Origin of the sequence: Pleionea sp. CnH1-48, assembly GCF_024124665.1 — a bacterium.
GTDB lineage: Bacteria > Pseudomonadota > Gammaproteobacteria > Enterobacterales > Kangiellaceae > JAMXSB01.
This window is the reverse complement of sequence record NZ_JAMXSB010000005.1, coordinates 115344-173014: the sequence shown is the minus strand read 5'-3', so window position 1 is coordinate 173014 and position 57671 is coordinate 115344. Positions and strand designations below refer to the sequence as shown.

The window sequence follows — 57671 nt, the reverse complement described above, 5'->3', positions numbered from 1 at the left end:
AAATGATAATGATTTGCATTAAGATTCGCTCAAAATTTATTCCCGTGTGTCGAAAGGTTAAAAAGTTCAAAATGAAAACGTTTAAATGGTCTACGCTGGCGCTAGCGGTCAGTACACTTTTGAGTCACTCTGTTATTGCTGAGGAAGCTGATTCAGAAAAGGAAAATGAAGAGTATAACGATAACGTTGTTAAAGTGACTGGCTCAAAAAGTGGCCGTATTACTTATGTAAGTGCGTCGGGCACTAAGTCCAGTACTCCTATCATTGAAACGCCTCTGTCGGTATCTGTATTAACAGAAAAACGAATCATTGATTTGGGTTCGAATTCTGTTCAAGACGGATTGGGTTATGTCGCTGGTGTTTACAACGGACCTTTTGGTGTGGATGCTCGTGGTGACTGGTCGGCGATTCGTGGTGTGGCTCCGGTACAGTATCTTGATGGTCTGAAAATGACTTTCGGATTTTACAATAACACCCGCCCAAGCATTTTTAACTTAAGTCGAATCGAGGTTTTAAAAGGGCCATCATCTGTTCTTTATGGACAGGGTTCAACGGGCGGTATCGTTAACTTGGTGAGCAAGCGTCCCGAAGCTGAAACCAAGGGCGAAATCTGGGGACAGCTAGGCAGTTTTGACCGTGTTCAAGCCGGTGTTGATTTTACTGGTGCTGTTAATGATGATGCTTCTGTTCTTTATCGATTTAATGCATTGGTTCGTGAGAGTGAAACTCAAGTCGATTTTGTTGAAGATAACAGCATTGTTATTTCTCCTTCTTTAACCTGGTTCATGGGCGATGATACTGAGTTAACTTTGTTAGCCAACATTCAAGAAAACGAGTCAGGCTCGAGTGTTCAGTTCTTCCCTCATGTGGGGACGATTTTCCCTGCTCCTAATGGACAAATTCCACACAACCGTTTTGTGAGTGAGCCAGATTTTGATCGTTACGATACAGAGCAAAACGCGGTTACTGCTATTTTAAAGCATGACTTCTCTGAAGAGTGGAGCTTACAGGCTTCTGCACGCTATATGAGCAGCGAAGCAGACTATCGTACTATGTATGCCTTCCCATTTGCTTTGCAAGCTGACAATCGCTCTCTGTTGCGTTCTTTCTACGTAAGCGATGCATCGGCTGATGTATTAACTTCTGATATTCGTATGCATGGTAACTTCACGACGGGATCGGTGGAGCATAATTTTGTTGTCGGTTTGGATTACCAGGATGCAGAGACCGATAATAACTCTCTGTTTGCATTTAATATGGGTGGTTTGTTAGATGTTTATAATCCAACTTATGGCGCGGTTACGATCCCGCCGATAAGCCAACTGCCTATTCCTGATGCGCCAGCGACACTTGCAGAGCAAACGGGCTTGTATGTTCAGGACCAAATGAAGATTGATGGTCGTTGGATCGTCTCTGCTGCATTTCGTACGGATACTGCCGAAACAGGTGCAGAAGGTGGTGTTATGCGCGAGTTTGATGAAACAACGGGCCGATTGGGCTTTATGTACTTGTTCGACAATGGTTTGTCTCCGTACATCAACTACGCAGAGTCTTTTGAATTAGTCGATGCTATTGACGTTAATGGTAATCCTCTTGATCCAAAACGTGGTGAGCAGATAGAAGTGGGTATTAAATTCCAGCCACAAGGTACCGAGCATTTAATTACTGCTGCTTACTACGATATTTTAGAGAAAGATCGTCCAACACCTGTTAGCCCAACGGCATCTGCATCCATTGGTGAAGTTGAGGTTTCTGGTTTTGAAATCGAAGCACAGTTAGAATGGGACGAAGTTGATGTTTATGCGAGCTATACAAAAACGGATACAGAAATCACTCGTTCTAATGATCCTGCGTTACCTCAAGGCTCAGAGCTAGAGTCGGTTCCTGATCAAATGTTATCTGTATGGGCAACTTATCGTCCTGAAGAGTTCTGGCATGGCTTTAAAGTAGGTGGGGGTGCTCGTCATGTAGGAGAGTCTTTCTTCTTTGCGTTAAACAATAATGTTCCTACACCAACGACCACTGATAGTTATACTTTGGTCGACTTAATGGTGGGTTATGAATTTGATAATGTAGACTTGAGTTTAAACATTGCAAATGTAACCGATAAAATGGTCGTGACTACTTGTTTGAGTCGAGGCGATTGTTTCTATGGACAAGAAAGAACGGTAACAGCAAATCTTCGCTACCGCTTTTAAACTATATCTACCCAAAGTATTTCAAAATGTAGGTAGGCGGCAAGCAAGCGAATCCCCTGAGCTTAGATCGACTAAGTGATTGGGGGGAGTGCGCGCGGCCAACACCGCTACAGTTTGAAAGACGACGGGTATAGAACTAAAAAAGGCGCAATCATTTGATTGCGCCTTTTTTGTAATCACTACTTTTAAAGAATAAAAATTCTTAACTTTTGAGATTAATTATTTAAGTTAAGAAAAAAGCTTAACCGCAAAAAAGTATTATTGCGTTAGTGACGTTTTCCAATTTTTTAATTCTTGCCACAACAAAATATCAAGTTGCTCAGAAGTTAGAGTTTTAACCTCTTGTTCACTCATATCCAGCTTACGCATTAAGAACTCGTACACGGCTTGTTCACCGTTCGCTTTACATTGTTCGCTTGTTTCCGCTAGATAGTTACCAAAAGCTTCAAATGTATTTTTTACATCATGAGAAGACTGAGTATTCATTGAAATATCCTCAAGAGGAATTGGATCGCGGCATCAATGTATCAGCGGTTTTTGTTCGAATCAACCGTGACATATAATTGTCATAAAAGTGACATGCTAAATTCTAAAAAGTAATCTATTAAGTCTTTGATTTATAGCGCGATCGAGATTTTTAGCGCTAATTTATTGAGCTTTCATATTAAGTTTTTGTTGCATAACGAGATGGAGCCCGAGAGAACTATCGAGCACCACCTATATTGAAGTGATTAAGAAGTCGCTGAAACAGGTTCTTGAATGATAGAGACTTTTGCTTTCGATTTATGTTCACTTTCTGGACGACTATGAGGCAATCTTTTAGCCACAAGCCAACAAGTAATTGCAAAAGTTATCAACAAGATATCTGTGCCAGCGACTGTGTAATATCCTTTTTGCAAGCTCGCTAAAATATGATCCCCTGTATTTATTGCATTCAGGATTGGAGCTGCCAATAGAAGTGCTCCTGATACAAGCAGTAACTCTTTGGTTGCCTGGTAATTATTACCACGATAAAAGGCCCAAAAAATGCAGAGCAGCCAACTTATAAAATAAATAAGCTCTTCATAAAAAGGTTTGTCAGCAATAGAACGGCTGATCAGTTGGTTCGAAACAAATAACGTTGCCGTTGCAACAACAAGACCCATACAAATACCGCAAGTGGCGCTGGATAGTTTTCGGTAACGTTTATCTTCACTATGGCGTTTCTCAAGCCAGATCATCATACCTGTCACTGTCATCAGCGCAACGGATGCACCTAGCACCATATAGAGTAGTTTCAACATAAAGCCACCATAGAGTGCATAGTGAAGTGCAAAAGATGCGCCATAGATTCGAGCGCCTGCGCCCATGTCCATAAAGTCCGATTCAAACGTCATGGCACCTGACACACCATCAAACGTAAGTTGCTGAACCGACGCTAGCTGTTCTTCCATACTGCCACCTAAAGTTACGCGAGCATTCTCATCACCAAAGCCATGGTAAGAGACAAACTCCACGCGAAAACCTTGCCAATGTTGTTCAGCTTTTGTTACCAGTTGATCAACATTATACATAGGTGCAGCAACGCCTGACTCTTCGATATGAGGGCCAACAAAACCTTCAATGGCAGCTTCTCTATCACCGCCATAAGCAGCATACGCCATAACTAATAAGAAAAGGCCAACTAATCCTATGACTGCACCCGTAAAAGCAATCATGGTATGAAATAAGATTCCCCATGCGCCCATCACTTTGTGGGTATCTGTTAGTAGTAAACGCCAGCTACGGTTAGGGCGAAATTTAAAAAACTCTTTAAAATATTTTCGATGGCTGAGTACACCTGTCACAATCGAAAACAACAAAATAATACCGAATAGACCAACTAAATAACGTCCCCAGGGCTCTGGTAAATTTAAGTCGGTATGCATGTGTGTTTGAAACTCAACAATGTTCGAGTTTGCAGATTGCAGTTTTTCTCCTGTGGTTGGATCAACTGCCATCTTAGTTAATTCGTGAGTCTCTTCATTAAAGTGATAGAAGGTAACTGGGACACCAAAACGACCAGGTAAAGTGATAAAAAACTCGTCATAAACAAACCCATGTTCCTGAGTTGCACGATCAATGATCTGTTGCACTGGTAATGCTTTTTCTTTGGCTTCGGTTTCGTTGATTCGGTAACCCGGATTTTCCCAGGTAGCGAGTTCATAATGAAACAGAGCAACGGTTCCTGTAAAGCAGACGACAAATAAAATCAAGCCAGTGACGACACCCATCCAGGAGTGTGCGTTGTAGAGAATTTTTAAGGTTCTTTGTTGCATGTGAATACCTACTGAGCTTGGCCAGATAAGTTAATAAGGATTGGAATAAATAACAGAACAGTGAGTGCTAAATTAATGCCCCAGGCTCTTAAGCCATTGCGTGCCATTAAAGTGTAAATGGCAGCAACTACCCAAATGGGGGCAACCGCAATGCCGCCGATTGCCAAACGATTGTTAACAGGCATGGGCAAAAAAATAGAAAGTAATAATCCGCAAGCAATGGAGAAAAGTAGCGCACCGAAAATGGCTGCTGTTATTTTGCCCCAGCCTCCTAATGGTTGTTGTTTTTGAGTTTTAGAAGACAAGACTGATTCCTCCCAGAAGTACAAAGGGGAGCGATACCAGTTTGACGAAAGTCGGAAATTTGGTAATGCAAAAAATAATAAGAATCCCAAACAGCGTGAGGCTAACTAACCACATTGCGATGCCAATTTCCCAGCTATTGGCTACTTGGGCCCAAGGCCAGCTAGATAGGATTACCAGTATCCAGGCTGCTGCCGAGATTGGCTTTTGTAAGTGAGTTGGGTAGTGGGCTTTGGCGAAAAGCGACGAAAATCGAATGGGAGACGCTAAATAAACACTCAAAACCGCTAAATAGGACATTAGCAGAGCAAAGGTCACTGGAAGATCCTTAGGGTATTGGTTGGCAGATTAATTATTGGGAATTCTATAGCGAAGTCAGATATAAGTAAATGATAATGGTATTGATTCTTGTTTGTGTTTCGTTCTGTGGAAAGCCAATATCATTAACTCTGTTTCCGTCAAGTTTGAGTGCTGACACAATCTATGCATCGATGGTAGGTAAATTCATGCCCAAAATGCTCCATTAACAAGCATTATGCAGTCAGTATAATACGCCGCTTCGCTTATCTCTTTGTGAGAGATACCAAGGGATTTAGCACAGGTTGTGAAAAACGGTATATAATGGCGGGGTTCAAGGAAAGAGCACTGAGATAGAAGGAATTTATCTTGTCGATACTTCGCACGAAATAGTTATTGGTAAATAACCACTCTATTTATCCTGTGGTCATTTTGAGAGGTTAGACATCGTTATTACTAAATCCATTTTATATTGAAAATAAATACATCAAGGAGATGTACATGAAATTTTTAGCTGGAGTTTTATTGCTGGTTGGATCTTTATCGAGTTCTGCTGCTGTTATTAATCAAATGTCGACGGGAAGTTTTGGCGGTTATAGTCAAACCTATGGACAACATAATCGTACTCTAATGGTATTGGGGCAAGCTGATGATTATATGTTGGACGATGGCAGTTCATGGTCATCTGGCGCTGGTTGGCATCCTACTCAATATGCAGATGTTGAGAGTATTTTTATTGAAGACAACATTATTAACTACGTACTGGATATGAATGTCGGTAGTGTTCTATTTCAAAATACCGATTACGACAGCGGACAACATTCTGCACAAGGTGTCTTAACGACGGTGGATCAATTAATCCTTCAAGCTGAGTTGGGATCAACAACAGCAACTATTAGTGGCTATGCTCAAATCGATTCTAATGACGCTACCTGGTATGGTGAGCCTCGATTTAATTATTATGCGGCTGACGTGGGTGAGTTGGTTGCATTCTCGGTGACTTATAACTTGCTAAACGGTTTCACCTGGAATGAAAGTATTTTTAACGATCAGTTTAGATATAACATTAACGGTATGGTTGATTTTACTGATACGTTATCGGTTTCTGAGCCAGCTGGTTTATTGCTGTTTCTCTCTGCTGCAGTTGGATGGTTATATCGTCGCAGAGTCACTATGGCTTAAGTTATTTGAGCGCATTGCCTTTGGGTAATGCGCTCATCAACAATTAATTTCTTCCTGCCATTACACCACCATCCACATCCAGAATAGTTCCCGTTATCCAGCTGGCTTTATCAGACAATAAAAACTCAATTGAGTTGGCAATATCTTCGGTGGTACCGATACGGCCAATCGGATGAAAATCATTAAACCCTTGCAGTGAAGATTCGATGTCTTGTTGTGGAATAAACGATTTATAAATCGTTGAAAGCACGACTGCCGGGGCGACAGCATTGACGCGAATATTATAGTCCGCAAGTTCCATAGCCAGATGTTGAGTGAGAGAGTGCAGACCTGCTTTTTGCATTGAATAAGCAGAAGAGGGAGTGGCTTTTACCGCTTGGTGTGCCCACATGGAACCGATATTGACGATGGAACCTCCTTGATGACGTTTCATGTTTTTGGCAACGGCCTGAGTGATGAAGAAAAAGGCTTTGTTGATATCCATTTGTTGATCATAATCAGAGTGACTGTGTTCCAAAAAGCTTACTGGCTTAAAGAAACCTGCGGCATTGACCAGATAGTTGATATGACGTTTTTCGTTTTCTATTTGATCGACAAAACTGGCCACCTGATCAGCATCGTATAAATCCACGTTAACGGTTTCTACTTCTTTTCCTGTTTTGTCGAGTAAGTCAGCTTTTGCTGCAGCCAGACTCTCTGAATTGTGAGCTAGGATAAGCACCTGGCTTCCTTGCTTTAGCAGTCGTTCTGCTGTTTCTTTTCCCATACCTGATGAGCCGCCAATGATAAGAGCGAGTGATGATTGAGACATAGTAAGTCCTCCTGGTGTAATTGAATTTGTTTGTCTATCAGTAGATAGGTGTTTTTTAAATTAACCTTGAGAGTTGGTTATGTCAACACCTATCTTCTGATAGGTAAGGGTGCTGTGTTCTTCATTCTTGTATCCATTTCGCAGTGTTTAGAACTGGTACCTAGAAAATTAATGCGCTATATTGGTTGTGAATGCTTACTTATTTTGATTCAAAAATACAACAATATCTTAGGGATAAAATTTAAGCTATCTATCGATAGGTTTGATTTTTGTCAATTCTAGAGGTAATCTCTCTTCATTATTGCCTTAAATGGCCTCGATTTTATTCAGGTGGGAGTTGGCGTTCGTGTCAAAAAAACAAGAGATTCTTAAGGTCGCTGAAGCACGTGTTCGCTCTGGTGGGTATAACAACTTCAGCTTTAGAGACATAGCTGATGAAGTGGGAATCAAAAGTGCTAGCGTTCATTATCACTTTCCAACCAAAGAGAATTTGGCAGCAGAATTAGCGCGTCAGTATACGGACCGATTTTTGTTGGCCTTAGGCAAACCTCATGAACTGGCGAATGTGGGTAAAGATCCCATCGCTGTATATGGCGCTCATTTTCGTTCGGCTTTAGTTAACGATAAAAAGATGTGTCTGTGTGGCATGCTGGGGGCTGAGTCAGATTGTTTGCCCGATGATGTTCGTTATGAAATAAAACGCTTTTTTGAACGCAATATCAGTTGGCTGGAACAAGCACACAGTGTGGTCAATGTGGATGATAAAGCCAATGCTCGCGCAAAAGCGATCGCAACGGTTTCGCTACTGGAAGGTGCGATGATGGTGAGCAAGTCGCTAGAGGATAATGGTATTTTTGATTTGGCCGTTGATGCCAGTCTGGTTTAAAGCTGCCTCTCGGCAGCTTTAAATCGACTGTCAATTGTAAGAGTGTTGGAGATAGTTCTGCAACACTCTTAAAACGAGCGATTAAACGGCTTGTCGTTTTCTATTAAGCAACAATAGTGCGGCTAAAGGTAACCAGAATAGAGCGCCGCCTCCGCCTCCACCACCAGAATTGGTAGGAGTAGACTCTTTGGCTTTTGTTGTTACGATCATTTCTGATTGGTTCTTGTAACCTAGATCATCAGTTACTATCAACTGAATTGGGATGCGCGTATTTGCAGCCATGCTTTCGGGTACTACGAAGGATGCGGTTGACTGGTCGGCATTGGTAATCTGAATAGCAGATAAAGATGAGGTCCACTGATAAGCGACGATAGAGCCATCTGAGTCTGTTGAAGCGCTTCCATTGAGTGTAACAGTATCACCTACCGTCGCATTCATATTATTGCCAGGTTTTGCTTCTGGGACACTTGGATGTTCACTGTTAATGGATATGTCTGCTTTTAAAATAAAGTCATCAGAACCGCATTTATGCTCAACGCTTGCAAATAATTTATCAGTTTGCTCCAGACGGTGAATGGTAAAACGACCTTCAACATTTCGACAAAACTCACTTAACGCGCCCAAATTGATGATGGGATCACTGTCAGTTCCGTTATCTACGCCTTTGGCATTGTCGTAAGTGCCAACCGCGATGGGTTGCCCCTTTGGTGCTCGAAGTTCAATGGCAAATCCGCCACCGCCAAAATTATAGTTTGTTGTCAGTAACAGAGCGTCTGTTTCTAATTGATCGAGTTGGAAAGAATATTCGCGTTCGGTTAGTCGTATGTTTTGCTCGAGGTTAATCGGCGTATAGTCAATATAAGTTGCTGGTGCGCTTTTGCTGGTGACCAAAACATCCAGCGTTTTCTTATCGATATCGCCTGAGTCAGATGTGACTTCGAGTGCAAACGTTAAGGTTTCACCGTTGAGAGCGACATCGGTGGGTAGCGTGACTTCTGTGTTGGTCAGAGTTGGCGAAGCTATTTGAGCTGTCTTGCCGCTTTCTTGAGTCCATAAGAAGTTTGCGATAGCGCCTGTATTTGAGTGTGAGTCTTCGCCGTATAACGTGACGGTGTGCCCTTCGATGGTGTCGGTACGAACCGATGGAACTGCTTGCGTAATAGGGTAAGGGAAAGCACTGTCAGAGTTAATTCTAATTCCGCCGCTTCTTCTGTAGCCACCACAATAGAAATCAAAATCAATCGCCGCTATTCGTTGGCTTTCGTCAAACTCATAAATATGGAAATTATGTCCTGACATTGGGCAGGCGCTGGAATTAATACTGATCTCTAAAGTCGGCCATGTTCGTCCCGCGTTAAGCGGTCCTGTGTTCAGGAAGCTACCGACAGAAAAAGACTGATTGGAGGCTGGTGCGAATAAAAGCGAGTTGCGTCCATCTGAAGAGTTTTGCTCGATATATATTTGAGTGGATGAAAAAGACGTGGAAGGTGGACTTGGCTTGTCATGATAAGTCTCAATGACACCTGGATACACTTCCAGCCACATTTTTGTTTCTGCAATCGCTTGATTTGAAAATAAAAATAGTAAAATCAGCAAGCTTTTTACCATCAAAAGCTTGGTTTGTTTAAATAACTCCACTGAATAAGCTCCATATAAATCAAATAAAAATCGCATGCAATTATATTTTTATTCGGTCAAATTACAATCGAAAAATTTACAGCAAAGGAGTGGCGTCTTATTGCTTTGTATGAAAAGTGTTCAGAGTTTATATGGCTTGAATTTATTTAAATAAAAATGTCATTGCTACCCGTAAGGTAGCAATGAATGCAGAATGTCTTAGAGCGCCGGAGCCAGCTCGCCTGTTGGTGGGTTTTGTCGAGCGCGGCGTTTTTCTTTGGCAATGGCTTTTTGTTTGCGACGTTTAAACCAGAGATAGACACCCGTAAAGCTTAAAATAAGAGGCGTTAAGCCGCCCATGCACCAGATGATTCGTGACGTTAAACCGCCAAAAGTACCAAAGTGCAGACGGCGAAAACTATCGAGGGTTTTAGCTCCTACACCTTGGTTTCGAATGTCCCAGGTACTAACCAGCTTACCTGTTTTTTTGTCGTAGGCAGCGCCGCTGGTGTAATCACTTAACAAAGGATTGCCTGTTGGAACCCTTCCATAAATTGAAATAGGAAGGTCGGGCTCATAGGGCAGAGCAATATAAGTTGGCTCTAAACCTTCCACTTGCTTTACGGAATCTTCGAGTAGGGCTTGCAGCGAAATATCTTTGTGATTGTACAAGCGAACTTCTGTGACTACAGGATGCTCGCCTTCGGCATGTTCTTCCATTTCATGTAACCAGACAGAGACATTCCAGTAGGTTCCGGTGAAGCCAAGGATTAATAAAACCGGTGAGGCGAAGATGCCGACCATTTTGTGTAGGTCACTGTAATACACCATGCGTTTGCTGTTCCAGCGCAGGGTAAATAAACGCTTCCAGAATTTTCGATAGATGATAACGCCGCTTACACCGAGAAAGAAAAGAATGGTCGAGATGATCGCTGCGAAGAAAATACCCGTGTTTTGCAGCAGTAAGGTGTAGTGCAGGTTTAATAAAAAGTCGGTGAGGTAATGGTGCAATGGCACCGGTTGGGCGATGACTTCTCCTGTGTATTGGTTAAGTTGGGCTCGGTAAAAATCGCTGGTGCCTAGTTTTTTAAGATAAATAATATCGGAGCGATGTTTATCATCAAAGATTTCCCAGGTGCTTAAGGCGTAGCCCGGAATTTGTTGCTCGATCTTGTCTGTCAATAAATCCAATGAGGCTCGCTGTGGAGCGGACTCGGTCAGCACGGTTTTTTCTGGCATGAGCCATTCATCAATCTCGACTTTAAAAACCAGGATGCTGCCTGTTACCGAGATAATGAGCAGTGGAATAAAGGCAAAGAGCGCCAGCCACGAGTGCCATTTGAAAAGTGTTTTGTTCATTGGATTGCGAGATGCACAGATTATCATCAAGTTGTTGATATGATAATCTAAATGAGATGTATTATCAATTGCATCTTGGGTTAGGCGTTACTGCCCATATTCATCTTTCTAAAAGTTTAGATGAGTACGCACCTGATTAAATTCGTCATCCAGTTCAGCTTCAAAGATCATCAAATCTTCAGTTACCGGATGTTGAATGGTCAACTGCTCCGCATGTAATAACAGCCGATGGCAATCAAACTGGTCACGGAAGAACTGGTTGTGCGTGGTTTTGCCATAAGAAGTATCACCGATGATCGGATGGGCAATATGCTTAAGATGGCGACGCAGTTGGTGTCGACGTCCCGTTTTGGGCTTTAATCGAAGTAACGAATAACGGCTTTGTGGATAACGATCAACGGCAAAAGGAATTTCGGTCTGTGCCAGAGTTTCGTATTCGGTGATGGCTTCTCGAGTGGGCAAAGTACTGTCGTCTTGAGAACGAAATACGGCTTTGTCTTTGAGTGGATAATCAATAAGCCCTTTGGGCTGAGTGAAGCCTCGAACGATAGCGAGATAGTATTTTTGCGGCAGGTGCTCATCGAATTGTTTGCCCAGGTGTTGAGCCGATGTTTCATCCAGCCCAAACACCATAGCACCCGAGGTCGGTTTATCCAGTCGGTGCACCGTATATACCTTCTGGCCAATTTGCTCGCGCAGTTCCTGTATCAAAAAGCGCGTTTCACGTTTATCGATTTCGCTGCGATGAACCAGCAGGCCACTGGGTTTGTTGACCACAATGATGTGCTCATCTTGGTAAATGACTTCGATAGCAGGGGTCATAAGGCTGTCTATTTAATCAAAGCCACTTCAGCATCAGTCAGCGGTCGATATTCCCCAGGCTGCAAGTCGGGATCGAGAATAATGCCGCCAATGCTTTCTCGGTGCAGTTTTTCTACATGATTCTCCAAGGCAGCAAACATGCGTTTTACCTGATGGTAACGGCCTTCGGTAATGGTCACGCGATAGACACAATCTTCGATGACCTCAACTTTCGCAGGAGCGGTTCGCGTCTTTTCGTTTTTTAAGAAAATGCCTTGCTCCAATTTTTGGCGCTGCTTGTCGGTAACCACACAATCGGTTTCGACCACATAGACTTTTTCGCATAGATGCTTGGGCGAGATAACCTGATGCAACCATTGGCCATCGTCAGTGAGTAGCACTAATCCGGTGGTATCAATATCAAGACGACCCGCCACACTCAGATTATCTTTACGAGGCTCATCCAGTAGATCCATTACCGTCATGTGGTCGCGATCTCGATTGGCTGAGACATAACCTTCTGGTTTATGCAGCATAAAGTAGCGTTCGTGGAGCCCTTCAAACTGCTCTTCGCCAAAACAAACATCGTCTCCCTCGTTCACTTTGATATCTGCTTTTAGGGCCACTTCGCCGTTCACGGTGACTTCTCCTGACTTCAGTAGACGCTTAACGTCTTTACGAGAGTAGTCGGTGGATTGGCTGATATAGCGATCTAAGCGCACGGGAAATTTCATAACTGGCTACGGCTCCTGATATAATGTGCAGCTATTTTAGCGAAAATAATGTCTGCTTGTTAGTGATGAGTGATTTAGCGTTACGCTTTGGCGGTATTCAGCGCCTATATGGTGTTGAAGCGGTTAATGTTTTTCAAAAATCCCATGTGTGTGTGGTGGGGATCGGTGGTGTGGGGAGCTGGGTTGCTGAGGCCTTGGCTCGTAGCGCTATCGGTGAAATTACCCTTATTGATTTAGATGATGTGTGTGTCTCTAATATCAATCGTCAGATCCATGCGCTGGATTCAACGGTAGGAAAAATGAAAGTCTCAGTGATGGCTGAGCGTATCTTGCAGATTAATCCAGAGTGTAAAGTCCACGTTGTCGAAGACTTTATTACCCGAGACAACCTCTTTGAATATCTTTCTACCGATATGAACTGCGTGGTGGATGCCATTGACAGCATCAAGCCTAAAGCGGCACTCATCGCGCATTGCAAACGACAGAAAATTCCGGTGATTACCATTGGTGGCGCAGGGGGGCAAAAAGATCCGACACAAATAAAAGTAGCTGATCTCAATCGCACCTCTCAAGATCCTCTGGCTGCAAAAGTTCGCAGCGAATTACGTCGGTTTTATAATTTTTCTCGCAATCCTAAGCGTCGTTATAGCGTTGAATGTGTTCATTCAAGTGAGCAGCAAGTATATCCAAAACCCGACGGCTCTGTGTGCCAGCAAAAATCCTTCGAAGATGGTACGACACGTCTGGATTGCGCCAGCGGCTTTGGAGCCGCAACGGTAGTTACCGCAACCTTTGGTTTTGTTGCGGTATCGAGAGTGCTGGAGAAGCTGATTAAGAAAGCCGCTAGTGATTAGAAGGCATTCTGGCGGGCAGTGGTGCCGTCAGAGCGTCTTCTGTCATGTGACGAATATATAGAGTGAGTTCGTTTTCAGCTTCCTTCTGAGTATTGAATGGGCCTTTCTGACTGGCCTCTCGAGTAATAAAAAACCACCCGTCTGCGGTATGGAAAAAACGGTCAGAGCGAAACCAGGTTTTTTTATCTTCACCTGAACGTACTTGCATAAGCCTCCTCCTTGGGTGTTATGGTATATCCGCCGTCTTTCGAAATACTTTGGATATATCGCGTATTTGTCTTTGCGATTGTGAGTCGAAACCAGCATCGTATTCATTGACGCCTAAAGTTAATTGTAGTGAACTATCTCCAATTGCTTTAGAGTATTTTGTTGTAATGAGATATCGCTCATAGAGCTTTTTAAACTAATAAAAATAGGCATGCATTGAATGGATATTAGCCAGATAAAAGTCAGTCGGCTAAAGGGAGTGGGACCCGCCATCGAGGCCAAGCTCGAAAAGTTGGGCATATATTCTGTGCAAGATCTGCTGTTCCATTTGCCCCATCGCTACGAAGACCGCACTCGTATTGCCAAGATTGGAAGTTTGCTGCCAGGCCAGGGGGCTCAAGTTCTGGTGACCGTAGAGAAGTGTGATATTACCTTTGGTAAGCGTCGCAGTTTGGTATGCCGGGTAAGTGATGGCAGTGGCAAAATGGATCTGCGTTTTTTCTATTTTACTGGCGCTCAAAAATCTCGTTACCAGCCTGGAGTCCAGTTACTGTGCTTTGGGGATGTCAGTCCGGGTCGCGGGGCTTTATCGATGATTCACCCCGAAGTGAAAATCCTGAAATCTGAAGCCGATGCCAAGATGGGAGACAGACTCACGCCCATTTATCCGGTGACAGAAGGTGTTAAACAGCCCACGTTAAGACAACTGACAGACAGAGCGCTGTCAATGCTTGAGCAGTCTAAGCTTACCGACTATTTGCCAGTTGCTCTGCGTGAAGAGTATCAGTTGGGAAGCCTCATTGATGCGTTAAAGTTTGTGCATCGCCCACCGGTGGGTGTCGATCTGGAGACGATTCAAGCGGGCTCACATCCGGCCAAACAACGCCTGGCAATAGAAGAGCTACTCGCCCACCATTTAAGTTTACTGCGCGTACGTCAAAAGCTTATTCGTGAGCCTGCGCAGGCCTTGCCTGATCCTCAATCTTTAAATCAACAGTTATCCGCCTCTTTGCCATTTTCGCTGACGGGCGCGCAACAGCGAGTAATTAAAGAAATTGGCCAGGATTTGAATAATCCGTTTCCGATGTTGCGTCTGGTTCAAGGAGATGTGGGGTCGGGTAAAACGCTGGTGGCAGCCTTTGCCGCGCTTCAGGCGATTGAAGCAGGGTTTCAGGTGGCTTTGATGGCCCCCACCGAAATACTGGCCGAACAACATTGGAATAACTTTTCTGAATGGTTTGCCCCCTTGGGCATCTCTTGCGCATTTCTGGTGAGCAAGCTCAAGGTCGCCGAAAAACGTCAGATGCTTGCTGACATAGCATCCGGTGACGCAGCCATGGTGATTGGAACCCACGCGTTATTTCAGAATGATGTCGAGTTCAACCGACTGGCATTAATTATTATTGATGAGCAACACCGCTTTGGTGTTGATCAGCGCATGGCCTTAAAAGACAAAGGCAACATAGAAGGCAAAGTGCCTCATCAGTTAATCATGACAGCGACACCCATACCCAGAACACTCGCTATGACCGCTTACGCTGATTTGGAGTCTTCGATTATTGATGAGTTGCCTCCGGGTCGTAAGCCTGTGTCGACGGTTGTGTTGCCGGATGATCGACGCGATCAGGTGGTGCAACGAGTTGCTAATGTTTGTCGTGAACAAAAACGTCAGGCTTACTGGGTGTGTACCTTGATCGAAGAGTCCGAAGAAGTGCAATGTCAGGCTGCCGAAGACACAGCACAACAATTAGCGTTGGCACTATCGGATATGCGAGTGGGCCTGGTTCATGGACGCATGAAGCCGTTTGATAAGCAAATGATCATGGAGCAGTTCAAAGCCGGAGAGATAGATCTATTGGTGGCGACCACGGTTATTGAAGTGGGGGTCGATGTGCCTAATGCCAGTTTGATGGTGATTGAAAACCCAGAGCGATTGGGGTTGGCGCAACTGCACCAGTTACGTGGACGAGTGGGTCGTGGCAGCGCCGAAAGTCATTGTGTGCTGATGTATCATGCGCCTTTATCCAAGCAGGGACGAGCACGTATGGAAGTGATGCGCGAGACTAATGATGGCTTCTTAATTGCCGAAAAAGACCTGGAACTTCGTGGACCAGGCGAAGTATTAGGGACTCGCCAAACAGGATTGGTACAGTTTAAGGTGGCGGACATTTTACGAGATCGCCCACTGTTGCCAAAAGTGAATGAGATGGCGCGGCAGGTGATTCAACAACAGCCCCAACTGGCCGATGCTATTATTTTACGCTGGCTTGGCAAGCGCGAAGACTACGCTCAAGTTTGAGATTTTTAGTGCACAAGAAACCAACAAAATCAGTTCAAATCGCGGATAATTTCAACAACTTTGAGGCAGCTTCTATAATTGTGCTAAAATCCGCGCCCACAGAGGGTCAAGAGTCACTCTTAAAGCTCGGCTTTCAGAGTTACTTTATATGATTAGTTATCTTATGAGGATATCAGGATGAAACAACCTGTTCGTGTTGCTGTGACCGGTGCTGCTGGTCAAATTGGTTATTCTTTACTTTTCCGCATCGCTTCTGGTGCAATGTTGGGCGACGATCAGCCCGTTATCTTACAACTGTTAGACATCACTCCAGCCATGGACGCGTTACAAGGCGTTAAAATGGAGCTGGACGACTGTGCATTCCCTCTATTGCAAGACGTGACGTGTTCTGACGATCCTAACGTTGCATTTAAAGATGCAGACTACGCATTGTTGGTTGGTGCTCGTCCTCGTGGACCAGGCATGGAGCGTAAAGATTTATTAGAAGCCAATGCGGCTATCTTCTCTGTTCAGGGTAAAGCCTTGAACGATAACGCAAGCAAAGACGTTAAAGTATTGGTTGTAGGTAACCCTGCTAACACCAATGCGTTAATTGCTCAGCGTAATGCGCCTGATTTAGACCCGCGTAACTTCACTGCTATGACACGTCTTGATCACAACCGAGCAATGACTCAGTTGGCTCAAAAAACCGGTAAAGCGATCACTGAAGTAACTAACATGACTATCTGGGGCAACCACTCGTCAACTCAGTATCCTGATTTATTCCACACTAAAGTGTCTGGTCAGGTTGCTATCGAGCTGGTTGAACAAGACTGGTACGAGAACGACTTTATCCCAACGGTTCAGCAACGTGGTGCTGCTATCATTAAAGCGCGTGGTGCTTCTTCTGCTGCTTCTGCGGCGAATGCAGCTATCGAACACATGCGTAGCTGGGCATTAGGTACAGAAGGTGATGACTGGGTGAGCATGGCTGTTTATGCTGATGGCAGTTACGGCATCGACAAAGGTCTTATCTACTCTTTCCCATGTGTTTGCAAAAACGGTGATTGGGAAATCGTACAAGGTCTGGAAATTGATGCATTCAGCCAGGCTCGAATGGAAGCGACTCAAACTGAGTTGGCTGAAGAGCGTGATGCAGTAGCGCACTTGCTTCCTTAATCGATTTTTCGATTTTCAAAAAGGGTGCTTCGGCACCCTTTTTACATTTCATCGTCAGTTAACACTTCATCAAGTATATGATTGGTGACATCAGAGACGCACAGCCATTTAAATAGAGTCGTAAACAACAGACCTTGTTGGATTGGCTTGGTAATATGATCATTTAGCCCTGCGGCATAACACTTTTCTTTCTCCCAACCTAACACGTTAGCTGTCAGTGCAATAACGGGTAATTCGTTGAGTTTGAGTTCATTTCGGATACGCTTGGTTGCTTCCAGTCCATCCATTACGGGCATTTGAATGTCCATCAATACGGCATCAAACTGCTGACGTTTTAAGGACTTGATGGCTTCTGCACCGTTGGGTGCTGTGACTGCAACAATTTTGTATTTTGTCAGTATTTCCAAAATAATACTCGAGTTGACAGGATTGTCTTCGGCTATTAATACTCTTTTTCCCGAGAGTTGATTGGCGAGGACTTCCCAGTCTATGTGTTTTTCTTCTTCATGTTGTAGGAATTTGTCTTTCTCTAGAATTTGAATGAGACAGTCAAATAGCGGTGATGGTGTGACAGGTTTATCCAAGAAGTGGCGAACTCCCAACTTTTCACTGTTTTGTCGTATTTGTTTGTCTAGAGAAGTAGAGGTTAATACTAAAGGAGGGATCTCTTCATTCTTAAAGCTGGATTGTAAGAGGCCAATAAAGTCAAGCACCGAAAGCTCGTTAAATTTACATTCCGATATAATGAGATCAAAAGGTGCTTTTTCCAAGTGTTTGGAAAAAGTCTTAACCGCTGACTTGATAGAGTCACAGGCAACCACGCTAAGGCCAAAAGATTCTAATAGATCATGCAAAGTGTTTCTGGCCATTTCATTGGGATCAAGAACCAGTACTTTTCCGTGCACTTCCGAATCATCATTCAGTATTTTTTGAGGAAGAAGACTCAGCCGCGAAGTTATGGAAAAAGTAATCGAGCTTTTATCGCTATCTACAGAAATGCCACCCTTCATCATCAAGCTAAGCTTGCTTGCTACCCATAGTCCAAGATCGGCATCATCCATGTTCTGCATGTTGTTATCTTGGGGTTTTTGTAAGCTATTTATGATGGTTTGTTGATGTTCTTCAGAAACTTGTGTGCCTGAAATTTTTATCGTGAACTCAAGAGCAACACTGCTGCCTTGCTCCTCCAGTTTAGCGACTTGCAATGACATTTTTTCTGGTTGCAGGCAACTAGAGGCTCGAGAAAAAACAATCATGACAATTTGCCCTAATCGTTTTACATCGCCATGGGCATAATCAGGAACATCCTGCCAGACGTGGCTCATGTAATCGATTGAGTTTTGGGTGCAATCTTCTAGTAGTTGTTCGTCAATCTCTTTAATAAAGTCATGAATAGAGAATCGCTTATATTTTAGGCGCAGTTGTTTCGTCTCTATACGGTAGAGGTCCATGATGTATTCAGCTGTTTGCAGTAGTTGCTGACTGGCGCCCGATATATTGAGCATAAAGCGTTTCTGTTTTTCTCCGAGTTGGGTGTTTAAAAGCAGCTCTGAAAGGCTGGTTATTGACATTAGAGGAACGCGTATTTCATGGCTGATATTAGCCATGAACAGTGTTTTGAACTTATCAGCTTGCTCCGCCTTCTTCTTGGCATCGTTCAGGCGTTGGCTGATGTTATAAATTTCTTCCGTTCGCTGGGCAACTCTATCTTCCAGTTCTTCTTTTGCTTTCAATAAACGAATTTTGCTAGCGATAAAAATGATTGAACACACCGCAAATGAGATTATTCCTATGGTCAGTAAAGTATTTATCAAGATGATAATACGGTTTAATGAGCGAAAGGCTTCATCTGAGTCAATTTCGGTTGTGATGCCAAAGTTCAGTTCTTTATCCCAAAGCCAGGCACCTATGACAGATACACCTCGATAATCTGAGTAACCCTCAAGATTATGTCCGCTTACTCCGTTAATTGCTGATTGAGCCATTAGTGTTAAAGGTAAAGTTCTGGTGTTATCGGGAGGCTGTTTTTTAAGTGTTGTTAGGTTGACTCCTGGTGAGCGAACTTGAATATTTAGCATACTGGCTTGATGAGGCTCGATCAGACCGGTTTGACTGAGTTGAGTATCAAATCGGCTGACACTAATGAGTAGTCCTTCTTTGTTAAAGGCATAAGTCTCGCCACTGTTACCTAAGCGACCTCGCTGTAGGATCTCTGTAAAGTGATGGTAAGGGCTAAGACGAAAAGCGAACAGTGCGACAATTTCTTTTTTGTCATTAAAAATTGGGGATACCGTAAAAAAAGTGGCATTGTTTTTTGACGATAATTCCAAGTCACTTTTTTGTGGAAGTGATAGTACAGTACTGCCTTTCCAAACCGAGTCCAGTAACTCCTTCTGGTTAACTAATAAATTGATGGAGCCAACATTTGTATTCTTAGGGGAGGATAGAGAAATAAAGTTCTTATTAATAATAAAGTAACCTGTGTAACCCTTGCTTTCAATAATGGGGGTTAACAGTTGTCTTATTTTTGTCTGAGCAGGGTGGGAGACAAGTTTATCAGGCGATTGTCCCTGTGCTAACAAAAGTTGACTCTGCTTTTGAATAACAGGATGATTGGCCCATATACGATTAAATTTTTTTTCTTCTTCTGACCAGCTGCGAATAGCTTGGTGACTTGTCGCCAAAACGGTCGTCAATGTTGTTTTATAATCATCATGAACCAGCTCAATAATGACTTTTTTGGCCAGGCTTGCCGAAATAAAAAGAATAAGCGAAGCCACAATAGCTACCGAAGAAATCCAGTAAAGCTTCTGAGCGAGTTTTTTATTCTTGAGCATCGTTTATATTGTTTAGAAATATCTCATATCATAAAGCATAGGCTATGAATACTCACAAAATGGTATTTATACGGGATTTTATTGAGAGAAAGATAAGTTTTTGTGTGATGTGTCTAAAAAATGTATTTTTAATAAGAAATTGCTATCAAAAAGTAGCGTTATTAACTGAATAAACGAGCGGGTTTATGAATATGGAAGCCTTGAGAATAGTCAATGCCTATCTCCTTCAACTCTTGTTGGATTTCTTCTGACTCGACAAATTCTGCAATGGTTGATATGCCCATTGTTTTTGCTATTTCATGAACGGACTGAACCAAGGCTCGATTAAGCTTGTCAGTTGTAATATTTCGAACAAAAATACCGTCAATCTTTATGTAGTCGATGGCGAAGTCTTTAATATAAGCATAAGAAGAAAAGCCTGTTCCAAAATCATCGAGGGCGAAAGAACATCCCATGGCTTTGAACTGGTCAATAAACTCCAAGGTATTCTCCATGTTGGTGATCGCCATGCTTTCAGTGATTTCAAAGCAGATTTTACTCGGTGGTATTTCATACTTATTAAATGCTTGAAGGAGATATTGAGCGAAGCTTTTTTGGCTTACTGACTTAGCACTTAGATTTATGCTTGCTAAACTTAAATCGCGTTGATGCTCGTGGTTTTTAGATAACCAGCTAAAGTAGTTATTAATTACCCACTGATCCAGATTGGTAGAAAGGTTATAACGTTCTGTCGCGGGTAAAAAACTGGCTGGGCCAAAAATTTCACCAGAGAGTGTTTTCATTCGAACTAATATTTCGTAGTGTTCTTTTTCGCTCTTCATTTTGTTTGAAGCTATCTTTTGATAGGCCAAGAAAAAGTGCTGATTTTCAAAAGCATCATTAATACGTGTAACCCATTGAGCTTCTATTTGGCGCGATTGAATATCCGTGTCATTTTCTGTGAATACTCTAATGCGGTTCCTGCCTTCATCTTTTGCCATCAAACAAGCAGTATCAGCAATAGCCATGACTTGTTCTACCGTTCCGTACTGACATCTTATTTCTAAAAGTCCAATACTTATCCCCAATGTGAACTTTTTTTGTTGCCAAAAGAAACTGTAATCTCTAACGGCAGCGCGTAAGGTTTCGGCAATTTGTAAGGCATATTCTTCTGGTCCATTCACTAGAACACCAAATTCATCGCCACCTAAGCGAGCGATAAGATCATCTGGGTTTAGCTTGGTTAAAAGGTATTTTGTCAGATTCTTAAGAAGTTTGTCGCCTGCGTTGTGTCCACAAGTGTCATTAATCAACTTGAACTGGTCGAGATCAATATAGAGAACAGAATAGGTTTCATCATTTTGCCTTGCGCTCTTTATGGCAGAAAGGAGTTCTTTTTCAAACTTTCTACGATTGTAGAGCTCTGTCAAAGGGTCATGCTCGGCAAGAAACTCAAGTCGTTTTTCTGTCGCTTTACGAGCACTGATATCAATCAGCGAAGCTTCTATATAAGGTTCTTCTTTCTGTGTATTTAATTTGGCATTAATAGAAACCCAGTGTTCTTCATTTTTTCTATTAACGAGTATGGTTTCATGGTTGATCAGTGCAGAACTGTTATTCAGTGCTTCTGTAATCAGTGAAAAGTCGTTATCAAGCTTTGTAACCTGAGAGAAGTGCCTGATATTTTCTTTCATTTCCTGAAAGCTATCGAAGCCCAAAAGTTTCAGCATGGTAGGATTTGCTCTAATAATTTTGCCCTGTAAGGTAAGAACAAAAATACCTTCTATCGCATTCTCATAAAGTTGATAATATTTTTCGAGATTATTAATAGCCAGATTCTGCGCTTTCTCTTTTTCTCTACGTTCTTCGTTAATTCTATCGGCAAGAGCAAGAGATAGCAGCAACACTCCTGCCGAGGCGCCTGCAAGCCCTGAGTGGCTTGATATGGTATTGGCTGTGATAATGCCTAATAAACTTAATGAGTTGACGGTAACGCCGAGCAGAAAGGCGGTCCAGGCCATCACAAAAAAACGAGCGACTTTGATTTGATACTTAATCAGGGTTAATCCGATACCTAATACTGCTAAGGCGATAATGATGATGCTGATACCATGGAGTTTGGCCGCAAGCAGGTAGGGCAATACAAAGATAGCGGCAATAATGAGCATTGAGAGAATGATTAATAGTTCTGTAAGTCTGCGTAAAACTGGGTATTGTTTAAGAGAGAAAAAGTTGTAGGTGAATACGCAAAGTGAAGCGGTACCAAGGCCATTAAAGAAAAGGCCGGAAATATTGTTCCATCCGACACTATTTGGCCATAACCATTGGTAGGAAAGTCCATACATACTTAAGAAGAATCCAGCAATGGACAAGGTGAAAGAGAAATAAAAGAGATAACTAGGCTCTCTAACCGAAAAAAACAAAAACAAATTATAGAAGCTCATAATGATCAGCGCGCCAATAAATGCGCTAGATAAAATTAATTCTTCTTGTTGCTTGAGGTGAAATGTTTCTGTTTCCCACAGTGACAGGGGAAGTTTGACCGAGCTTTGTGTGTCTACTTTTATGTAAACGGTTTGTTGCGCTCCAGCCTGAAGAGTCAATGGAAATAAAAAGGTAGCAACTTCTACAGGGCGTTGTTCAAATGGATATTGGTCGCCCGTTTCATAGTGTTGAATAAGCTGAGCATCTTCTTCGACATAGACATCAAGATGATCAAGTAGCGGATAGTTGATATGTAAGTAAGTGTTCTTGAGAGTCGTAGTGCTATTTTTAAGGGTTACTTTAAACCAGTAGTTGCTGCTGCTAAAGCCAAAACTGGCGGTTTCTTTATTGAGAGGTTGCCATTGAGCAGAGTCGAGTTGATTGAGTTTGGTATAGCTAAGCTGTTTATCAGAATCTTCAAGATAGGTAACATGGGAACTCAGTTTCCAATGGCTTTGGTGGTCGAGCATGACTGGCAAGTCTGTATTTGCAGATAGTCCCTGATTTGGAAGGAATAGTAGCCAGAGTAATAGGCCAAACCACGTTATTATTTTCTGCATTGAATATTCTCAGGAACCTTTTATTCGCTTGGAGCTGCTCTCATTAGTATAGCGAAGCTATAAGTCAGACGTGCCTCGATTTGCAAGTTCTGAGCAAGAGCTCGATTCAATCGATTGAAGTTATATTGGTTGAATTCAACGAATTTTAGTAAAATTTTAGCTAATTGCTTCAGATGCATGATAACTAAAGATTAAAAGTCATTATAAAACAATAGGTTGTATGTTGGCACGTAATTTGTTTGTTTTTATAGGGACTGTGATATAACGTGAGGATCTCAATGAGTCTTTTGATGAATATTTTATGGATTATCCTGGGTGGCTTTTTTGTATTTTTGGGTTACCTGACCGGTGGAATCGTATTTTGTTTGAGTATTATCGGTATTCCGTTAGGGTTTCAGTGCTTTAAGCTGGCAATTTTTTCGTTATTTCCTTTTGGCAGCGATACTCGGCCCAAGCCTCATTATGAAGTCAACGAAACCCTCAACCTTTTGGCTAACATCATTTGGCTAATCTTTGGTGGTATTTGGATTATGCTCAATCATTTGGTGTGGGGGATTGTATTATGCATTTCGATTATCGGGATTCCATTTGGGCTTCAGCACTTCAAGATGATGAAATTGGCGTTTACCCCTTTTGGCCGCGAGATTTATGATATTAACTAAGGCCCGAAAGACGAGTTAATTACGATTCAATGGAGAGGCCAGCTAGCTCTGCTAGTTGCCCCTCTAAATTTATTTGTTCCTGTTTTAATTCTTCTAATCTTTCTTTCTCTGAACTGTCACTTGCTAGCTCTGTTATTTCTGTTTTTATGTCGTAGATCTGTTGGCTGAGTTCTGCTTTGGATTGTGTGGTATCGTTATCATCGCCATCGATAAATCGTTGCTTAAAGGACTCTACGAGCAGCCATTGGATTTGGTTCATCTTGAGCTGTTCTGCTAGCTGTTGTTGAGCTTGCTGGCTTTCTAATTGAATTTGCTTTTCTCGTTCATCCAGAATAGATAGCCGGGTTGCTTGATCCTGATATTTTTTGGTTCTAACAATAAAGTCGTTTAACAGCTGTTTGGCCTGGTTGAGTGCTTGAGCAAGTTGTTCACTGTGCTGATTTGAGTCGGTCAGTTTTTCCTTGTACCCCTGATTGTGAGATAAAGCATCTTCTCGCGACAGTGTTTCGCCGTCTTCAATGTTTAGTGAGTTTTTATCAAGTAGTTCCAGATGCTGCTGAAGGATATCAAGCAAGCTTTGAGTGTTGTTTTGGCTGTTTTCTAATTTATCGATAAGCTCCATTCCCTGTTGATAAGTGGTGTTTATTTCTTTTACTTCGCTGTTGAGTTGTTGCTCTGCAGCTTCATCTTCTAGTTGGCATAGATTAAGCAGGCTGTTCAGGCTTTCATTCACATCTCTCAGATGAGTGTGCATCACATCATTAGCTTCGAGCTTTTCTGTTAAAGCATTGGATAAATCTGAAAATAATGAACGAGATTTATCGAGTGTTTTGGTCAGATCTTTATACAGTCTTTCATAGTGTCGCGTCGTTGTTTCTGTGGCCGATTGACTGCTTTCGTCAAGCAGATCCGTTAGCTTTTCGCCAATATTGCGTGTTGTCTGTGACCAGGAGTGAGTGTTCTTAAGTTGGTCATGGTGAGCATTGAGCACTATGTATTGCAATATGATCAGGTTTTGTGTGAGTTCCTGATCCTTGTCCAGAATTTTGATGTTTGCCTCTGGATATTCTTTTGATAAGTAGTCTTCTGCGTTTTGAGCCTGTTTGTGTAACCAGCGGGTGAGCACTTTTTTCTCGTCGACTTTGGCGGGTTTAACCGTTGCTGATTTGGGCTGCTGTTGCTGTAGTTTTTTAATTTGGCGTCTTAGTGAGGTGTTTTTCTTGCGATAGCTCTTGAGTTTTTTGGCATAGAGCACCAAGCCGACAATCATAGCGATAAAAGCCAGTATGAATAGCTCTATAATAATTAAGTAGTAGGGGGCGACAGCGTCCATAGGCACAGCATTTGTTTTCTAGTTGCTAAATTATAGCCAAGCCTGTTCAATCCGCTAAAGTGGTGTCGCTCTTTGTTGCTCGTGATTGATTTTGAGTCATCAAACGACGGTGTTTTTGTCTCAATTGATGCCATTTTGTCCACTACTGAGACACCCTGCCAAAGCGCAATAGACCTTATCATGACCTGTGAGTGGTCTGAGAGGAAACTCAAAAGGAATATGGTACAATCGCCGCAACTTGATATAGAGGCAATCAGCTATGACCAAAGCATTCTTACAACATCTATCTCAACAGATTAATGAATTACATGACACTGGACTATACAAAGACGAACGCATCATTGACTCTCAGCAGCAAGCGGACATTCATGTAACAACTGGTGAAAATGTACTCAATTTTTGTGCAAACAACTATTTAGGATTAGCCAATCACCCCGACCTTATCGAAGCTGGCCGCGTAGGGCTGGAGAAGTGGGGCTATGGTATGGCGTCGGTGCGTTTTATCTGTGGTACTCAAGCCGTTCATAAAACCCTCGAGCAGCGCATTAGCAAATTTTTGGGTATGGAAGATACTATTTTGTATTCTTCTTGCTTTGATGCCAACGGCGGCTTGTTTGAAACCCTGCTAACAGCAGAGGATGCGGTGATTTCTGACGAGTTAAACCATGCCTCAATTATTGATGGTGTGCGTTTGTGTAAGGCTAAACGTTATCGATATCGCAACAATGATATGTCTGATCTGGAAGCGCAACTTAAGCAAGCTGATGCAGATGGCGCTCGCTACAAACTGATTGCGACCGACGGCGTATTTTCGATGGATGGCTATATCGCTGATCTAAAACGAGTATGTGATCTGGCTGACCAATATGGCGCCATGGTGATGGTCGATGACTCTCATGCGGTTGGGTTTATCGGCGAAAATGGCCGCGGTACTCACGAGTACTGTGAAGTCATGGGGCGCGTAGATATCATCACAGGTACTCTGGGCAAGGCCTTAGGCGGCGCTTCTGGTGGTTATACTTCTGCACGCAAAGAAATCGTTGAGTGGTTGCGTCAGCGTTCTCGCCCTTACTTGTTTTCAAATACTTTGGCACCAGTGATTGCTGAGGCGTCTATTAAAGTGCTGGATATGCTGGAAAGTGGCAATGAGTTGCGCGATAAGTTGCGTCAAAATGCTCTGTATTTCCGCGAAAAAATGAGCGCACTCGGGTTTGAATTGTTACCGGGTGAGCATCCTATTATTCCTGTGATGATTGGCGATGCGGCACTGGCCAAGTCCTTTGCTGATAAAATGTTAGAGCAAGGCATTTATGTGGTCGGTTTCTCTTTTCCTGTGGTGCCACGAGGTAAGGCGCGTATTCGAACTCAAATGTCAGCGGCTCATGACATCGAGCATATTGATAGAGCGGTTGCGGCTTTCGAAAAAGTGGGCAAAGAGTTAGGCATTATCGACTAATCGTTAGATTGCTGAGGCGACCAATCGCAAGCCTCAGCTCTGGCCATTGATATTTTCAGGTAGATGTAAATCATGAAAACACTGTCAAAAGCAAAAGCAGAACCCGGTATCTGGATGGTTGATCAACCCAAGCCTGAGCTTGGGCACAATGATGTGATGATCAAAATAAAGAAAACCGCTATCTGCGGCACCGACATGCATATTTTTAATTGGGATGAGTGGTCACAAAATACTATCCCAGTGCCCATGACCGTTGGTCATGAGTTTGTCGGCGAAGTGGTTGAGATCGGACAGGAAGTGAAAGGCTTCACTCTAGGGGATAGAGTGTCTGGTGAAGGGCATATTACGTGTGGCCATTGCCGAAATTGTCGTGCTGGACGACGTCACCTGTGCCGCAACACCTACGGGGTTGGGGTAAACCGTGCTGGCGCTTTTGCGGAGTATCTGGTGATTCCGGCTTCTAATGCCTTTAGAATCCCGGATGACATCAGTGATGAGCTGGCTTCTATTTTCGACCCTTTTGGTAATGCGGTTCATACGGCACTCTCTTTTGACCTCGTTGGCGAAGATGTGCTGATCACTGGCGCGGGCCCTATTGGTATTATGGCGGTTGCTATCTGCCGTCATGTGGGCGCTCGTCATGTGGTGATTACTGATGTGAATGAATATCGACTGGAGCTGGCCCGCAAGATGGGCGCGACTCGAGCGGTTAATGTGGCTAACGAAAAGCTCGATGATGTGATGCAGGATCTGGGGATGACCGAAGGCTTTGATGTAGGCCTGGAAATGTCCGGTGTTCCCTCTGCTTTTCGCGATATGTTGGAGTCCATGAACCACGGCGGCAAGATTGCTATGTTAGGTATTCCACCCAGTGAAACAGGCATCGACTGGAATCAGGTGATTTTTAAAGGGTTGGTTATTAAGGGGATCTACGGGCGCGAAATGTATGAGACCTGGTACAAGATGGTCAGTATGTTGCAGTCAGGCCTGGATATATCACCGATTATTACCCACCAATATGCTATTGATGATTTCCAGAAAGGGTTTGACATCATGGGCTCGGGACAATCAGGCAAAGTGATTCTGAATTGGGAGTCGTAACTTTGAGTGAACTTAAGATTGATTGGCAATGGAAGTCTTTTGAGCAGTTGAGTGGCCTTGAGGTCGCCCAGATCATGCAGTTACGTCAGGATGTGTTTATTCTTGAGCAAAAGTGTTTTTACCCTGATATTGATGGCCACGATCAGGAGGCTTTGCATCTGATGGGGTGGGTCGATCAAACATTAGTGGCGACTCTGAGACTTTTTCCTAGTTATGAAGCTTACGAAGGGCGCTGTTCGGTTGGTCGGGTTTGTACTCACGCTGAATATCGTCGCTTTGGATTGGGCAGGCAGTTAATGTCCGAGGCGATGAATTATCTGGATGAGCATTATCCTGAGCAGCAGACGCAAATAGGTGCTCAGACTTATCTTGAGCGTTTTTACGAAAGTTTTGGGTTCACTCAGTGCTCTGAGCCTTACGACGATGAAGGCATTGAGCATATTCTCATGTTACGGGATGCTCGTTCGAGCCAATAGAGAGGTGTGAGTTTGTTTAAGCGTATTTCGATTAGTGAAGTGCATCAGATGATGGAGCAGGGAGCGATTAATATTGCGGATATTCGTGATGTTAACTCGTTTCAAATGGGGCACATTGAAGGTGCTCAACATGTGACTAACGATAACCTAGGAAACTATATTGAGCAAAGTGATAAATCCCTGCCTCTGGTGGTGGTTTGCTATCATGGCAATTCCAGCCAGCCCGCTGCTCAGTTTTTAGCGGGTCAGGGATTTGATGAAGTTTATAGTATGGATGGTGGCTTTGAAGCCTGGAAGTTGCAGTACCCCAGCGTGTCCTAGGCCCCGTTTATCAATAATGGTTGCCTGTTAAGGCAGCCATTATTGATAAATAAACTTTGTGAATAAAACATCGTCGATAACAGTTTTTCCTGTTTCTTCCTTAAGCAAAGCGGATAACTGCTCTTTAATCTGTTCTCGAATGGCGTCGCGTTTATCGATGCTTTTGATGGTTTCTTCGTCCTGCCGATTCATCACATCAATCAAAGTGTCTTCTATCAGGGGTTTGTGATAATCCAGCAAATCGAGATTATCGACCCCAGTCACCTGAAACTGTACATCGATAGTGATAAAGCCAAGTCGTCTGGCTGGGGGCTTTTGATAGTTGGTGATGACATTCGGGTCCAGATCATAATACATAACCTCAGCTACGGCTTCCTCTGCATAAGTGAAAGACGAGCAGGCCAGTAATAAGGCGGCCATTAATCCGCGAAAAATTGTCTTAATTGAGGTTTTCATCTCTTTTCCCATCTCGATAGTCATACCCTATTTAATAAGTATAGACCTTGGCTGGATTTAAGAGAGATGTGAGAAAGTTTGTTAGAAAATAGGAGTTGCCCATCGACAGAGCAATAGGGATTATTGCTTGTGCATACTGGTTCAATGGGCTCTGGCTACTCGATTACTCATCCAGTAGCTCGAAGTCTTCTTTACCTACACCGCAATCTGGGCAGATCCAGTCATCTGGAACATCGGCCCAACGGGTTCCCGCGGGTATATTGTCTTCTGGCCAGCCTTCAGCTTCGTCATAAATCAGGCCGCAGACAAGGCATTGCCATTTTTGATAAGGTACATCACTCATGAAATCATTCTCTTAATTACAATCGAGTGCGAACCTTAACATGACGTTGGTAGTTATTTCGAGATACAATCGCAGTAATTTTTGGGAGTTTGAACTCAATTGAATAGTTGTAAAAGATTTTATGTCACGTCATGATTGGCTTACTGAGCCTGGCTCACTTACTGCTTTGATGGAGCATGAATGTGGAGCTCCAATTCAGGTGAAATTGTGCCGCCAGAGAATGGCCTCAGTACAAAGACGCGAGCGCGAATGGTTAGACTTACCTGCGCGCGAATGGGCGTTGATTAGAGAGGTCGAATTGATGAATCCCGCGGGCCACAGATGGGTCTGGGCCAGAACGGTTGTTCCACTTTCAACCTTAAAAGGAGCCGCTGGACGATTGCGTTTATTAAAAGAGCAACCGCTAGGACCTACTCTATTTAATCGACTGAACGCTGTTCGGGTAGCTATGAATCTTGAGGTGACTCAATACAACCCTGTAAAACAAGAAGAGGCTAACCAGCGGTTATGGCAACGGCGGTCACTGTTCAATATGCCATCAGGTCAGCTTCTCGTATCTGAAATCTTCTTGCCGGATAATCCTGTGTATGAATAAAGCGCTAGCAAGTCTGGAAAAAGTTTCGCAACAAATGGCATTAATATGGAACCGCTTCTGGAGTTTGTTGTGGTTACCTTTTGAGCGTATTTATAAGCGTAGTCTGCCAAAAAAGACGCGCCATAAGTTAGCGCTGTATGCGCAACTTATGCGTATGGATAGACCCATTGGCACTTATTTATTGTTGTGGCCAACCTTATGGGCTCTGTGGCTGGCGTCAGCGGGTTTTCCGGAGGCAAAGCTGCTGATTATTTTTGCTTGTGGCGTGTTTTTAATGCGTTCAGCAGGATGCGTGATTAATGATTATGCCGATAGAAATATCGATGCTCATGTTAAGCGTACTGAAAACAGACCATTGGCAAGGCGAGACATATCAGAAAAAGAAGCCCTTATATTATTTGTGGTATTGGTATCTATCGCTTTTGTTCTGGTACTGTTTCTTAATCCGTTTACTATCTATTTGTCTTTTGCCGCCGTAGCTCTGGCGGCCACTTACCCTTTTATGAAGCGCTACACCTATTTCCCTCAGGTTGTACTTGGTGCGGCTTTCGCGTGGTCTATTCCCATGGCATTTGCTGCCGTTAATCAGGAGATTGCAGCAGAAGCCTGGCTTTTATACATTGCGACCTTGCTGTGGGTGCTGGCTTACGATACTTTATATGGGATGGTGGATCGTAAATATGACCTGAAGATTGGCGTCAAATCCACCGCTATATTATTTGGTGACGCCGATTTGGCCATCACAGCTATTATTCAGGCTTTTTTCCTGTTTGGTATGTTGCTGATTGGTCATCGCTTTGAAATGGGGTGGCCTTATTATCTCGGTTGGGGGGTAGCCACCGGGTTGATCGCCTATCAGTTCTGGATTGCACGTAAGCGTAAACCAGAGCAGTGTTTTAAAGCGTTTTTAAACAATAACTACGTGGGAATGGCTTTATTTATTGGCATTGCTTTTAGTTTATAGCCGTTTCCACTCACCGTTGTGGAGATAGAATGAAACGAGTAGCCATATCCTTGATATGTCTGATGAGCTCATCCCTTGTATTGGCTGATTTTTCATCGGCGATCAAAGCATATTCAAAAGAACAATATAAAGATGCTTTTGGGGAGTTTTCTCAGTTAGCTGAGCTAGGGGAAAGACGTTCTCAGCTGAATGTTGGAATTATGTACTTTCACGGTGAAGGAACGACGAAAGACTTACTGAAATCTTATGCTTGGGCGCGATTAGCGGTTGAGCAAAAAGGTTCCAAAGAACAAGATAAGCACATGCTAAATGCTATTGAGGCAGAGCTTGGTAACAAAAGAAAGGCAGCCATCGCTTATTACAAAGAGTTGGCTAAGTCTTATTCGCAAAAAGCGTTAAAGAGCCAACTCTATCCTGATATTGATAACAATAGTTATTTATTGCAGGTCGCTCACATGATTGAGCCTGAATATCCTTCTCGAGCAAAAGAGTCGAATATCTCTGGCAAGGTCAAAGTGCGTTTTGATTTGGATCGTAAGGGTAATGTACGTAACTTTAGGTTATTGGAATCAGCACCCAGAAAAACTTTTGACGAATCGGTCATTGAGTCTTTTCCAAAGTGGCGTTTCAAGCCTTATAAGAATGCAAACGGCGAACCTGTTTATAGCTACGACCATGAGTTTACGGTCCACTTTGGCAATGGCTCACAACCATCGTCAGGTAACTTAAGTTATGGTCGCATTGAAAAACGTGCAAAAAAGGGTGATGCCAAGTCTCAGTTAAAATATGGCCGCTATCATAAAGCGAATACGTATCCCGATGTAAAAGTTAATCCGACTGAGTGGTTCTTTAAGGCTGCAGTATTAGGCAATGCTGATGCGCAGTATGAATTAGGTCGTAGTTTATTGTGGGGTGTTGGTTGTAAAGTTGATGTGGCAAAAGGCATGCGTTGGTTAGAGCTTGCAGCTCAACAGCAAGTACCAGAGGCCCATGAGTTATTAGCTGCTTTATGGACCAACGAAGAAACTCGTCAGATGCACCTACAAGCTTATTCAAGTTTGAGTAGCGTGGGCAAGCTTTCGCTGCATGGTCAACTACGTATGGCTCGTCTGTTGGCAATTTCGCCTTATGAAGGTGTGTCTAATCCTTCACAAGCCATCGATATGTTAGAAGACATCAGTGATGATAACTTTCTTGGCAATGTCACTATCAATGAGTTGATTGCATTGGCCTGGGCGCGACAAAATGATTTTTCTGAAGCGGTAGACTTTCAGGAAGATGCATTAGAAGCTGCTATTGAGATGGGAATGAATACTCAGGATATTCAGTTACTGCTCGAACGATATCGTCAGGTAGCTGAGTAAGCATCAAACAAGTTACAGAGTAAGTATAAAAAAGGATGGCTTAGCCATCCTTTTTTTTGCTCCGACTTTTTATTCTTTGTCGGTTTGCCATCGTTCTAATGACCAACGAGCAGCTTTCGATAAGCTTTCTTGTGACGCTATGGTCAGCAAGCTCATAATCAGCTGAGTGAGATTCGTAAGTTGATCATTAATAACCAGTTCGTTCTGCTCATTATTCTCTATTAATTCACCCTGCTTTAATTCAGATACAATCTGTTGGAAAATCTTTTTGTCAAAAGACTCCGGTGAATAAATATTGTAAAGAGCCGCTAGACGTTGAGTCAGTTTTTGACTTTGTGTTTCTAGCTGTGCTCGACTGATAGGAGCGCGACCTGCATGAACTGATAGCAAGGTTAAGGTCACACCATAGCGTTCTAAAGTTCCATTGAGTGTAGAAGCCAATAGCATGAGCTGTGAGTAGGATTCGCTATGAAAGTCTGGTCGTTGAACTGTGTCGCCATCAATAGACAGAAGAGAGAGCTCTGCCATTGCCGACAGATGAGAATCAATGACAGCATCCAGCTCATCAATAGAATGCTTAATGGTGAGTTCGCGCTTTAGAAGCGGATAAATCATTTTGCAGGCATTGACCAGCTCTGTTCGACTTAAGCTTTCATTGTTGCGGAAGTTGATAGCAATCAAGGATGAGATAGCAAACAGATGCAGTATGTTATTTCTATAGTAAGTGAGCAGTACTGCGTTTTTCTCATCGAGTTGGCACAGATTACCCAAAGGATTATCAAACTCATAGAGCGTTTCTAGAGAGGCTGCCTGTTTGAATAAGGTTTCTGCTGAATCTTCTGGAATGTAAGTATCAGCATCATAGGGGCTTTTGCGTAGTAAGGATAAGTACAGTTCGACCTGACTTAACAGTTCTTGCTTGCCCATGGTATGACGTTGTGTCGACAGCAAGATCAAACTGATGATATTGACAGGATTTACAACGGCACAATTGTTGATGCGGTTCATCACCATATCACTAAGTTGTGTGACATGCTGGTTAAGCCAGGAGGGTTTATCATCACCGATATCACGCCAATCGGGTTGGTGTTGATCAAGATAACCTTCTAATGAGACAGGCTCTCCAAAACTGACATAAACCTGTCCGAAGCGTTGCTTAAGTTGTTTTCTAACTTTCAACAACTGCCCCATGGATTCTTTTTTCTTTTGCTTACCGCGCATTTCGCTGATATAGCTTTTGCCTTCCATCATGCGTTCATAACCTACATAGGTAGGGATAAGCATAATGGGTTTTTTACATCCACGTAACGCACTTTGCACAGTCATAGACAGCATGCCTGTTTTGGGCTGTAGTAATCGACCTGTGCGACTGCGTCCACCTTCAGGGTAAAACTCTACGGGATAACCGCGATCAAATAACAAACGAAGGTATTCATTAAATACGGTGGTGTAGAGTTTGTTGCCGCGAAAACTACGACGAATGTAAAAAGCGCCTGCACGTCGTAAAACTCCACCAACTGGCCAAAAGTTCAAATTAATGCCAGCTGCAATATGTGGTGGTACTAAACCTTGATGGTAAAGAGTATAGGATATCAGCAAGTAATCTATATGACTGCGGTGGCAAGGCATGTAAACCAGTTCGTATTCGCTGGCCAGATCACGCACGCGGGATGCGTTTTGAACTTTGATACCGTTATAAAGCTTGTTCCAGATCCCACCGAGCAAAGTGCTTAAAAATAAGATCATTCGATAAGAATAACTGGCAGCTATTTCGTCGGCATATTTATAAGCGGTTTTTTGTGCTTTGGCATAACTGATATTGCGCGACTTCTGTTCTTTCTTAATGGCTTCGATCACTTGATCATTGGCCATCAAACTGGTGAGCATCTGCTTGCGATTGGCAACCAGTGGACCCATGGCAGCGGTCCATTGTCGATGAAAGTAAACGCGTAATACACGGCTGACTTTTCTTGCCAGGGCTTCATAGTTCGATTGCTGTTTAATCAGATTCAATTGCAGTGGACGGCCAAATCGAATAAAGCTGTTTCTGCCCTGAAATAATAGGATAAAAAACTTTCGAATCGGTGTGGCACTCTCGGTATCGGTAAAAAACAGACGGAACCAGGATTTTTCTTTGCCTGGATTTCTGCCCCAATAAATGGAGACTGGCACCAGTTGTGTATCGGTATCGTTTTCGAAATGTTGTTCTAAAATGGACTCTAATTTCTTACGATATTTTTTTATGGTGGTAGGGCGGCGACCAAAAATTTGTTTGTGTTCAATAAAAAACACACCGCCGTTAGGGATCTTGTCTGCTTTAGAAGAAAGGTATTGGGGCTCTGGTAGCCCAAGACGTTTACACTCTTGAGCCAGCATGGCAAAGCTGCTGCTGGAGCGAGTACGTAACACGTAATAAATGGGTTTGCTGAGATCGATTTCTAGCTCCTTTACTGGCGCTTCGGGAATCGATTTAATTCTAACTAAAGCTCTTAAGGGAACTTTAACCAGATTATGATAGAGCTTACTCAGTCCTAACATAGAGATATTCCTTAGTATTACACAAGAACTTCTAATGGGTAGCCATGACTCAAAAAGTCTTTTGGGCTGGCAGTATAGCCGTAGGCCCCAGATTGATAAATAACGACCAGATCGCCTATCTCGGCAACCGGTAGTGACATCTTGTTGGCTAATAAATCTAATGGTGTGCAAAGTGGACCAACAACGTTGACTACTTCGTGATCCGTGGCATTCATTTTATTGCCAATGGCCGTAGGGTAATTTTTGCGAATAACCTGACCAAAATTACCGGAGGCAGAAAGGTGATGATTGAGTCCACCATTGACGATTAAAAACTTTTCTCCACGGGATTCTTTGATATCGGTGACTTCACAAACATAAATGCCTGCTTCTCCAACCAGATAGCGTCCTAACTCTAATACAATTTCGGTGTTAGCAAAGTCTGCCTGGTATTGAGCTAATAACTGCTTTAAGTTGTCGATAACCGGTGCCAGATCGAGTGGCGATTCTCCGGGAAAATAAGGAATGCCAAATCCACCACCGATGTTGAGGCGGGTAAATTCTATCTGACTTTTTTCTTTTAATGATTGGGCCAAACGGAAGATATTGTCGTGGGCATTAATCAGCGCTTCGGCTTTTAAATTTTGTGAGCCAGTAAAAATATGCAAACCCATAAAATTAAGTTGAGCTGTTTTGATGCGCGCTATCACATCCGGGACTCGCTCAGCATCGATACCAAACTGCTGAGCTCCACCACCCATTTTCATGCCTGACGCTTTGAGTTCAAAGTCGGGGTTAACACGAACGGCGACATTGGCGGGTAGCTGGTGTTGCTTGCTCAATTCAATAACACGTTCTAACTCTGTTTCTGATTCCAGGTTAATGGTGCAGCCAGAGGCCAAAGCCATTTGCAGTTCTTTGTGACTTTTAGCTGGGCCGGCAAAACTAATATGATTGGCAGGAATGCTGGAATCTAATGCTGTGATTAGCTCTTTGCCAGAAGCGACATCTAAGCCATCCACATGATGGCTGATAAAATCGACCAGTGCGGGCATGGGATTGGATTTGATCGCGTAGTGAATGTGAACCTGTTGCGGTAATTGTGAACGTAAAGAGGTTACTCGCTCAGCAATCAGGTTTCTGTCATAAGCATAGAATGGTGTTTGCCCGACGCGCAGTGCAAGTTGTCGAATCGGTTGCTGGTTAATAAGCAGCTGACCGTCTCGAGTGGCAAACTGGTCCATAGGAGCGTGTTTAGGCGCTGGCTTCATGCGTCGCTATCCTGAAAAAATGTCAAATACTGTTGTTTAAGTTGCTTACGGTCGATTTTTCCATTGGGATTTTTGGGCAACTCGGGCAATTCGATGACTGCCTTGGGATGCATAAAGTTAGGCAGTTGTTTTGCGCAATGTCGAAGCAATGCTTGTTGTTCCCATGCTTCTGCTGCTTTGGGTTTCACTATCAGTGTGACCGCTTCTCCCCATTGCTGATGGGGGATTCCGATGGCGGCTACTTCTGCTACCTCTGGGTGCTGGTAAGCAATTTCTTCTACCTCTGTTGGACTGATGCGATAACCAGACGATTTGATCATGTCGTCTTTGCGGCCCACAAAGTATAGATAGCCTTCGGTGTCTTTCACAACGGTGTCGCCCGACCATACCACGTACTCGGGAATTTGTATCTCGCCAGACGCAGTATAAGGGCGAAAGCGCTCAGCGGTTTTTTCGGCGGCATTCCAATACCCAAGGCTTACATGAGGGCCACGATGAACGAGTTCGCCTGGCTCATCCACCGCACAGGGGGTTCCATCTTCTCTTAACACCATAATTTCTGCGTTCGGTATGGCTTTTCCAATAGACGTTGGACGCTGTTCAAGCTGTTTGGGTTCCAAATAAGTGCTACGAAATGCTTCTGTCAGCCCGTACATCAGGTAGGGCGTTGTGGTTGGTAACTGGGTTTGTAGCTTTTTCAGCACGGCTTCGGGCATCGCACCACCACTGTTGGTCCAGTAGCGGAGGTGATGTTTGGCTTCTTCTGGCCATTCTAATTCTGCCAGTAGTACCCAAAGAGGAGGCACTGCCGCAAGTGCGGTTGCTTGATAGGTCGCCACGGCTTTGACGACATCTCTGGGGAGCAGGTAGTCTAATAAAATAACGCTGGCACCGACAAAAAAAGCGGTCGTTATCTGGCTTAAACCATAGTCGAAGCTCAGAGGCAAAACGGCCAGTAGCCGATCATTTTTATCATTGCACAGATACTGCGACACACTGTCGGCACCGGCTAATAAATTACGGTGGGATAAAACAACTCCTTTGGGAGAGCCAGTGCTACCGGATGTATAGAGTATGGCCGCCATGTCGTTTGGCGTTAACGTTGAGGGGCTGGTCGATGTCTTTTGAAGAAATTGTGACCAGCCAAGGCTCAGGGCATCGTCTAGATCGTCATCACCGTCAACAAGTATCACTTTTTCTAACGTAGTGGGTGCTTGTATCTGCGAGCTCATCTGTTGCCAACGTTGGCGAGAGGTCACCAGAAACTGCGCTCCAGAGTCACTTAAAATGTGTTCCACCTGTGCGGCTTTAAGCTGAGGGTTTACCGGAATAAACACGCCACCCGCTTTGCTGCAACCGAACATTGCACTCACGGTTTCTGGCTGCTTGGGGAGGTAAATGGCCACTCGGCCTGCCCGTTGCAAATTCAGCTGCGAAAACCCGCTGGCAACTGCGTCCACCTCTTGTGCTAACTCACCGTAAGTGATTTCGCGTTGTTTAAAATACAGGGCTGGCCGTGATAATTGGCTGGCTTCAACGCAAAGTAATTGATGTAACAATTCGCTCATGGTTGGGATAGGTCATGTGTAAAGTGAAAGAGGATAAATGGACTCGATGGTAACTTGTTGAAAAAACGATTGTTTAAATAAGTCATGCTGGCTTATTCTAGCACGACTCATGGCTGGCGTCAGCCGCAAACTTATTGGCCCAAAGAACCACTGTTTATGCGTTTTGTGTTTTTTATCATCATTGTCTTGATCTCTTACGGCTCGTTATTCCCGTTTGAGTTTACTGGACGTGATTTATCTCAGTTTGATTGGGCTACGTGGCTGGCTACCTGGGATCACCACACGACTCGAGGGGATATTTTGGGCAATATCCTGTTATTTATTCCTTTTGGTTTGTTTGGCACTTTGTCTTATCACTCTGAGTACAAAAGGTATCGCTGGGCCTGGAGTGCGGCACTGTTGTTATTTGGTTTTGCCTTTGCTTTAACCTTGCAAATGATTCAAGTGTATTTGCCAAGTCGAGTGGCTGCGGTTGGCGATGTTTGGTTTAACATGGCCGGGTTGTTATTGGGCATGTTGGTGGCGCGTTTGATTTTGAGTAGCACACTGGCACGTTGGTTTGAGCATGATCAGTTGTTAGTCCATGTCTCTGTTCCTCTAATGATCTGCTTTTGCTGGTTAGGATACCTGCTGTTTCCCTTTATACCTTCGTTTGATTGGGGGCAGATGAAAGACAGTGTGAAGCCTTTGTTTATGTGGCAGCGATTGAGTTGGTTTGCTGTGTTGGATGGATTGGTTGCCTGGTGTATTTTTTGGTTGTTATTAAAACAAGTGTTGCCCGGCTTTAGCCGTTTTTATCATCGCTGGCTGATTTTCTTTGTTATTTCTCTGCTTGAAGTAGCGATCGTACGTAATGTTATGTCACTGTCTAGCATCATTGCCGCCGGGGTTTCGATATCACTGATGATGTGGGTTGAGCGGTTATCATGGCGTTCTTTGACAGTGGTTGTATTTGGCTGGCTATTTGTACGTGGGTTGCATCCTTTCACGCTCAATCACAGTCGTTATAGTTTTTCATGGGTTCCTTTTTCTGGCTTTTTACGTGGCTCTATGTGGTACAACAGCTATGTACTATTTGAGAAGTTGTTCTTCTTTGGCGCGGCTTATTACTTTTTAAACCAATGGCTTAGCCATAAAGTAAAAACAATCCTCTGTCTGGGTGGCTGCCTGTTACTGGTTGAAGTCATGCAAATGTGGGTGGGGAATCACTACCCAGAAATTACCGATCCTTTGCTTGCCTTATTATTTGCTGTTGGCTTGGCGCATCTTGAGTTTAATAGCCAACATCTTGCCCGTTATTCAAACAATGTCACATCGGTGTAAAATTTAACCACTATTCTGACTAAGAGCTTTTTGGGTTGGAGAAGGTGTTATGGTTGTAGCATTTGAAGATATCGATGGGGATGCGTCGAGACTTTCTGAAAACCGTCGGGATACCGGTCATCATCAGGTGGCATACAAAGCCTTATTAAAAAATCTTAACGGACAAGAAGACCCTTTTAAACGTCGTCAGACTCTGGATCTATGGCTGCGTAATCATCATTATTCTTTATGGCAGGGAGAGCAGTGGGAACAGGCTGTGTCTTGTGAGTCACATCTGGATACTCTGGATTGGCGGCAAGAATATATGAGCGTGGTGCGTCAGGCTCTAATTAATGGATTCTTCTATTCGGATGCTTTCCAGCAGCGGCTTTATAATACTTATGTCGAGCCGGGACGCATTGGTGCTGACGAAATCGAGTGGTTGAATTTGCATGCCCGTGAGCATTTGGCCAAGCCACAGAGTGGCTATAAAGCTTTGTGGGTTTGTCTGATTACTCTGTTGTCGTTAACGCCCGCTGCTGCGGCAATGATATGGATCTAACGTTGCTTGATATACAGAGTCAGTTGGTTGGCTTGAGTTTGTTGATGCTCTGATTCGAAGTTGACGTCGGGTTTTTCTGGTTTGAGCAGTTGCGATACCGCTGCTAATTGTTGTGACGAAACCTTATTATTGGAATCCAGCGTCAGCTGTACTTGGCAAATGGACTGCTTGCAGTGAACACCTGAGAATGTGATGCCCTGAGTTGAAAGTGTGTTTTGATTCGGAGCGGATAAAAGCTTACTGGAGATCTCTTGCTCTTTGGAAAGCGCCCAGTGTGACTCTTGGACTTCTTGCTCATAGATGGCTGCGAGGGCGGATGTTTGAGGCGTTACTTTTTGATGGGGCTCAGGTTTTTTGTCGCCTTGTGCACTGTCTGCTGGTGCAAAGTAAGGTTTCAGTAAAATACCGGTAACAGCAGCGGCAACCAAAATAATAGCAATGTGTTTCATGAGTTTCGTTTGTAAGATGCTTTCCTTTTGTCCTTTATTATACGCTGAGTCTAATGAGCATGCACGAGCGTTAGTCAGTTTCGTGCACTTATCGTCGAAAAGTAATTGTTGTTGTCACAGATAGTCGCGAAAGCTATTTGCGCTTCGTTTTTTCAACCCTTATGCTAGCGGCACTTTTAGCGTTAGTAAGGCAAGGGTAATGGTAAGACGGGTAAGTGTGTGTTTGGCTTTGATATTTTGTGGTGTGCTATGGGCGGCAGAAAAACCCAAAAATATTATTCTCATGGTCGGCGATGGTATGGGGCCTGCCCATATTAAGGCCTATCGTATCTTTAAGGACAATTCATCAACACACCCAATCGAGAACACTGTTTTTGATTCTATTCTGCTGGGTTCTTTGGCAACCGATCCTGCGCCCTGGAAAGCCTCTAAAGATAAAACCACTGTGTCACCCAATGTGAGTGAGGGTGGCGTACAGGTGACTGATTCTGCGGCGTCTGCGACGGCCTATAGCGCTGGTCATAAAACTTATAATGGTGCAATTGCCGTCGATGTTCGCCAGAAAAAACTCACCACAGTGTTAGAAGTCGCTAAATCGAAGGGCATGAGAACTGGCTTGGTCGCTACATCACAAATTGTTCACGCCACACCTGCCGCGTTTATTGCTCACGTTAACAGCCGCAAATCCTACAACCAGATTGCTGACTACTTTGTTGATAACCAGTATGGTTCAAAGCCTGTCATTGATGTCTTTTTGGGTGGCGGCTGGAAATATTTTAAGCGTGAAGATAGAGATTTGGTTACAGAGTTAAAAGCTTTTGGCTTTGATATTGCGCGTAACAAAAAAGAACTGACAAGCAGTGGCAACAAGGTGGCCGGGCTCTTTGCTGATGATGCATTGCCTGCAGTATTAGAACGCGAAGCCTCTCAGCCTGATTTAGCTGAAATGACAGCGGCAGCCGTGCAGCGGTTAAATAATGATAATGGCTTCTTCTTGATGGTTGAAGGCAGCCAAATTGACTGGGCCAGTCACGATAATGATATTAATGGCACCGTGCATGAAATGGATGAGTTCGCCAAAGCAGTCGAAGTCGCCTTACAGTTTGCGCAAAAAGATAAGAACACTCTGGTTTTAGTCACCGCGGATCATGAGACTGGCGGGTTATCTATTGGTGGCCGTTTTGAAAATGATGACCGATACGCTTTTAATACATCAGTATTACGAAAAATGAAAAAGCCTTTGTATCGCTATGCCGAACAGCTGGTTGAGGGAGCCGAACTTAAAGAGCTTCTAAAACCTCTGGGGGTTGTGTTAACACCGTCAGAAGAAGGTGCCTGGTTGCGAGTTGATAAGAAAAATGGTGAAAAAGTGTATGCTTTTCTTAAGCGCGTGATTAATCGTGTGACCCATAGCGGCTGGACAACTCATGGACATACAGGCGTTGATGTATATATTTATGGAATGGGGCCTGGTAGTGCGATGTTTCGCGGCCATCATCATAACACTTTTGTTGGTCAGCAAATTAGAGATTGGCTAACAAGCAAAACAGGAGAGTGACTATGAAAGGCCAGATTGCATGGACGGACTTGACGGTAGACAACGCCGAACAGGTTCGAGATTTCTACCAAACCGTTGTGGGCTGGAAGTCTGAGGGTGTTAGCATGGGGGAGTACGAAGATTTCAGTATGCTAAGACCTGATAATGGCGAAGCGGTGGCTGGCGTGTGCCATGCAAGAGGAGCCAATAGCGGATTGCCGCCAGTATGGATGATTTATCTATTGGTTGATGATCTGGAACAGTCGCTAAAAGATTGTGAGGCATTGGGTGGCAGCATTGTTGTAGAGCCTAAGTCGATGGCTGGGTCTATGTATGCTGTGATTAAAGATCCTGCCGGGGCTGTTTGTGCTCTCTACGAAGAGGCTAAAAAGTAACTAACTCTGTACCTTGAAATACTTCTGGAAAAAGAGATGCCAAGGTTGGCATCTCTATGACTGTTCTTTGCGCTTCTTTTTGATATAGAGTTTTTTGCTGACTTTAGCGACCAGCTCTTTGTGCTCATCGTAAATATCAACTACCAAAGTAGGTTCGTACTTATCTTGCTCGCCTGCTTTCTGGCGGATGTCTTCCAGGATCTCTGGAGTAATTTCAAAATCGGCATAAACATGGGTTTTGCCTGGGGCAATAAACTTGATGCTGGATTCTTTGTCCCAAACGATATAATCCCGTCGCCCCAGTTTGTTAAGGAGTAACAAGGCAAAGAAGGGATCGGTCATCGAGAACAAGGAGCCACCGTAAGCGGTGCCGAAGTAATTAGAATTAAGTTTACCCAATTTCAGCCTGACACGTGCAGAAGTCCAGTCATCACTGATATTGAGTACTTTGATACCCGCTCCCAAAAAGGGGGGCCACAGGTTTAATACGCGCTTTAGCCAGCGCGGTGTCATTGCTGGTTTCATAATCTATCTGGTCGTACCAGTTGTAAAGCTCATATAATAAATGAGATTATCCACAACATCAATGAGTGTTTTTTGTACAGAACGAATGTGAGATAGAATCAGGAATGTCATCATGCCTATCGGTTGGATAGGCATGAGAGAGAATTATTCTTCTTTGTCAGAGACTTCGGCGATTTCCTGCGACTCGGGTGGTGTGGGTTTAAAGAAAACCGCAAACCAGATCCCTAGCTCGTACAGGAACCACATTGGAATGGCCAGGAGTGTCTGGGAAAAGATATCTGGTGGTGTAATAAACATGGCAAAGACGAAGATGCCAACCACCACATAAGGGCGCTTTTCTTTTAAGCTTTCTTTGGTCGTCAGTCCTGACCAAAGCAGCAACACTGTCGCCACTGGGATTTCAAAGGCAAACCCAAAGGCAAAGAACAGCTTAAGCATGACATCAAGCTGCTTGGTGATGTCGGGCGTATAGGCGACACCATCAGGAGTGGTACTGGCCGAAAACTGAAAAACTAGAGGAAAAACAACAAAGTAGGCAAAAACTAACCCGAGATAGAAAAGAATAATACTGCTACCGAGCAGTGGCAAAGCAAAGCGCTTTTCATGGCCGTAGAGGGCTGGTGAAATAAAGCTCCAGATCTGGTGCAGCAGATAGGGCATCACTGCAAAAATAGACACCACAATGGTCAGCTTGAGCGGAATAAAGAACCCGGCAAAGATGCCCGTTGCAATAACCTGACTATGTTCTGGCAGCACTTCGGTCAGTGGTTTAGAGACAATGGCGTAAATATCATTGGCAAAATACACCAGGCCTAAAAAGACAATGGCTACCGCCAATAGTGAACGGACAACCAAAGAACGCAGTTCAACCAGATGGCTGACCAGAGGCATTTCTGGGTCGTTGTAATTAGATGAATCAGTCATGATGCTTTGAAGTTTCTACATCGTCATTCGGTTTGTCTGACGTCGGTGGCAGAATGCTGTTTTGCTGCTCTTCCATTTCTCGTCGAAACTCTTCCTGGGTGTCTTCAATTTGCTGCTGGGTGGTACGGGCAAACTCATCAATGGATTGCTGACCGTCTTGCGCCAGTTTTTCCATTTGTTCTTGCTGCTGCTGAATTTGCGAACGCAGCTCTTCGATCTGAAGCTCACGGTTGATTTCGTTTTTGACGGTAGAAAAGGTGTGCTTCGCCTTACCTATCCAGCGACCAACCGTGCGCATGGCCACGGGAAGTTTCTCCGGGCCTAGTACCACCAGAGCAATGATGGCGACAACAGCGAGTTCTGATAAAGCAATATCAAATGGCATGTAGTGCTCTCATTTGCTTACTTTTTAGACTCTTCGTTCACTTTTTCGGCTTCACCTTCAAAAGTGCGAGCTTGTTGTTGCTCATCGGTTAGCGTTGCTTTTGGGCTGTCTTGTTCGGCCTTTTTTTCGTCGTCATTCATGGCTTTTTTGAAGCCTTTAAAAGCCGAACCTAAGTCGCCGCCCAGGTTGCGCAGTCTTTTGGTGCCAAATAACAGCAAGATAATGACCAGCACGATAACCAGTTGCCAGATGCTTGGAGCCATAAATTAATACCTCTAACTAATACTTAATCTAAGAAAATTCTGATGATCAGGCGAAAGGCATAGGGCCGCCGCCAAGAACATGAAAGTGGATATGGAAAACTTCCTGGCCACCGCCTTTGCCCGTATTGAGAACGGTTCTGTAACCCGCCTGAAGTCCCGCCTGTTCGGCAATTTTAGGAATGGTGAGCATTACATGAGCCATGAGCTCGCGGTCAGATTCGTCGGCTTCATTCAGGCTAGCAATATGCTTGCGTGGAACGACTAATAAATGAACGGGTGCTTTGGGGCTAATGTCTTTAAACACTACAAGGTGTTCGTCTTCGAAGACTTTTTGAGACGGAATTTCATCATTTATTATTTTACAAAAAATACAGTCGTTCATATATGACCCATAGTTAATTGGCAGATCGGGTTAATTGCTACACTACCGAATCCTGTTATGTTACCCCAGGTTGCAGTTTATACCAAACTAGTGTTGTAGTTTTGAGATAGTTGGCACTTTATGCGGAGGAAAGTTGAATCGAGCAAAGAGGAATAGGTTAACTCTAACTTGTTAACGATTTATGTAAGGCGTAGGTGTGGCCTTCATTGCACTCAATTTTAAACCAGGAATCGGTCAATTTGTCAGCCGCCATTGGACGTGCATAAAAGAACCCTTGCTGCCAGTGAATACCGAGTGAGGATAAGCCTTGGCGTTGCTCTTGAGTTTCTACACCCTCGGCAATAATCTTTAGCTCCATGCTATCACACATGGACTTAGTGGCTTGCACGATGGTTAAAGATTGCTCCAGGCTTTGAATAAAGCTGCGATCAATTTTCACTCCATGAATAGTAAGACGATGCAAATACGCTAGTGAGGAATACCCTGTTCCAAAATCGTCGATCATGATTCTTATGCCCATCTGTGATAGCTGATTGAGCTTCTTTTCGATATGGTTCAAGTTGATAGTAAAAGTGCTCTCATTAAGCTCTAGCCACAACTGGTGAGGGGATATTTGATAATGGTCCAGACGTTCCTGTAGTTGATCAACAAAACACTCGTTGAGTTGTGAGCCCGAAATATTGAGGCATAAATCCAGCCTATGCTCTAACTGTTTTTGCCAGTCTGCTAGTTGCTGCAGAGCGGTCGACATGATCCATAAGCCCACTTCTGGCATTAAACCGGATTCTTCGGCAATAGGAATGAATTCGTCTGGCATCACGATGCCTAAGTCGGGCGAGTTCCAGCGGATCAGAGCTTCCACTCCCATAATCGTACGGTTGGCATTATCAATAACGGGGTGATAATGGAGTATAAACTCATCATTTTCCAGAGCTTGTATGATCATTCGTTTAAGCGTGAGCTTGCGCTGGATTTCTACATACATAAAAGGTTGAAACTGACTCCATCGATTTTTGCCCGACTGCTTGGCGCGATACATAGCACTGTCGGCATAGCTTAACAGCGTATCGGTGTTTTTGGCATCGATGGGGTAGCTGGCGATGCCTATGCTGGCACCTGTTTTTATTTCGGTGGATAAATTGATGAGCTTGCCAGAGTTCTTTACTGCCGCCAAAATAATTCTAGCCACTTTTTCTTGTTGCAGATTGCTAAGTGATTTATCTAAGACACAAAACTCATCACCTGCTAAGCGTGCAACAAGTGCATCGGCATCTAGACCTGCTTTGATATTATTGGCAATGTTTTTTAATAACGCATCGCCTGTTTGATGCCCCATCGTATCGTTAACGGTTTTAAACCCATCCAGATCAATAAAATAAATAGAAAAGGGAATATTTTTTTCGATGAGCAGTTGCATGCTATTTAGCATTCCCAATCGGTTTTTTAAACCCGTCAGCCCATCGTGCTCAATAAGGTGTTGAGTTTTGAGTTCTTGTTGTTTGCGTGCATCAATATTGCGTTGGCTTACCAGGATCTGCAAATTACTTGGAACTAGGCGAACTTCAAAATCATACCAAACTTGATGGCTGCGAATATTGATCGCTTTTTCAAAGTTAATGAGAGGCGTTTCTTTTAGTTTCTTTAAGGACTGTTGCACATCAAAATCCTTTCCCAGTAGATCTTGAATATGTCCAATGGTAAGGCCAAATTGTCGCGCAAAGTTTTCGTTACTATTACTGAAGCCTCCATCGTGATGATAGAGTGATGCCAGAGTTTCACCTGAAGCTAGGTGAGATTGAGTTTCCATGGTTTCACGATCGATAATGCCTTCGCAAAGCATCAGCATACGATCCTTACATCGAATACCAGAGAAGTTACAATAGACTTCTTTTTTTACCCCTTTAGGTCTAACAGTCCACCAGGCTGAATGATGTTTGCCTGCTATGAAATCCTGTTGATAATTTTTAAGTAACAATTGTATGGCTTCTGGCATACCGTCTTGAAAATCGCGACTGCCCAACTCTGTTAAGGATTCGGTTAGCCATAACGATCGCGCTGAGTGATTTGCCCAGGGAATTCGGTAGTAATCAATGTCGTATATCCAGATAGGTGTATGGACCGTTTCGAGTCCCGTCAAATAGGGTTGGAGTTCTTCTATGACTTCTTGTTGTATGTTGTAGTCCATTTACTTGCGGTGTGAACAGCGATACCTATACAAGTTATAGCTGAAATACCTCAGTTTTGAGAACATTTGTTTAAATATTTGACACCCTAAGCGCAAAAAAGCTACTTATTATTGTTGTTTGAAATATTTTTGTTGTGTTTTAAGCCTTCCAAGTTGGCTCTGTAACATACTACTGTGTGGATTATTTCTCTTTTGAGTTTGTTCGTATGGCACTGATAAAGACAACAGCTGCTGCTGTAATGGTGACAATAGTGTTGTCAATCATGTGCTGATTTATCATTGCAGCCGATAAAACCAACAAGCCGAGACCAAGCATCGACATCAGATTCACTTTTTGTTGACGCTTTTGCTGGCGACGCAATTGAACGAGTTCTTGTTGTAACTGTTGATTACGTCGGTGATGATTTTTATCTGCGGTCAAAAATTGCGACAGACGTTCTGGCATTTCTGGCAACTCTTCGATCCAGTAAGGCCATTTTTGCTTTATCTTTTTAATAAGTGCTTTGGGGCCCACTTTATCTTTATACCACTCCACTAAAAATGGTTGAGCAGTTTCCCAAAGATCCAGTTGCGGATAAAGCTGCCTGCCGAGTCCTTCTATATAGAGTAATGTTTTTTGCAGCAGTACCAATTGAGGTTGTACTTCCATTTGAAAGCGTTGCGCTACCTGGAACAACTGAATCAAAAAGACACCAAAAGAAATTTCTGACAGGGGTTTACCAAAGATGGGCTCGCAAGCGGTTCTTATTGCTGCCTCGAACGATTCGACGGATGTATCTGGGTTCACCCATCCTGACTCAATATGCAACTCTGCAACACGGCGATAATCTTGTTCAAAAAAAGCGAGGAAGTTAGCTGCCAGGTAATTTTTGTCGGCTTCGCCTAAAGTACCCATAATACCGCAGTCTATGCCAATGTAAGTGGGCTGCTCGGGATCAGTAACATCAACAAAAATGTTGCCTGGATGCATATCAGCATGAAAAAAACTATCACGAAATACCTGAGTAAAAAATATTTCGACACCGCGATGAGCTAGTTCTTTCATGTTAGTGCCGGCGGCTTTGAGCTCGTCAACGTTGGCAATAGGAATACCATAAATCCGTTCTTGCACCAGTACTTTTTCTCGCGTGTAGTCCCAATAAATTTCGGGTACGTACAATCGATTACTATCGATAAAGTTGCGCCTTAATTGAGTCGCACTGGCCGCTTCTGTACGTAAATCCAGTTCGTTATAGATAGTAACTTCGTAGTCTCTAACGACTTTCTCTGGATGAAAACGCTCTGAGTCTTTAACGTATTGAGCGATAAGCCCGGCAATTTGATGAAGCAACTCCAGATCTTGTTTGATCTTTTTACGCAAACCGGGGCGAATAACTTTAACAACAACTTCCGTTCCATCCAGTAGGGTTGCGCCATGAACTTGCGCCATAGAAGCCGATGCCATGGCCTCTTCATCAATGTGTTTAAAAACACTGTCGAGCGGCATGCCCAATTGCTTTTCAATGATTTTGCGAGATTCTTCTCCGCAAAAAGGAGGCACTTTATCTTGTAGTTGCGCGAGTTCTTCGGCAATGTCATGTGGCAACAAATCACGACGTGTTGAAAGCATTTGCCCAAACTTGATAAATATGGGACCTAGCTCAGTGAGAGCCATACGCAACCGAGCGCCGCGAGAATGTTCTTTATATTGGCGACTGGCAAAAGCCAGATATTTGAATGCGCGGCTATAGCCAGCAATGGGCGTATCGGCAAAAAATTCGTCGAGCCCGTACTTGATGAGCACTCGATTGATATGAAAAAGTCGTGATAAGTTGCTAAAAGATTTCATTGGTTATGTATTTTTTCTGCCAGTCGGTTAACTCTTGCTGCCAAACGTTCTACATCACTTTTTAGATCATCTAACTCGTCGAAGAAATCTTCTGCTTCAAGTTTTGATGGAGTAAGTCTGGCTTCTTCTTTTAAATATTCTGCGGTGTTGTCGCGAGCAGTAAAAAACAATTTCTTAACTTGCTCGTGAGTGTTTTTGACTATGCTACCCACTTGATTAGCGACAATATCGCCTGTGTACTTAGAGAGTTCTTCTTCCCAGTCGATGTGAAGCTGTTGCCAAAAGTTTTGAAACTTCTGTGCCGTACCCACTTCACCTTCAAAATGGATATCGCCTTTAAACAAAGCATCGCCGCCACGCTCAGTGGCTGATAGGTTAAAGAAGGCAAAGCTTGTTCCAGACATAGTCACATTGGGTTGTTGCTCACTATGAGAAGTGACAAAGATAGAATCGTCGTAAATATCAAAAATCAGTGTAAGTTGCATGTCGGTTAATTTGATCGCAACTTGTTTATCTTCGAGTTCTTTTAACCGGTGTTGAGAATCCGGATCTAACTTTATTAGCGACTGGATGATTTTTTCTATAATACCAGCTGACAGTAGATTGAAAGTGAGCATCAAATTGTCTCGGTGGTTAGTTCATCGATGTAAAAAATGAGGCGCTTGGGCCTCATTTTTAAAATACCTTCTTAATATTTGAAGCCACGATGTAAAGCGACAACGCCATCGGTCATATTGTGATACTCGGCATCATCAAAGCCAGCTTCTATCATCATTGATTTTAACGTTTCCTGATCAGGATGCATGCGAATGGACTCTGCCAGGTAGCGATAGCTATCGGCGTCGTTCACCATGATTTTGCCCATCGCTGGTAGCAAGCTGAATGAGTAAGCGTCATAGATTTTTGACATCCAGTCATGCTGAGGTTTAGAAAACTCTAAGACTAGCAGTCGTCCACCTGGTTTGAGTACACGGTAGATACTAGCCAATGCTTTGTCTTTGTTAGTGACATTGCGCAGACCAAACGCGATGGTAACGATATCAAAAGTATTATCTGCAAAGGGCAGGGTTTCAGCATTCACTTGAACAAAGTCAATGGCACCACCAACGCCGTTATCAAGTAATTTGTCACGGCCGACGGATAGCATGGAAGCATTTATATCTGCCAATACCACTTGGCCTTCGTTACCGACTTTGCGAGCAAATTTGGCTGCCAGATCACCAGTGCCTCCGGCTAAATCCAGTACCTTGTGGCCTCGTCTAACACCACTCATATCCAGGGTATAGCGTTTCCAAAGGCGGTGTACTCCAAAGGACATCAAATCATTCATGATGTCATATTTTGCAGCAACAGAATGGAATACTTCGGCTACTTTTTTTTGCTTATCTTCGACGTTGACCTGTTGGTAGCCGAAGTGCGTGGTTTTTTCTTCCATAATGAGTCTTAAAGTTTCTTGTATTGAACGGTATTGGGCTCTCGGCTTAGATGTTCATTCGCCAATCGCTCAAGATAATGTTGCCAGTTATCGGAGTGTTGCTCGCCCAACTCGCGAAAAGTCTGCCAAGTATACAGCCCCGAGTCATGTCCGTCATCAAAGGTCAGCTTAACTGCATAGTGGCCGACAGGTTCGATGTTGATGATTTTGACGTCTTTTTTTCCGGCTATCAGTTTGAGTGGTCCGCCACCGTGACCTCTAACCTCGGCTGAAGGAGAGAAAACACGTAGGTATTCGGCAGAAAGGTGATAGCTGACATCAGAGTAGACAATGTCGAGAATCTGGCTTTGTTGGTGGAATTGAATATTGATGGGCGCTTCAGTCATCAGGATACAGCAGCCATTGAACGTCTTAATGGAACGCATTTGAGCATAAAACGCGACAACATGCCAGTTAGCGCAAAGAGACTCGATAAGCTGAAAGATACTCAGCTTATCGAGAGGGCTTCATACTTATAGAATAAAGCGGCTGAGATCTTCGTCTTCAACCAGATCGCCCAATTGTTGATCAACATAGGCGGCATCAATGATGATGGCTTCTTCTGAGTCGGTGGCGTTAAATGAAATTTCTTCTAACAAACGCTCCATCACCGTGTGCAGGCGACGAGCACCAATGTTTTCGGTTCTCTCATTCACTTGCCAGGCGATTTCTGCAACTCGACGAATACCATCTTCTGCAAACTCGATGGTGCGGTTTTCTGTGGCCAAGAGGGCAACATACTGCTTAGTCAATGCGGCATCTGGCTCAGTTAGAATTTGCACGAAATCATCTACCGACAAGGCGCCAAGTTCAACGCGAATCGGTAAGCGGCCCTGAAGCTCTGGGATCAGGTCCGAAGGCTTCGACAAGTGGAAAGCACCTGAGGCAATAAACAGAATGTGATCACTTTTGATCATGCCATATTTGGTGCTAACAGTGCAGCCTTCGACTAACGGCAGCAGATCACGCTGTACACCTTCTCGAGATACGTCACCACCCGAGGATTCTTGGCGCTTGGCGACTTTGTCGATCTCATCTAAAAAGACGATACCATTTTGTTCTACCGCTTCGACCGCCTGATTTTTAAGTTCGTCCAGATTCAGCAGCTTTTCTGCTTCTTCTTCGCGCAACAGCTTCATGGCGTCTTTGACTTTCATCTTGCGTCGCTTGGTGCGGTCTGGCGACATGTTTTGGAACATGCTCTGAAGTTGATTGGTCATTTCTTCCATGCCGGGAGGCGCCATGATTTCGACACCAACGCTAGGACCTTGTACTTCAATCTCGATCTCTTTGTCGTCGAGCGTGCCTTCGCGTAATTTCTTGCGGAAGACCTGACGGGTACTGTTCTGCTCTTCGGCTGGTTGTGACTCGGTATCAAAACCTGTTGGACGCGGTGCCGGTAACAGTGCATCCAGTATGCGATCTTCTGCTGAGTCAGTCGCTTTGTGCTGAACGCGTTCTAGCTCCTGCTCACGTAACATTTTGAAGGCGGCATCGACCAGATCACGAATGATGGACTCGACGTCACGACCTACATAACCGACTTCCGTAAATTTAGTCGCTTCAACCTTGATAAAAGGCGCATTAGCCAGTTTGGCCAGGCGACGGGCTATTTCGGTTTTACCCACCCCAGTTGGGCCAATCATTAGAATGTTTTTGGGAGTAATTTCGTTGCGCAGAGAGTCATCAACTTGCATCCGGCGCCAGCGGTTACGTAGTGCAACGGCAACGGCTCGCTTTGCCTGATTCTGGCCTATGATGTGTTTATCCAGTTCATGGACGATTTCGCGCGGAGTCATTTGTGTCATAGTTAATACTTACTGTCTCTAAATTAATTAGTCTTTAAGTTCTTCGAAGATGTGATTGTGGTTAGTATAGACGCAGATATCGCCTGCGATCTTTAACCCAGTTTCGACAATTTCGCGAGCCGGTAGGTCGGTTTTTTCTAACAAAGCTTTAGCGGCAGCTTGAGCGAATGAACCGCCAGAACCTATGGCTAACAGCCCACCCTCGGCTTCGGGTTCGATAACATCGCCGTTACCCGAGATAATAAAAGAGTGTTCTTTGTCTGCGACAATGAGCATAGCTTCCAAGCGTCGTAAAGAACGATCTGTTCGCCAGTCTTTAGCGAGTTCGACAGCGGCTCGAAGCATTTTCCCTTGATACATCTCTAGCTTGGCTTCAAAACGTTCAAACAGCGTAAATGCGTCGGCAGTTCCACCAGCAAAGCCTGCTAATACTTTATTGTGGTATAGGCGTCTTACTTTTCTGGCATTGCCTTTCATAACGGTATTGCCAAGAGATACCTGCCCGTCGCCACCGATGACAACTTCGCCATTGCGACGAACAGATAGAATCGTTGTGCCTCTAAATTGATCCAATGCGAACTCCTTGGTGTTGTGCACTGATTAGGCTTTTTAAAAAGCATCACTAAGTGGGCTAATTATGGGGCTGGTCTGTTGGTTTTCAAGGAAGATAAGTGAATGATGCCATCAGATAAGGGCAAAAGAGATGCTCTTTGTATCACAGGCCGTCAGAGAAAGGCGACCTGTGATATTGATCCTGTCGGGTTTACACGAATCGCGCTCGTTTGGTTATGAGTAACAGGCTGGCCGCAAGGAGCCAAAAGCCAAAACCAGAAGGCTCGGAAACGGGCATGTAGCAGGTATTAGAGTTGAGCACTCGCGTGGTAAAAGTGCCATCAAGATTGCCAGAAAGAACGCAGTTTATGCTGATTTCTGTATCGTTGTTGGGTTCTAGTCCATTAAATTCGTAATCGTAGTGAGTTTGGCCTAAAGAGGCATCAGCTTGAAACGGACCCAGCTCACCCACGGCTAAAGGATGATTGCCAATCACCGCAATATAATCTCCCACCGGAAAGGTGTTGATATTGGGATCGGTACCCATTGCGGTATCCATGGCAAAAACGTTCGAGAAAGTGCCATCGTCAATGTAAATGATCATGTCGAGATCCAGATCAAAAAATCCGCTGACGTCCGATACCTGAACGTTGTTGGTATTGGGGCCGACCCCAGTAAAACTGAAAAACCAGATATCAATGGTGCTGTTAACGCCGTTCGATTGCAGACTATCGGCTTCTAGGAAAATGGCGTGGCTGTTAGGAAGGGTGGCAATGTTAAGGGTTAAACACAAAACCATCAGTGAGAAAAACTGTGTGACAGACAATGATTTAATCGATTTCATAAGTGTGCTCCATGCTTCGTGGTTATTTTGGTACTGAATTGAGCAAATATCGTACCGCAATGAGAGATGCTGACAGATCAATGACTTAGCAGCCAGAGCTTCAGAGTGTCTGTATTATTTGTTAAAGAGATTGACGCAAAAAAAAGCCCACAAGTTTGTGAATTCTGCCTAACATAAAATAAAGGCTGCACTGATGAATTAAGCGATGATAGAATGCGCGCCCTCGAATTCTCGGGCTACTCCGTTTTAAACATTTTCTAATAGGTACATCATTCGTATGCAGGTCGTTGTTGGTCAACGTTGGGTCAGTCACACTGAGGCCCAGTTAGGTCTTGGATTAATCAATAATATTTCTGGTCGTCGTATGGAAGTCAGCTTCCCTGCGGTAGGCGAAACACGGGTATATGCCGTTGATGCCGCTCCCTTGAGTCGTATCGAATACACACCCGGTGAAGTCATCTCTAACATGAACGAAGAGCAGTTTGTGGTGAAGGGGGTGACGGACGAAAAGGGGTTATTGGTTTATGACTGTGAAGATGTCGCTGGGCAACCGTGCAAAGTCCATGAGCTTGAACTGAATTGTTTTGTGCAGTTTACCACGCCTGGCCAACGCTTAATCAGTGGGCAGTTTGATAGCAATCGAGCCTATGAACTACGTGTCGATACTTTAGAAAAAGTCTCTCAGTTACAACAATCCAGCATTGCTGGATTGCAAGGTGGGCGTATTGGCCTGTTGCCACACCAGCTTTATATCGCTAATGAAGTGTCTAAGCGTCATGCGCCTCGAGTTCTGCTGGCTGATGAGGTTGGACTGGGTAAAACCATTGAAGCCGGTATGATTCTGCATCAACAACTGCACAGTGGCCGTGCCAATCGTGTATTGATTGTTGTGCCTGAGAGTCTGGTGCATCAGTGGTTAGTTGAGATGCTACGTCGATTCAATCTTTCTTTCGCGATTTATGACGAAGGCCGGGTATCTGCTCTGCAAGAAGAATTTGAGCATGCTGAAAGCACCGGATCTGAGTCTACAAATCCTTTTGAAGCCGAACAACGCATCATTTGCAGCTCCAGTTTTTTGGTGAGCGATGAGCGCATCAAATCCATGGTACTGGAAACCGAGTGGGATATGCTGGTGGTTGATGAAGCCCATCATCTGGTCTGGAGTGAAGAAGAAAGCAGCGAAGAATATCAGTGTGTTGAGCAGCTTTCGCGTCAATGCCAAGGGCTGTTACTACTTACGGCAACACCTGAGCAAGCAGGTATCGAAAGTCACTTTGCCCGTTTAAGACTGCTCGACCCTGCCCGTTTTTATGATTTGCAAGTGTTTAAGCAGGAACAGGAAGGCTATCAGACACTGAATCATATCGTGGAGTTACTGCAACAACTGGATGATGCTGCCAATATGGCACCGACGGATGTTGACGCCATTAAGAGTGAACTCGATGGCTTGTTGAACGATGATTTAAAGTCGCAGTTCGGGCCTTCTCTTGATCAGGCTGATGCACGACAACAGCTTATTCGATTACTGTTGGACCAGTACGGTACTGGAAGAATTTTATTCCGTAATACCCGCAATGGTGTCTCTGGCTTCCCTGAGCGGAACTTGTTTACCTATCCTCAACCCTGCCCGTCGTCTTACACCGATGAATTTGATCAACCGATGAAAGGTGTTGACGGCCTTTATCCTGAAACCCTGTTTTTGGATGACCGCTGGTTACAACAAGACCCACGAGTCACCTGGTTGGTGGAGTGGTTAAAAGAGCACAAAGAAGAAAAAGTTCTGTTGATTTGCCACCATGCTGACACTGCGGTGAAACTGGATAAATACTTGAACTTGAAAGTAGGTGTGCGCAGCTCTTCCTTCTATGAAGGCATGAGTATTTTGGAGCGAGATCGAGCTGCCGCCTATTTTGCTGAGCCAGAAGGTGGTGCGCAGATCCTGGTTTGTTCTGAGATCGGCAGTGAAGGTCGTAATTTTCAGTTTGCTCATCATTTAATCATGTTTGATTTACCAACTAACCCGGATTTGGTGGAGCAGCGTATTGGTCGTTTGGACCGTATTGGTCAAACTCATCCCATCTCTATTCATATACCTTATATAAAGAAGGGCTCTCAAGATATTTTGTTACGCTGGTATCACGAAGGCCTGAATCTATTCGAGAAGAGTTGCAGTTCTGGCTTTAGTATTTTTGAGCATTTTTCAGCACGCTTAAACTATGCCCTATCCGGTGAGCTGGAAGGTTACGAAGAGCTGATCGAAGATACGGCAGAGTACACTCGCGACATGCACATCAAGCTTCAGGAAGGTCGTGATCGGTTAATGGAGTTGAATTCTTGCGACCATGATAAGGCGTCAAAATTGGTCGCGGAGTTAGAAGAAAAAGACTCCGATTACGAATTAGTGGCCTATATGGAAGAGGTTTTCCGTGAATTTGGCGTGGATCTGGACGATCACTCAGAGGCCACACACTTTATTCGGCCCGGAGAGCAGATGAGAGGCGATCATTTCTCTGGATTAAAAGAAGAGGGAAGTTTAATTACCTTTAATCGTCAAGTGGCCATGTCACGTGAAGATATTAGCTTTTTATCATGGGAACATCCCATGGTAGATGAGGTGATGGAGCATATACAGTCAGGGGATTTTGGTAATGCAACCGTATCCACCATTTCGCTAAAAGGCCTAAAGCCTGGAACTCTGTTGCTAGAGGTCATTTATACGCCAAGAAGTGTCGCCCCTAAATGGCTAGAGCTACAACGCTATTTGCCCATCGAGCCGATTCGTTTGTTGATCGATGCCAATGGTAAGAACTTGTCTGCTGTAATGCCTCACGACAAGCTAAGTCAGCTGTGTTCACCGTTGAAGAAGAAGGTGGCCCGTACGGTAGTAGAGCAGGTTCGAGCTGATGTTGAGACCATGATGGAAAGAAGTAAGGAGCTGGCTTTGGAATTATTGCCAGCGATGCAGGCAAGCGCCAAAGAGAAAATGCAGCAAAGTCTCAACCTGGAACTTCAACGTTTGCTTTCTTTAAAGAAGGTGAATCCTAACATCCGTGATGAAGAAATTGAGTTTCTGGAGAACAAGATAAAATTGTGTGACGACTTTATTCGTCGTGCTACCTGCCAAATGGACGGTTTACGTCTAATTATCAATAGTTGATTTTTTGTACAGCCATAAAATGGAGTTTATGGCTGCATATCTCAATGGGGATATATTGCATAAATATGACACTTTTGAACAAAGTTTGTTCAAAAATGACGCGTTTTTGCGTGATAATATTGGATCACGCAATAATCACAGACCATTCACGGACAAATCTGACAAATTTTTTTATAAAAGTATTCGAATTCACATGAATTGCGATATCTCTCTCTGTGTTTTCGTTGGGCGAAAAATAGTCAGCTAAAGGGTGCGTGAGGGTCAAAATGAACTTGCAAAATTATATTCGGATGGGCTGTCAGTTGGATCATACGTTCAAGCGTATGGAGCGATCGACAGAAACAATGGGTGCGGTCGATGACGGCAGATATTTATGCGTGCGTATCGATGGCATTGGTTTAAGCAAAAAGTACCTCAAGGACAAAGTTGAGCCTGGCACTTTTGATATTCTGATCAAGAAAGCATTGATTGGGACTTATGAGAAGCTTAAGCAAAACTGCCCTAGAGAAGTTCGCAATATCTTCTTATGTGCTATGACATGCTCTGACGAAGTGTCGATCTTTTTGAACGCCAAGCCGAATAACTACGATGGTCGACTGTTCAAAATAACGACAACTATTGCCTCTACCTTCTCTGCTTTGTTCACCCAACATAAGTATCAACTGGCTATCCATAGTGGCGCTGACATCCAAAATAGCACCCTTTTCGACGCCGAATCCTTTGATGGTCGCCCTATCCAGTTTGAAGACTCTGAGCAAGTTTATAATTATCTTTTCCACCGCTATGCCACATATGTGCGCAATTCAGCAACCAAATTGCTGCGTTTAAACGGTGTGCCCTCTACTGAGCTTTACAGCGAACAGAACTACAATAATATTGATTACATCTGGAGTAAGGTATCTTCGCTGAACAAACATGTTGAAGTTGAAAATATTCAACACCACCCCAGATTATATGTTCCTAACAGCTCGAATCATTTTAAAGAGTATCAATTCTCTTCAATAAGTGAGTTTATTCAGAAGACTCCGGGACTGATCGATGAGCATGAGTCGCGACTGAATGTGCCGCGCAAAATTCGTCAGTATAATTACCGAGTCTCGCACTAAAGGACTCAAATTATTAGTCATAGCAACATTGTAGATAACTCAAATAACCAATGTGTCATTTTGCTCCACGGAATGGGGCGTAGTCGATTAGCGATGCTAAGACTGCAAAAGCATTTGCAGTCTCTTGGTTATTGGGTCTGGAATCAAAGCTATCCCTCCACATCCTTTGCGATTGAATATTTATCATCCAGTGTGATTCCTCAGGCTCTCGAAGCTTGTCGCAGCCAGTCAGGCCGAAGCGGTAGGATACACTTTGTTACCCATTCGCTTGGTGGCATTCTGGTTCGTCACTACTTACAACAGCATGCTATTGATGAGCTAGGGCGTGTTGTGATGCTGGGGCCTCCCAATAAGGGCAGTGAGGTCGTGGATAAAATATCCGGCTGGCCTTTCTTTCGCTGGTCTACTGGGCCTGCTGGCCAACAATTGGGCACCGATGCTGCCAGTATTCCCAATCGATTGAAGCGTATAGATGCCAAAATTGGCATTATCGCGGGTAATCGCTCCTCCGACCCTTGGTTTTCTGGCCTCTTTAAAGGGAAAAACGATGGTAAGGTCTCTGTTGAAAGTACTCGACTGGAAGAAATGAGCGATTTTTTAGAAATGAACGTTGGGCACACGCTGATGATGTGGGATCGTCGTGTTTTGAAGCAGGTAGCTTATTTTTTAAAGGAAGGACAGTTTAGCGACAAACCTTTGTAGT

Annotated in this window: 53 protein-coding genes; 21 read left to right on the top strand and 32 right to left on the bottom strand. The window is 43.9% G+C overall.

What is annotated here, in order from left to right:
- The first annotated feature begins 71 nt into the window (after window positions 1-71).
- Window positions 72-2198, top strand: a complete 2127-nt coding sequence (locus NH399_RS09600) for a TonB-dependent siderophore receptor (RefSeq protein WP_253039525.1) — start codon at window positions 72-74, stop codon at window positions 2196-2198.
- A gap of 258 nt (window positions 2199-2456) precedes the next feature.
- Here NH399_RS09600 and NH399_RS09595 read toward each other — a convergent pair whose 3' ends face one another.
- From NH399_RS09595 to NH399_RS25910, 4 genes are all read right to left on the bottom strand, one after another.
- Window positions 2457-2684 carry a hypothetical protein gene (locus NH399_RS09595; protein ID WP_253039523.1) on the bottom strand — a complete coding sequence of 76 codons (228 nt, stop codon included), beginning with the start codon at window positions 2682-2684 and terminating at the stop codon, window positions 2457-2459.
- A gap of 245 nt (window positions 2685-2929) precedes the next feature.
- Window positions 2930-4495, bottom strand: a complete 1566-nt coding sequence (locus NH399_RS09590; RefSeq protein ID WP_253039522.1) for a PepSY domain-containing protein — start codon at window positions 4493-4495, stop codon at window positions 2930-2932.
- Between the two features lie 8 nt (window positions 4496-4503).
- Window positions 4504-4800, bottom strand: coding sequence for a hypothetical protein (locus tag NH399_RS09585; protein ID WP_253039521.1), 297 nt, complete (start codon window positions 4798-4800; stop codon window positions 4504-4506).
- Window positions 4790-5098 carry a DUF3325 family protein gene (locus NH399_RS25910; RefSeq protein WP_371876072.1) on the bottom strand — a complete coding sequence of 103 codons (309 nt, stop codon included), beginning with the start codon at window positions 5096-5098 and terminating at the stop codon, window positions 4790-4792. Before NH399_RS25910 ends, NH399_RS09585 begins: the two co-directional genes overlap by 11 nt.
- A 498-nt stretch (window positions 5099-5596) precedes the next feature.
- Here NH399_RS25910 and NH399_RS09580 point away from each other — a divergent pair, with 498 nt between their 5' ends.
- Window positions 5597-6277, top strand: a complete 681-nt coding sequence (locus NH399_RS09580) for a hypothetical protein (RefSeq protein ID WP_253039519.1) — start codon at window positions 5597-5599, stop codon at window positions 6275-6277.
- Window positions 6278-6320: 43 nt separating this feature from the next.
- Here NH399_RS09580 and NH399_RS09575 read toward each other — a convergent pair whose 3' ends face one another.
- Entirely contained in the window at window positions 6321-7088 is a 768-nt protein-coding gene (locus NH399_RS09575; protein WP_253039517.1) for an SDR family NAD(P)-dependent oxidoreductase, read from the bottom strand.
- A 346-nt stretch (window positions 7089-7434) separates the two neighbouring features.
- On the opposite strand from NH399_RS09575, the gene NH399_RS09570 reads away from it, so the two are divergent.
- Window positions 7435-7974, top strand: coding sequence for a TetR family transcriptional regulator (locus NH399_RS09570; RefSeq protein ID WP_253039515.1), 540 nt, complete (start codon window positions 7435-7437; stop codon window positions 7972-7974).
- An 81-nt stretch (window positions 7975-8055) separates the two neighbouring features.
- Here the strand turns inward: NH399_RS09570 and NH399_RS09565 are convergent, their stop codons facing one another.
- The 4 genes from NH399_RS09565 to rsuA form a co-directional block, all read right to left on the bottom strand.
- Window positions 8056-9612: a PKD domain-containing protein gene (locus tag NH399_RS09565; protein WP_253039513.1), complete on the bottom strand. Its 1557-nt coding sequence runs from the start codon at window positions 9610-9612 to the stop codon at window positions 8056-8058.
- A gap of 198 nt (window positions 9613-9810) precedes the next feature.
- On the bottom strand, window positions 9811-10950 hold the full coding sequence (locus tag NH399_RS09560; protein ID WP_253039511.1) for a PepSY domain-containing protein: 1140 nt from the start codon (window positions 10948-10950) through the stop codon (window positions 9811-9813).
- A gap of 108 nt (window positions 10951-11058) precedes the next feature.
- Window positions 11059-11772 (bottom strand): pseudouridine synthase, encoded by a 714-nt coding sequence (locus NH399_RS09555; RefSeq protein WP_253039509.1) that lies wholly within the window; start codon window positions 11770-11772, stop codon window positions 11059-11061.
- A gap of 8 nt (window positions 11773-11780) precedes the next feature.
- The gene (gene rsuA / locus NH399_RS09550) at window positions 11781-12485 is read right to left on the bottom strand and encodes a 16S rRNA pseudouridine(516) synthase RsuA (protein WP_253039491.1); all 705 of its coding nucleotides are present in this window, start codon (window positions 12483-12485) and stop codon (window positions 11781-11783) included.
- A 65-nt stretch (window positions 12486-12550) separates the two neighbouring features.
- On the opposite strand from rsuA, the gene tcdA reads away from it, so the two are divergent.
- On the top strand, window positions 12551-13339 hold the full coding sequence (tcdA, locus tag NH399_RS09545) for a tRNA cyclic N6-threonylcarbamoyladenosine(37) synthase TcdA (protein ID WP_253039489.1): 789 nt from the start codon (window positions 12551-12553) through the stop codon (window positions 13337-13339).
- Here tcdA and NH399_RS09540 read toward each other — a convergent pair.
- On the bottom strand, window positions 13329-13547 hold the full coding sequence (locus tag NH399_RS09540; protein WP_253039487.1) for a DUF6316 family protein: 219 nt from the start codon (window positions 13545-13547) through the stop codon (window positions 13329-13331). The genes tcdA and NH399_RS09540 overlap by 11 nt on opposite strands.
- A gap of 219 nt (window positions 13548-13766) precedes the next feature.
- Here NH399_RS09540 and recG point away from each other — a divergent pair, with 219 nt between their 5' ends.
- Both recG and NH399_RS09530 read left to right on the top strand, forming a co-directional pair.
- On the top strand, window positions 13767-15845 hold the full coding sequence (gene recG / locus NH399_RS09535; protein WP_253039485.1) for an ATP-dependent DNA helicase RecG: 2079 nt from the start codon (window positions 13767-13769) through the stop codon (window positions 15843-15845).
- Between the two features lie 177 nt (window positions 15846-16022).
- Window positions 16023-17003, top strand: coding sequence for a malate dehydrogenase (locus NH399_RS09530; RefSeq protein WP_253039476.1), 981 nt, complete (start codon window positions 16023-16025; stop codon window positions 17001-17003).
- A gap of 41 nt (window positions 17004-17044) precedes the next feature.
- Here NH399_RS09530 and NH399_RS09525 read toward each other — a convergent pair whose 3' ends face one another.
- Both NH399_RS09525 and NH399_RS09520 read right to left on the bottom strand, forming a co-directional pair.
- Window positions 17045-19840: a response regulator gene (locus NH399_RS09525; protein ID WP_253039474.1), complete on the bottom strand. Its 2796-nt coding sequence runs from the start codon at window positions 19838-19840 to the stop codon at window positions 17045-17047.
- Window positions 19841-20001: 161 nt separating this feature from the next.
- The gene (locus NH399_RS09520) at window positions 20002-22863 is read right to left on the bottom strand and encodes an EAL domain-containing protein (RefSeq protein WP_253039472.1); all 2862 of its coding nucleotides are present in this window, start codon (window positions 22861-22863) and stop codon (window positions 20002-20004) included.
- Window positions 22864-23153: 290 nt separating this feature from the next.
- On the opposite strand from NH399_RS09520, the gene NH399_RS09515 reads away from it, so the two are divergent.
- Window positions 23154-23525 carry a YccF domain-containing protein gene (locus NH399_RS09515; RefSeq protein WP_253039470.1) on the top strand — a complete coding sequence of 124 codons (372 nt, stop codon included), beginning with the start codon at window positions 23154-23156 and terminating at the stop codon, window positions 23523-23525.
- A gap of 19 nt (window positions 23526-23544) precedes the next feature.
- Here the strand turns inward: NH399_RS09515 and NH399_RS09510 are convergent, their stop codons facing one another.
- Entirely contained in the window at window positions 23545-24858 is a 1314-nt protein-coding gene (locus NH399_RS09510; RefSeq protein WP_253039468.1) for a hypothetical protein, read from the bottom strand.
- 259 nt (window positions 24859-25117) lie between these two features.
- Between NH399_RS09510 and NH399_RS09505 the strand changes: the two genes are divergently transcribed.
- From NH399_RS09505 to glpE, 4 genes are all read left to right on the top strand, one after another.
- Window positions 25118-26314 (top strand): glycine C-acetyltransferase, encoded by a 1197-nt coding sequence (locus NH399_RS09505; protein WP_253039466.1) that lies wholly within the window; start codon window positions 25118-25120, stop codon window positions 26312-26314.
- Between the two features lie 72 nt (window positions 26315-26386).
- The gene (tdh, locus tag NH399_RS09500) at window positions 26387-27415 is read left to right on the top strand and encodes an L-threonine 3-dehydrogenase (protein ID WP_253039464.1); all 1029 of its coding nucleotides are present in this window, start codon (window positions 26387-26389) and stop codon (window positions 27413-27415) included.
- Between the two features lie 2 nt (window positions 27416-27417).
- A complete protein-coding gene (locus tag NH399_RS09495) occupies window positions 27418-27891 on the top strand; it encodes a GNAT family N-acetyltransferase (protein ID WP_253039462.1) in 474 nt (157 codons plus the stop codon).
- 6 nt (window positions 27892-27897) lie between these two features.
- Window positions 27898-28212, top strand: coding sequence for a thiosulfate sulfurtransferase GlpE (glpE, locus tag NH399_RS09490; protein WP_253039460.1), 315 nt, complete (start codon window positions 27898-27900; stop codon window positions 28210-28212).
- 39 nt (window positions 28213-28251) lie between these two features.
- On the opposite strand, the gene NH399_RS09485 is transcribed toward glpE, so the two are convergent.
- Both NH399_RS09485 and NH399_RS09480 read right to left on the bottom strand, forming a co-directional pair.
- On the bottom strand, window positions 28252-28668 hold the full coding sequence (locus tag NH399_RS09485) for a flagellar basal body-associated FliL family protein (RefSeq protein ID WP_253039451.1): 417 nt from the start codon (window positions 28666-28668) through the stop codon (window positions 28252-28254).
- A 163-nt stretch (window positions 28669-28831) separates the two neighbouring features.
- Window positions 28832-29011, bottom strand: coding sequence for a rubredoxin (locus NH399_RS09480; RefSeq protein WP_253039449.1), 180 nt, complete (start codon window positions 29009-29011; stop codon window positions 28832-28834).
- Window positions 29012-29132: 121 nt separating this feature from the next.
- Between NH399_RS09480 and NH399_RS09475 the strand changes: the two genes are divergently transcribed.
- The 3 genes from NH399_RS09475 to NH399_RS09465 are packed head-to-tail and all read left to right on the top strand — an operon-like array spanning window position 29133 to window position 31934.
- Window positions 29133-29606, top strand: a complete 474-nt coding sequence (locus NH399_RS09475; RefSeq protein WP_253039447.1) for a chorismate lyase — start codon at window positions 29133-29135, stop codon at window positions 29604-29606.
- Window positions 29599-30570, top strand: a complete 972-nt coding sequence (gene ubiA, locus NH399_RS09470; protein WP_256489436.1) for a 4-hydroxybenzoate octaprenyltransferase — start codon at window positions 29599-29601, stop codon at window positions 30568-30570. Before NH399_RS09475 ends, ubiA begins: the two co-directional genes overlap by 8 nt.
- 29 nt (window positions 30571-30599) lie before the next feature.
- Entirely contained in the window at window positions 30600-31934 is a 1335-nt protein-coding gene (locus tag NH399_RS09465; RefSeq protein WP_253039445.1) for a TonB family protein, read from the top strand.
- 69 nt (window positions 31935-32003) lie between these two features.
- On the opposite strand, the gene plsB is transcribed toward NH399_RS09465, so the two are convergent.
- From plsB to NH399_RS09450, 3 genes are read right to left on the bottom strand one after another with little or no spacing between them, the layout of a single operon-like run.
- Complete coding sequence (gene plsB, locus NH399_RS09460; protein ID WP_253039443.1) at window positions 32004-34472, bottom strand: glycerol-3-phosphate 1-O-acyltransferase PlsB; 2469 nt, start codon at window positions 34470-34472, stop codon at window positions 32004-32006.
- 17 nt (window positions 34473-34489) lie between these two features.
- Window positions 34490-35722, bottom strand: coding sequence for a pyridoxal-dependent decarboxylase, exosortase A system-associated (locus NH399_RS09455; protein ID WP_253039442.1), 1233 nt, complete (start codon window positions 35720-35722; stop codon window positions 34490-34492).
- Entirely contained in the window at window positions 35719-37290 is a 1572-nt protein-coding gene (locus NH399_RS09450) for an acyl-CoA ligase (AMP-forming), exosortase A system-associated (RefSeq protein ID WP_253039441.1), read from the bottom strand. Before NH399_RS09450 ends, NH399_RS09455 begins: the two co-directional genes overlap by 4 nt.
- A gap of 84 nt (window positions 37291-37374) precedes the next feature.
- Between NH399_RS09450 and NH399_RS09445 the strand changes: the two genes are divergently transcribed.
- Window positions 37375-38613: a VanZ family protein gene (locus NH399_RS09445; RefSeq protein ID WP_253039439.1), complete on the top strand. Its 1239-nt coding sequence runs from the start codon at window positions 37375-37377 to the stop codon at window positions 38611-38613.
- A gap of 49 nt (window positions 38614-38662) precedes the next feature.
- Entirely contained in the window at window positions 38663-39154 is a 492-nt protein-coding gene (locus NH399_RS09440) for a hypothetical protein (RefSeq protein WP_253039437.1), read from the top strand.
- On the opposite strand, the gene NH399_RS09435 is transcribed toward NH399_RS09440, so the two are convergent.
- A complete protein-coding gene (locus NH399_RS09435) occupies window positions 39151-39603 on the bottom strand; it encodes a hypothetical protein (RefSeq protein WP_253039435.1) in 453 nt (150 codons plus the stop codon). The two genes, NH399_RS09440 and NH399_RS09435, sit on opposite strands and share 4 nt — an antisense overlap.
- Window positions 39604-39802: 199 nt before the next feature.
- Here NH399_RS09435 and NH399_RS09430 point away from each other — a divergent pair, with 199 nt between their 5' ends.
- Window positions 39803-41161 carry an alkaline phosphatase gene (locus NH399_RS09430; RefSeq protein ID WP_253039433.1) on the top strand — a complete coding sequence of 453 codons (1359 nt, stop codon included), beginning with the start codon at window positions 39803-39805 and terminating at the stop codon, window positions 41159-41161.
- 2 nt (window positions 41162-41163) lie between these two features.
- Entirely contained in the window at window positions 41164-41535 is a 372-nt protein-coding gene (locus NH399_RS09425) for a VOC family protein (RefSeq protein ID WP_253039431.1), read from the top strand.
- A 54-nt stretch (window positions 41536-41589) separates the two neighbouring features.
- On the opposite strand, the gene NH399_RS09420 is transcribed toward NH399_RS09425, so the two are convergent.
- From NH399_RS09420 to NH399_RS09360, 13 genes are all read right to left on the bottom strand, one after another.
- Complete coding sequence (locus tag NH399_RS09420; RefSeq protein ID WP_253039429.1) at window positions 41590-42060, bottom strand: DUF4442 domain-containing protein; 471 nt, start codon at window positions 42058-42060, stop codon at window positions 41590-41592.
- 144 nt (window positions 42061-42204) lie between these two features.
- Window positions 42205-42984: a twin-arginine translocase subunit TatC gene (gene tatC, locus NH399_RS09415; protein ID WP_253039427.1), complete on the bottom strand. Its 780-nt coding sequence runs from the start codon at window positions 42982-42984 to the stop codon at window positions 42205-42207.
- The gene (gene tatB, locus NH399_RS09410) at window positions 42977-43369 is read right to left on the bottom strand and encodes a Sec-independent protein translocase protein TatB (protein ID WP_253039417.1); all 393 of its coding nucleotides are present in this window, start codon (window positions 43367-43369) and stop codon (window positions 42977-42979) included. The genes tatC and tatB overlap by 8 nt, the downstream gene beginning before the upstream one ends.
- A 17-nt stretch (window positions 43370-43386) precedes the next feature.
- Window positions 43387-43632 (bottom strand): twin-arginine translocase TatA/TatE family subunit, encoded by a 246-nt coding sequence (tatA, locus tag NH399_RS09405; protein ID WP_253039408.1) that lies wholly within the window; start codon window positions 43630-43632, stop codon window positions 43387-43389.
- A gap of 46 nt (window positions 43633-43678) precedes the next feature.
- Window positions 43679-44014 (bottom strand): histidine triad nucleotide-binding protein, encoded by a 336-nt coding sequence (locus NH399_RS09400; protein WP_253039406.1) that lies wholly within the window; start codon window positions 44012-44014, stop codon window positions 43679-43681.
- Between the two features lie 163 nt (window positions 44015-44177).
- Entirely contained in the window at window positions 44178-46199 is a 2022-nt protein-coding gene (locus NH399_RS09395) for a bifunctional diguanylate cyclase/phosphodiesterase (RefSeq protein ID WP_253039404.1), read from the bottom strand.
- A gap of 181 nt (window positions 46200-46380) precedes the next feature.
- A complete protein-coding gene (gene ubiB / locus NH399_RS09390; protein ID WP_253039402.1) occupies window positions 46381-48027 on the bottom strand; it encodes a ubiquinone biosynthesis regulatory protein kinase UbiB in 1647 nt (548 codons plus the stop codon).
- Window positions 48024-48644, bottom strand: coding sequence for an SCP2 domain-containing protein (locus NH399_RS09385; RefSeq protein WP_253039393.1), 621 nt, complete (start codon window positions 48642-48644; stop codon window positions 48024-48026). The genes ubiB and NH399_RS09385 overlap by 4 nt, the downstream gene beginning before the upstream one ends.
- 71 nt (window positions 48645-48715) lie before the next feature.
- Window positions 48716-49462 (bottom strand): bifunctional demethylmenaquinone methyltransferase/2-methoxy-6-polyprenyl-1,4-benzoquinol methylase UbiE, encoded by a 747-nt coding sequence (ubiE, locus tag NH399_RS09380; protein WP_256489433.1) that lies wholly within the window; start codon window positions 49460-49462, stop codon window positions 48716-48718.
- An 8-nt stretch (window positions 49463-49470) separates the two neighbouring features.
- A complete protein-coding gene (locus NH399_RS09375) occupies window positions 49471-49848 on the bottom strand; it encodes a gamma-butyrobetaine hydroxylase-like domain-containing protein (RefSeq protein WP_253039392.1) in 378 nt (125 codons plus the stop codon).
- A gap of 126 nt (window positions 49849-49974) precedes the next feature.
- A complete protein-coding gene (gene hslU / locus NH399_RS09370) occupies window positions 49975-51309 on the bottom strand; it encodes an ATP-dependent protease ATPase subunit HslU (RefSeq protein ID WP_253039390.1) in 1335 nt (444 codons plus the stop codon).
- Between the two features lie 27 nt (window positions 51310-51336).
- Complete coding sequence (gene hslV, locus NH399_RS09365) at window positions 51337-51882, bottom strand: ATP-dependent protease subunit HslV (RefSeq protein ID WP_253039388.1); 546 nt, start codon at window positions 51880-51882, stop codon at window positions 51337-51339.
- A gap of 190 nt (window positions 51883-52072) precedes the next feature.
- Window positions 52073-52705, bottom strand: a complete 633-nt coding sequence (locus tag NH399_RS09360; RefSeq protein ID WP_253039386.1) for a hypothetical protein — start codon at window positions 52703-52705, stop codon at window positions 52073-52075.
- Between the two features lie 277 nt (window positions 52706-52982).
- Here NH399_RS09360 and rapA point away from each other — a divergent pair, with 277 nt between their 5' ends.
- From rapA to NH399_RS09345, 3 genes are all read left to right on the top strand, one after another.
- Window positions 52983-55862: an RNA polymerase-associated protein RapA gene (gene rapA, locus NH399_RS09355; protein WP_253039384.1), complete on the top strand. Its 2880-nt coding sequence runs from the start codon at window positions 52983-52985 to the stop codon at window positions 55860-55862.
- Between the two features lie 266 nt (window positions 55863-56128).
- Window positions 56129-56968 (top strand): tRNA(His) guanylyltransferase Thg1 family protein, encoded by an 840-nt coding sequence (locus NH399_RS09350; RefSeq protein WP_253039382.1) that lies wholly within the window; start codon window positions 56129-56131, stop codon window positions 56966-56968.
- A 9-nt stretch (window positions 56969-56977) separates the two neighbouring features.
- Window positions 56978-57670 (top strand): esterase/lipase family protein, encoded by a 693-nt coding sequence (locus NH399_RS09345; protein ID WP_371876071.1) that lies wholly within the window; start codon window positions 56978-56980, stop codon window positions 57668-57670.
- Window position 57671: the final 1 nt, after the last annotated feature.

Coding starts and splice junctions, on each gene's coding strand:
- NH399_RS09455 (WP_253039442.1), bottom strand. CDS start 35,722: ATGAAGCCAGCGCCTAAACACGCTCCTATGGACCAGTTTGCCACTCGA.
- NH399_RS09580 (WP_253039519.1), top strand. CDS start 5,597: ATGAAATTTTTAGCTGGAGTTTTATTGCTGGTTGGATCTTTATCGAGT.
- NH399_RS09525 (WP_253039474.1), bottom strand. CDS start 19,840: ATGCTCAAGAATAAAAAACTCGCTCAGAAGCTTTACTGGATTTCTTCG.
- NH399_RS09395 (WP_253039404.1), bottom strand. CDS start 46,199: ATGGACTACAACATACAACAAGAAGTCATAGAAGAACTCCAACCCTAT.
- tcdA (WP_253039489.1), top strand. CDS start 12,551: ATGAGTGATTTAGCGTTACGCTTTGGCGGTATTCAGCGCCTATATGGT.
- NH399_RS09375 (WP_253039392.1), bottom strand. CDS start 49,848: ATGACTGAAGCGCCCATCAATATTCAATTCCACCAACAAAGCCAGATT.
- NH399_RS09435 (WP_253039435.1), bottom strand. CDS start 39,603: ATGAAACACATTGCTATTATTTTGGTTGCCGCTGCTGTTACCGGTATT.
- tatB (WP_253039417.1), bottom strand. CDS start 43,369: ATGCCATTTGATATTGCTTTATCAGAACTCGCTGTTGTCGCCATCATT.
- tatA (WP_253039408.1), bottom strand. CDS start 43,632: ATGGCTCCAAGCATCTGGCAACTGGTTATCGTGCTGGTCATTATCTTG.
- NH399_RS09360 (WP_253039386.1), bottom strand. CDS start 52,705: ATGAAATCGATTAAATCATTGTCTGTCACACAGTTTTTCTCACTGATG.
- NH399_RS09520 (WP_253039472.1), bottom strand. CDS start 22,863: ATGCAGAAAATAATAACGTGGTTTGGCCTATTACTCTGGCTACTATTC.
- NH399_RS09540 (WP_253039487.1), bottom strand. CDS start 13,547: ATGCAAGTACGTTCAGGTGAAGATAAAAAAACCTGGTTTCGCTCTGAC.
- NH399_RS25910 (WP_371876072.1), bottom strand. CDS start 5,098: ATGTCCTATTTAGCGGTTTTGAGTGTTTATTTAGCGTCTCCCATTCGA.
- NH399_RS09510 (WP_253039468.1), bottom strand. CDS start 24,858: ATGGACGCTGTCGCCCCCTACTACTTAATTATTATAGAGCTATTCATA.
- NH399_RS09485 (WP_253039451.1), bottom strand. CDS start 28,668: ATGAAAACCTCAATTAAGACAATTTTTCGCGGATTAATGGCCGCCTTA.
- NH399_RS09350 (WP_253039382.1), top strand. CDS start 56,129: ATGAACTTGCAAAATTATATTCGGATGGGCTGTCAGTTGGATCATACG.
- NH399_RS09555 (WP_253039509.1), bottom strand. CDS start 11,772: ATGACCCCTGCTATCGAAGTCATTTACCAAGATGAGCACATCATTGTG.
- NH399_RS09505 (WP_253039466.1), top strand. CDS start 25,118: ATGACCAAAGCATTCTTACAACATCTATCTCAACAGATTAATGAATTA.
- rsuA (WP_253039491.1), bottom strand. CDS start 12,485: ATGAAATTTCCCGTGCGCTTAGATCGCTATATCAGCCAATCCACCGAC.
- recG (WP_253039485.1), top strand. CDS start 13,767: ATGGATATTAGCCAGATAAAAGTCAGTCGGCTAAAGGGAGTGGGACCC.
- NH399_RS09530 (WP_253039476.1), top strand. CDS start 16,023: ATGAAACAACCTGTTCGTGTTGCTGTGACCGGTGCTGCTGGTCAAATT.
- tatC (WP_253039427.1), bottom strand. CDS start 42,984: ATGACTGATTCATCTAATTACAACGACCCAGAAATGCCTCTGGTCAGC.
- tdh (WP_253039464.1), top strand. CDS start 26,387: ATGAAAACACTGTCAAAAGCAAAAGCAGAACCCGGTATCTGGATGGTT.
- plsB (WP_253039443.1), bottom strand. CDS start 34,472: ATGTTAGGACTGAGTAAGCTCTATCATAATCTGGTTAAAGTTCCCTTA.
- NH399_RS09385 (WP_253039393.1), bottom strand. CDS start 48,644: ATGCTCACTTTCAATCTACTGTCAGCTGGTATTATAGAAAAAATCATC.
- NH399_RS09430 (WP_253039433.1), top strand. CDS start 39,803: ATGGTAAGACGGGTAAGTGTGTGTTTGGCTTTGATATTTTGTGGTGTG.
- NH399_RS09440 (WP_253039437.1), top strand. CDS start 38,663: ATGGTTGTAGCATTTGAAGATATCGATGGGGATGCGTCGAGACTTTCT.
- NH399_RS09400 (WP_253039406.1), bottom strand. CDS start 44,014: ATGAACGACTGTATTTTTTGTAAAATAATAAATGATGAAATTCCGTCT.
- NH399_RS09480 (WP_253039449.1), bottom strand. CDS start 29,011: ATGAGTGATGTACCTTATCAAAAATGGCAATGCCTTGTCTGCGGCCTG.
- NH399_RS09515 (WP_253039470.1), top strand. CDS start 23,154: ATGAATATTTTATGGATTATCCTGGGTGGCTTTTTTGTATTTTTGGGT.
- NH399_RS09560 (WP_253039511.1), bottom strand. CDS start 10,950: ATGAACAAAACACTTTTCAAATGGCACTCGTGGCTGGCGCTCTTTGCC.
- rapA (WP_253039384.1), top strand. CDS start 52,983: ATGCAGGTCGTTGTTGGTCAACGTTGGGTCAGTCACACTGAGGCCCAG.
- NH399_RS09425 (WP_253039431.1), top strand. CDS start 41,164: ATGAAAGGCCAGATTGCATGGACGGACTTGACGGTAGACAACGCCGAA.
- NH399_RS09575 (WP_253039517.1), bottom strand. CDS start 7,088: ATGTCTCAATCATCACTCGCTCTTATCATTGGCGGCTCATCAGGTATG.
- NH399_RS09600 (WP_253039525.1), top strand. CDS start 72: ATGAAAACGTTTAAATGGTCTACGCTGGCGCTAGCGGTCAGTACACTT.
- NH399_RS09450 (WP_253039441.1), bottom strand. CDS start 37,290: ATGAGCGAATTGTTACATCAATTACTTTGCGTTGAAGCCAGCCAATTA.
- NH399_RS09475 (WP_253039447.1), top strand. CDS start 29,133: ATGTCACGTCATGATTGGCTTACTGAGCCTGGCTCACTTACTGCTTTG.
- hslU (WP_253039390.1), bottom strand. CDS start 51,309: ATGACACAAATGACTCCGCGCGAAATCGTCCATGAACTGGATAAACAC.
- ubiE (WP_256489433.1), bottom strand. CDS start 49,462: ATGGAAGAAAAAACCACGCACTTCGGCTACCAACAGGTCAACGTCGAA.
- NH399_RS09465 (WP_253039445.1), top strand. CDS start 30,600: ATGAAACGAGTAGCCATATCCTTGATATGTCTGATGAGCTCATCCCTT.
- ubiA (WP_256489436.1), top strand. CDS start 29,599: ATGAATAAAGCGCTAGCAAGTCTGGAAAAAGTTTCGCAACAAATGGCA.
- NH399_RS09420 (WP_253039429.1), bottom strand. CDS start 42,060: ATGAAACCAGCAATGACACCGCGCTGGCTAAAGCGCGTATTAAACCTG.
- NH399_RS09445 (WP_253039439.1), top strand. CDS start 37,375: ATGCTGGCTTATTCTAGCACGACTCATGGCTGGCGTCAGCCGCAAACT.
- NH399_RS09595 (WP_253039523.1), bottom strand. CDS start 2,684: ATGAATACTCAGTCTTCTCATGATGTAAAAAATACATTTGAAGCTTTT.
- ubiB (WP_253039402.1), bottom strand. CDS start 48,027: ATGAAATCTTTTAGCAACTTATCACGACTTTTTCATATCAATCGAGTG.
- NH399_RS09590 (WP_253039522.1), bottom strand. CDS start 4,495: ATGCAACAAAGAACCTTAAAAATTCTCTACAACGCACACTCCTGGATG.